Consider the following 56,928-nt stretch of genomic DNA (forward strand, 5'->3'; position numbering starts at 1 on the left):
ACAAAGCGGTGCGGAAATCCGGGGCGAAAGGGGGGGGGGGGGAGGGGTCAGGAAAGGAAAAAAAAAATTGAAAAACAACACGTTCTTTGGGGGGGGGGGTTTTCCCCCCTCCCCACAAAACCTATCGCGGTTCGATGTGGGCAATCATCAGTTGAACGGTCTCGTTGCCGCGGAACTCGTTGACGTCGAGCTTGTAGGCCAGCTCCACCCACTTGATGGTCGGATTCGGCCAGATATCGCGGTCGATACCAAAGGCAATGCCATCCAGTTTCACCGAGCCACATTCGCTCCTCAGTACCACTTTGAGGTGCCGTTCGCCGACGACGCGCTGCTCGACTAACTGGAACACCCCATGAAACAGCGGCTCCGGAAAGTGCTGCCCCCAAGGACCGGCATGGCGCAGCGCGCGGGCCAGTTCCAAGTGAAACTCCTCGACCGCCAGGGTGCCGTCCGACAGCAGACGCCCGGTCAGGTCTTCTTCGCGCAATTGCCTGCGCACCTCAGCGTCAAAAGCCTCGGCGAACAGCGGAAAATTCGCTTCCGGCAGCGTCAGACCGGCGGCCATGGCATGGCCACCATATTTGCTGATCAGGTTCGGATGCTGCGCCGCTACCACGCTCAGGGCATCGCGAATATGGAAGCCCTGGACCGAACGCCCCGACCCCTTGAGCAGCCCGTCTCCCGCATCGGCAAAGGCAATGGTCGGACGGAAATAGCGATCTTTCATACGCGAGGCGAGGATGCCGATGACCCCCTGATGCCACTCGGGATCGAACAGACACAGACCAAACGGCATGGAATCCACCGGCAAATCCTTGAGCTGAGCCAGCGCTTCACGCTGCATGCCCTGCTCGATGGATTTGCGGTCCTGGTTCATGCCGTCCAGCTGAGCGGCCATCTCGCGGGCCAGCGCCACATCTTCGGTCAGCAGGCATTCGATGCCCAGGCTCATGTCATCCAGGCGCCCCGCTGCGTTCAGGCGCGGGCCGACAATGAATCCCAGGTCGGTGGAGGTGATGCGCGCCGGCTCACGCTTGGCCACTTCGAGAATCGCCTTGATGCCCGGCCGCGCACGCCCGGCGCGAATCCGCTCGAGGCCCTGGTGCACCAGAATCCGGTTGTTGGCATCCAGCGGCACCACGTCAGCCACGCTGCCCAACGCCACGAGGTCGAGCAATTCGCCGATGTTCGGCTGCGGCTTGTTCTCGTACCAGCCCAGGCTGCGCAAGCGCGCGCGCAAGGCCATCAGCACATAGAAAATCACACCAACGCCGGCCAGCGCCTTGCTCGGGAACTCACAACCTGGCTGGTTCGGATTGACGATGGCATCGGCCTGGGGCAATTCATCACCGGGCAAGTGGTGGTCGGTGACCAGCACCTTGAGGCCGGCCTTTTTCGCCGCCGCCACGCCTTCGACGCTGGAGATGCCGTTGTCCACGGTGATCAACAGCTGTGGCTGACGCTCCAGCGCCACGGCAACGATCTCCGGCGTCAGGCCGTAACCGTAGTCAAAACGGTTGGGCACCAGGTAATCGACATGGGCCGCGCCCAGCAAACGCAGGCCCAGCGTGCCCACGGTACTGGCCGTCGCGCCATCGGCGTCGAAATCGCCGACGATCAGAATCCGTTGCCGCTGTTCGAGCGCGGTCACCAGCAGGTCCACGGCAGCATCAATGCCCTTGAGCTGCTGGAACGGAATCAGCCGCGCCAGACTCTTGTCCAGTTCGACTGCGGATTGCACGCCCCGCGCGGCGTAGAGTCGGGTCAGCAGAGGTGGAATATCACCCAGCAATGGCAAGGGGTCGGGCAACAGGCGAGATTCAATGCGCATGGGGTGACAGGAGCTTCTCTTCAGTACGTGGGATAAAGGCGCATGACGCGGTGCAGAGGCGACTGATCAGCCGCGTTCGCCGGCCAGCCACTGCAACTGGACTTCATGCTGACCACGGTCGTCAGTGACGAAAATCGTCCCCTCACTGATCATCACGTCCCACTTGATAACGCGAGGCATGTCCTTGGCCAGGGTTTCCAGCACTTCCTGGGGCACGGCGGCGATGTTGACGTTTTTCAGGTTTTTGATCGCCGGGATCACCTTGCCTTCCCAGACGCGCAGGCTGCCGTAGGCCAGCAGGCTGGTGCGTTCGGTGCGACGCGAACACCAGGTCAGGCGCTCGGCATCCGGTTGGCCGACTTCGATCCAGTGCAGGACACGGTCATCCAGGCTTTTTTCCCACAAGGCCGGTTCATCCACTTCTGAAAGACCACGGCCAAAGGACAGCTGCTCGTTGTACCAGAGGGCATAGGCCAGCAGGCGCACGGTCATACGCTCTTCGGTTTCCGAAGGGTGACGGGCGATGGTCTGCTTGACGCTCTCGTAAACACTGCGGTCAAGGTCGGTGAGGTTCAGTTCAAACTTGTAAGTCGTGGACGGCTGGGCCATGAACGGGCTTCTTGATACGAGGAAAGTCGGCAAGTCTAACCGATGCGGCAGGCAATCAACGAATAGAAGGCGATCTACCTTGAGCGCCTGACCGTCGGCTATGTTAAAAGTCTGTATTCGCTCAGTCTTTTGTCCTACAGGATTTAGTATGCCGCTCACCGCCAAACCGCTCTCAGGTCTGAAAGTCATCGAATTGGGCACTCTGATTGCCGGTCCGTTTGCCTCGCGCATCTGCGCTGAATTCGGTGCCGACGTGGTCAAGATCGAGTCCCCGGACGGTGGCGATCCGCTGCGCAAGTGGCGCAAGTTGTACGAAGGGACTTCGCTGTGGTGGTTCGTTCAGGCGCGCAACAAAAAATCCCTGACGCTGAACCTCAAGCATCCGGATGGCCTGGCCATTCTGAAAAAACTGCTCAGTGAAGCGGACATCCTGATCGAAAACTTCCGCCCCGGCGTGCTGGAAAAACTGGGGCTGGGCTGGGACGTCTTGCACGCGCTGAACCCGAAACTGGTCATGGTGCGACTCTCGGGCTTTGGCCAGACCGGACCGATGAAGGATCAGCCGGGGTTTGGAGCGGTGGGCGAATCCATGGGTGGCCTGCGTTACATCACCGGGTTCGAAGACCGGCCGCCGGTGCGCACCGGGATTTCCATTGGTGATTCGATCGCCGCGCTCTGGGGCGTGATCGGCGCACTGATGGCCCTGCGTCATCGCGAGGTCAATGGCGGCCAGGGGCAAGTGGTGGATGTGGCGCTGTATGAAGCGATTTTCGCCATGATGGAAAGCATGGTCCCGGAATTTGATGTTTTCGGCTTTATTCGCGAACGCACCGGCAACATCATGCCCGGTATTACCCCCTCCTCGATCCACACCAGCGCCGACGGCAAACATGTGCAGATCGGCGCCAATGGCGATGCGATTTTCAAACGCTTCATGATGATCATCGGTCGCGAAGACTTGGCCAATGACCCGGCCCTGGCCAGCAACGACGGACGCGACAGCCGCCGCGACGAGATCTACGGGGTGATTGATCGCTGGGTCAACTCGTTGCCGCTGGACACCGTCATTGAGCGCTTGAAACAGGCCGATGTGCCGGCCAGCCGCATCTTCAGCGCCGAAGACATGTTCAGCGACCCGCAATACCTTGCGCGAGAAATGTTCCTGCAGGCCAAACTTCCTGACGGCAAAGGCTTCAAGATGCCGGGGATTGTGCCGAAACTCTCAGAGACACCCGGTGAATGTGAATGGGTCGGGCCGCAACTGGGTGAGCATAACGCACAGGTACTCCAGGAACTTGGCTATGACGCGTCGCAGATCGCACAACTGCGCAAAGACGGAGCCATCTGAGCTGAAGCGTCTGCTGGCGCGGTCAATCAAGCACTGCCTGCCACTCAACAGGCGGGTGTTGTTTGCGTTGGTGAGCATGTGGCTGATCAGCGGACTGACCTTGTTGCCGATGCTGGCACAAGCCGGGGAATCCCTGGTCTGGCTGAAGCGGGACCTGCCGCCACTGTTTATTTTCGAAGGACCGGACAAGAATCAGGGAGTCATTGATCAGCTGTTGCGACAGCTAATCGCCGGCATGCCCCAGTACCAGCACAGCGTAAAGAAAGTCAATCGTGCCCGCGGACTGCAAATGCTCCGTGAATCGGCGCTCACGTGCGATGCAGCGCTGAATTGGAGCAAGGAGCGCGATAACTGGATCGCGTTTTCCGTTCCGGTCTTCCGCGCCATGAGCAATGGCTTGGCCGTGCGCCGTGGCGATCGGGAGGTGTTGACGCCTTTCATCAAGGATGGAGAGGTGGATCTGGCGACCCTGCTGGCCAATGGCAGCGTAACGCTGGGGATTATTGCCGAACGCAACTACGGCGAGTTTATCGATGCACTGCTCAAACAAGCCCCCCCTCAAGCACTGACACTGCACTACGGTAACGACGCGCTGGGTAGCCTGCTTCAGATGCAACGCCTGGGGCGCCTGCACCTGTTGCTGGGCTACCGACCGGAGATCCGCTACCAGGCTCAGCGACAAGGGATCGACGAGGATGAATTGCAGTTCTATCCGATTCGCGGCACCGGCAAGTACCTGTCTGGCTACATCGGCTGTACCGACACGCCCCAAGGCCGACAGGCAATCATCGAGATCAATCAACTACTGCATAACCTGCCTCGCGATGACCTGAGCGAGGCCTACGCCGCCTGGCTCGACCCGGAAAGTCGCAGCGAGTATCTGCAGGCGTCCAAGGAATTTTTTGAGCAGCAGGCCGGGCACTGATAACCACCCGACAAAAAGAAACCCCGAGAAGTGGGGAGACGACTCGGGGTTAAACGTGGCCTATCTATAGACCAGTGGCAGCAAGCTACAAGCACCGGAGCACAATGCTTGATCCTGCTGTTAAAAGATCTGACTGATCCGGGCGCAGGAAGGTTCCCACAAAAAACACTTTCAATTACGGCGGGCCAGCAACTTGTCTTGAGCTGCATGGCGCAATGCCGCAATGACACAGGGCTCCAGCCGTCCTTCCGCAATCAGCACATCGCGATGCAAACCGTCGACCACATCCGTGAGCAGACGCCTATCACTCAATTGGGCCTGGTTGAACTCGCGTTCGACCACAACCGCCCCCATCGTATTCGTCAATGACACCCGGCATTCACCATGAATACCCGACGGGGTCAGTGTTACCTGGTACGGGCTCAGAGCCTCACCGAGCAAGAGACTGATACTTTCCATCTCGATCACCACTCAATAGTCCGAAACAAAGTGCCTGGGGCATCTCTACAGTAAATGACCGCTGGCCCGAGAAGAAAGTTCTGAAAACCGGTTGGCGGGACGCTGCGCCTCCCGTCGATAGAGCATGCATGCCAAAGATGACAGAGAAAAAACAAGCGCATCACGCCCGTCGGATGCGCTGGTCGATATCAGTCCAGCCCCCGAGCAAACCTCGCAGTTGGCCGTCCGAACTGTAAAACGGCACCGTCCATTGATAGATGTCCCTGAGGCCATTCATGAACAGCAATTGCCGCTCACTGAAGTGCGACTTGCGAGTCGCCAGTTGGGCCATGAACTCGGTATGCAGCAGTTCAGCGGTCGCTTTGGGCAACACATCGAGTTCAATCAGTTGGCGACCCTGCATTTGATCGAAACGGGTCGACAACCTCTCCTCATAGCTTTTATTGCACATGATCAAACGCCCTTGCAGATCCCGGACGAAAATCGGATCAGGCATGGCGTCAATCAACGCGCGCTGGAACGCGAGCTGATCACTGAGGCTTTTCTCAGCCTGTGCCCGTTGCTGGACCAACGCTGCCAACCGGCGATTCCAGAGTAAGGACAGCAACCCGAAGAGGCCGGCGATAACGACTCCCCAGCAGCCCCACTCGGCAATCCGTTGACCGACGGTGCGTACTGGCGTTGGTGTTATCCCATTGAACCATTTCTGGCGAATGGCACGTAATTCGGCGGGAGGAAACGCCTCAAGCGCCTTGTTGAGGATGCTCAGCAACTGCGGCTGACCTTGACGCACTGCCAGGTAGTCCGGGTCCCACTTGCCCTCGACGATATGGCCCGCCTGAAGCAATCCCGAGGGAAAAAGCTGAGCGCCGATCTCGTTTTCGATAGTTGCATGGGCCAGCCCGCTTTCGACCCAGGCGCGGGCCTCGGCGCTGGTCTTGACAGAGCGCAGCTCAATGGCTGGATATTCGCGCCGAATCAATGCCTCCAGGGCGTGGCGGCTCGGCAACACCAACACTCTTTTTGCCAACTGGTGCAGCGATTGCACTGGTGGCTCCCCGGCCCGACCGACGAACACCCAGCCAGCACCACCAAACGCATAGCTGAAGTCCAGAAACGCTTTGCGCTCATCATTCATCGAGAGCGTGGTGCTCATGTCCGCAGCCCCCCTCTCCAGACTTCCCAGCATCTGATCGATCGAAAAGGACTCGGCATGAACAAACTGCAAACCGGTCATGGCACTGATGCGATCAAGCAAATCCCTGTTCAAGCCATTCCAATGGCCATGCTCATCCTTGAACAGGTACAGCGGGTACTCCAGTGATGCGACGATGACGCGCGGATGCTCGGTAATCCATTTCAGCTCTTGAGCGTCCAGCCTGATCGTCTTCACGGGCTCAGGAGCCACCGAATGTGAGGCCAGCCCCCATTGGGAGAACACCAGGGCGCCAAGCAACAACAGCCAGCATGGGACTGACCTTGACCTTCTGAAAAACAGCATTGCCACTTCCTTGATGATCAGCTCGCCCGTCCTTCATGGGCGACTCTTCCCGGCAAGTGTGGCATGCAGAAACAAGAAAGCCCGTCAGGAGACGGGCTTCAATTTGTGACAGCTTTTGCCGTTACAAAGGCTTGCCACGGTTGCCATGCTGACTGACAAAGGCCTGTACGGCTTTCAAGTCATTCGGCAACACGGTGCACCGCTCATCTCGCTCAAACAAATCAGAAAGATGTGCGGGGAGTTCGAGTGCTTTTCCTACACCGGCTTTTTCCACGGCGTCCGGGAATTTGACCGGGTGGGCGGTGCCCAGGATCACCATTGGAATATCCAGGCTACGACGGCATTCCCGCGCGGCCTTCACGCCGATGGCGGTGTGCGGATCCAGCACTTCACCGGTCTGCTCATAGACTTCGGCGATGGTTTCGCAGGTTTGTGCATCATCCACTGCCAGCGAATCGAACAGTTTGCGTGCTTCGGTCCAGCGCTCCTGCTCGACGCTGAAACCGCCACCTTGCTTGAAGCTGTCCATCAACCCGGCGATCGCCGCGCCGTTGCGACCGTGCAGGTCGAACAGCAAACGCTCGAAGTTCGAGGACACCATGATGTCCATGGAGGGCGACAGGGTGGCGTGCAAGGTTTCCTTGACGTACTGATTGCCGCTCATGAAGCGGTGCAGGATGTCGTTGCGGTTGGTGGCGACGATCAACTGGTTGATCGGCAGGCCCATGTTCCGCGCCAGGTAACCGGCAAAAATGTCGCCGAAGTTGCCGGTCGGGACCGAGAACGACACCGAACGCGCCGGGCCACCCAATTGAAGCGCCGCGTAGAAGTAGTAAACGATCTGGGCCATGATCCGCGCCCAGTTGATCGAGTTCACCGCCACCAGGCGAGTGCCCTTGAGGAAGCCCTGGTCGGCGAAGCTCGCCTTGACCATTTCCTGGCAGTCATCGAAGTTGCCTTCGATCGCGATGTTGTGGATGTTCTCGCCGAAGATGGTGGTCATCTGCCGACGCTGCACTTCCGATACGCGATTGTGCGGGTGCAGGATGAAGATATCGACGTTTTCGCAGTGCTTGCAGCCTTCGATGGCGGCCGAACCGGTATCACCGGAAGTCGCACCGACGATCACCACGCGCTCGCCGCGCTTTTCCAGCACGTAGTCGAGCAGGCGGCCGAGCAGTTGCAGGGCGAAGTCCTTGAACGCCAGGGTCGGGCCGTGGAACAGCTCCAGCACCCACTCATTGCCATTCAACTGACGCAGCGGCGCAACGGCGCTGTGGGCAAATACGCCGTAGGTCTCTTCAAGAATCTTTTTGAAATCGGCGTCCGGAATGCTGCCGGTGACGAACGGGCGCATGACCCGGAACGCCAGCTCGTGATAGGGCAGGCCGGCCCAGGAAGCGATCTCTTCCTGGGTGAAACGTGGCAGGTTTTCCGGGACGTACAGACCGCCATCGGTGGCCAGACCGGCCAGCAGGACGTCTTCGAAATTCAGGGCCGGTGCCTGGCCGCGGGTACTGATGTAGCGCATAAGGGCAAACCTTTGGTTTGGAGCTTCAGCTTCAAGCTTCGAGCTGCAAGTCAAAAGCGGATTGGCTCTTGCTTGCAGCTTGGGGCTTGTGGCTTGCAGCTGCTGTTAGTTCAGATGTTCGACGCGGATCCGTACGACAGGACCCACAACGCCAGCCAAGGCTTCCAGGGCGGTGATCGCGTCGTTGATGTGCTGCTCCAGCACACGGTGGGTCAGCAGGATCATCGGCACCAGGCCGTCGTGTTCTTCGACTTCCTTCTGCATGATCGATTCGATGTTGATACCGCGTTCCGACAGGATGCTCGCGACTTGCGCCAGCACGCCCGGATGGTCCTTGGCCTGAATGCGCAGGTAGTACGCGCTTTCGCAGGCTTCGATCGGCAGGATCGGGTGCGCCGACAGCGAATCCGGCTGGAAGGCCAGGTGCGGCACGCGGTTTTCCGGATCGGAAGTCATGGCGCGAACGACATCCACCAGGTCGGCAATGACCGACGAAGCCGTCGGTTCCATGCCGGCACCGGCACCGTAGAACAGGGTCGAGCCGGCCGCATCACCGTTGACCATGACCGCGTTCATCACGCCGTTGACGTTGGCGATCAACCGATCGGCCGGGATCAGCGTCGGGTGTACGCGCAGCTCAATACCGGCCGCGGTGCTGCGCGCCACGCCCAGGTGCTTGATGCGATAGCCCAGCGCTTCGGCATAGTTCACGTCAGCGGTGGTCAGCTTGGTGATGCCTTCGGTGTAGGCCTTGTCGAATTGCAGCGGGATACCGAAGGCGATGGACGCCAGGATCGTCAGCTTGTGCGCCGCGTCGATGCCTTCAACGTCGAAGGTCGGATCCGCTTCGGCATAACCCAGAGCTTGCGCCTCGGCCAGCACGTCTTCGAAGGTGCGACCCTTTTCGCGCATCTCGGTCAGGATAAAGTTACCGGTGCCGTTGATGATCCCGGCCACCCAGTTGATACGGTTGGCCGACAGGCCTTCGCGAATCGCCTTGATCACCGGGATGCCACCCGCCACGGCCGCTTCGAACGCAACGATCACGCCCTTTTCGCGAGCCTTGGCGAAAATTTCGTTACCGTGAACGGCGATAAGCGCCTTGTTCGCGGTGACCACATGCTTGCCATTCTCGATGGCCTTGAGTACCAGCTCACGGGCAACGGTGTAGCCGCCCATCAGCTCTATAACGATGTCGATCTCAGGGTTCGTGGCCACTTCGAAGACATCGTTGGTAATCGCAATACCGGTCGTTTGGAACTGAGGCTTTGGCGTGCGCATGGCAATTTGTGCCACTTCGATTCCACGCCCGGCACGACGAGCAATTTCCTCGGCGTTGCGCTGAAGTACGTTGAAGGTACCGCCACCGACGGTTCCTAACCCACAGATGCCTACTTTGACCGGTTTCACTGTGAACTCCCCATAAAACGGCCGACTCAAGGCCGGCCGTGAAAACAACCGCATGCTCGCGGCTCTCTATTGATGGCCCGGCCAATGCTGCTGCCGGACCATGATCGTCAATGGCTGACCGTGACGATGCGAATTTACTTCGCGCCCAACGCCAGTTTGGCGACTTGTGGCGCAGGCTGGTAGCCCGGAATGACCTGACCGTCGGCCAAAACGATGGCCGGCGTACCGTTCACGCCAATCGACTGGCCGAGGGCGAACTGTTTGGAAACCGGGTTATCGCACTTGGCGGCCTTGATTTCCTTGCCGTCGACCATCTTGTCCATGGCCGCTTTCTTGTCTTTCGAGCACCAAACCGCTTGCAACTGTTCGTCACCCGGCGAGCCCAGGCCCTGGCGCGGGAACGCAACATAACGCACCTCGATGCCGCGCTTGTTCAGCTCAGGCACTTCGGCGTGCAGTTTGTGGCAGTACGGGCAGGTCGTGTCGGTGAACACGGTGATGTGCGACTTGGTTTCGCCAATGGCCGGGTAAACCACGGTTTCAGCGACCGGAATCTCATTGATCAACTTGGAGATACCCAGGCGCTCGGTCTTCTCGGTCAGGTTGACCGGCTTGCCATCCTTGAGCTGGAACAGGTAGCCCTGAACCACGTACTGGCCATCGGCACTGGCATACAGCACGCGGCTGCCCTTCAATTTGACTTCGTACAGGCCCGGCAGCGGGCTGGCGGTGATGCTTTCTACCGGCACTTCGAGCTGGAGGTTTTCCAGGCTTTTACGGATGGCTTTGTCGGCCGCGTCATCGGCGACGGCAAAGGTGCTGACCAACGCAATGGCGGCGGCAGCGAAAATCTGGGTCAGACGCATGAGAACTCCTGAAGGCGGACAAATGGGACGATCAGAACGCCCGTGCCGAAACACCGGGTCATAACCGCCCATCGTGCAAACCGACAAAGCCTACCACATAAGGCAACGGTGTCCGACTCCCGGTGATGCAAGGCTTTGACGACTGCTTTATGTGGGAGCGAGCTGGCTCGCGATAGCGGTCAGTCAGGCGCCATTAATGTTGGAGTTCAGGCCTCATCGCGAGCCAGATCCACAGGACTTTCATTAGCCTCTAGGGTGGTGCTTGGCGTGCAAGTCCTGCAACCGCGCCCGGGCAACATGGGTATAGATCTGGGTGGTCGACAAATCGCTGTGCCCCAGCAGCATCTGCACCACCCGAAGGTCGGCACCGTGGTTGAGCAAGTGCGTGGCGAAAGCATGTCGCAATGTGTGCGGCGACAGCGACTTGCCGATTCCCGCGACTTTCGCCTGATGCTTGATCCGATGCCAGAACGTCTGGCGGGTCATCTGCTCGCCGCGCTGACTGGGGAACAAGACATCGCTGGGACGCCCGCCAAGCAGCTCGCCACGCCCATCGCGCATGTAGCGCTCGACCCAGACAATCGCCTCCTCTCCCATCGGTACCAGACGCTCCTTGCTGCCTTTGCCCATCACTCGCAAGACGCCTTGGCGCAGATTGACCTGCTCCAGCGTCAGGCTGATCAGTTCCGTCACCCGAAGGCCGCAGGCATAAAGCACTTCCAGCATGGCGCGGTCGCGCTGTCCGATGGCTTCGCTCAAATCAGGCGCCTTCAACAGTGCTTCAACATCGGCCTCCGACAAGGATTTGGGCAGCGGCCTGCCGAGCTGCGGCATATCGATGCGGAGTGTCGGGTCAACAGCGATCAGCTTTTCCCGCAGCAAATAGCGATAGAAGCCACGCACTCCGGAGAGAAATCGTGCGGTTGAACGGGGTTTGTAGTTTTGCTCCACACGCCAGGCCAGGTGGTCGAGGATCAACTCGCGTCCGGCGTTGGCCAACTCCAGCCCCTTTTCCTGCAACCAGCCGTTGAACAGGGCCAGATCACTGCGATAGGCATCGCGGGTGTTATCGGAAAGCCCCTTCTCCAACCACAGTGCGTCGAGGAACTGGTCTATCAATGGATGTTCGATGGCAGGCATGGGCACTCAAAACACACGGCCTTGAAACGGCGCGTAAAAATTCAGGAGGACGGTAGAAGCGGTCGCTAGTCTTTCATAGCCAGCCACTGCACGAAACAGGGAGCTTGAATGAGTGGACAGCAAATTGTGTTGGCATTCTGGCCGGTCCCGTTTTGCACCAATGCGCCTGCGCGCGCATCGCGCAAGGTTCTGTTGCAACCGGGCAGTCGAGTGGACTCTGCTGACGTTGATTCAGCCCGAGGCAGGGCAGGCTCGACAGCACGGGGATCTGCTCAAGCGTCGCTAAATCACAGGCAACAAAAAAGCAGCCCGTAGGCTGCTTTTTTTCTGCATCGGAAGCTGGACTTAAGCCAGTTTTTCCTTGATGCGAGCTGCTTTACCGGACAGGTCACGCAGGTAGTACAGCTTGGCTTTACGTACGTCACCGCGACGCTTAACGGCCATGCTGTCGATTTGCGGGCTGTAGGTCTGGAAAGTACGCTCTACGCCAACACCGTTGGAGATTTTACGAACGGTGAATGCACTGTTTACGCCGCGGTTACGCTTGGCGATAACAACGCCTTCGAACGCTTGCAGACGCGAACGGTCGCCTTCCTTCACTTTCACCTGAACGACAATGGTGTCGCCCGGGGCAAAGGTAGGGATCTCTTTGGTCATCTGCTCTGCTTCGAGTGCAAGGATGATTTTGTTAGTCATGCTGTGCTCCTAAGGTAAATCGTCGGATCTACCATCGATACGTTGTTAACTATCGTCCCGCTCGCGGATATATTCCTCGAGCAGCTTCTTCTCTTCTCCAGAAAGCGAGCGGCTTTCCAGAAGATCGGCGCGTCGTTCATAGGTCCGACCAAGGGACTGCTGTAAACGCCAACGCCGGATGTGCGCGTGATTGCCACTTAGCAATACGTCGGGAACACGCTGATCCGCATACACCTCCGGTCGGGTGTAGTGCGGGCAATCCAGCAAACCATCCGTAAAGGAATCTTCCTCGGCGGAGTCCGCATGCCCTAAAGCTCCAGGCAGCAGTCGTGTAACCGCATCGATCAGGACCATCGCCGGCAGCTCACCGCCAGACAGTACATAGTCGCCAATCGACCACTCTTCATCGACATGAGCTTCAATAAACCGCTCGTCAATGCCTTCATAGCGGCCGGCAATCAGGATCAATGCATCCAGATTCGCCAACTCGCGTACCGCCGACTGAGTCAGTTGACGGCCTTGGGGCGACAGGTAAATCACCTTCGCGCCCTCCCCGGCGGCGGCTTTGGCTTGAACCAGAGCGTCTTCCAGGGGCTTGATCTTCATCACCATGCCCGGACCACCGCCAAATGGGCGATCATCCACAGTGTGATGTCGATCCGTCGTGTAGTCTCGCGGATTCCAACAGGTGAGCTGCAAGAGCCCCTGTTTCACCGCACGACTGGTGATGCCGTACTCGCTGATGGCGGAGAACATCTCGGGAAACAAACTGATCACTTCTACGCGCAAGTTAGCCACGCTTAGAAATCCGCGTCCCAATCCACCTTCATCTCGCCCGCTGCCAGGTCGACGGCCAACACGCATTGCTCGGTATAGGGCAACAGGCGTTCGCGATCATCCAGGCTGCCAGCGCAAGGCTTGACCACCATTACATCATTCGAGCCGGTCTCGAGCAGGTGATCGATCTTCCCGAACAGTTGTCCGAGGGTGTCGATAACCTTGAGACCTTCCAGCTGGTACCAGTAGTACTCGCCGTCGGTCAGTTCAGGGAACAGGTTGCGCGGCACGCAGATCTCATAACCGGCCAGAAGACGAGCTTCTTCACGATCATCGAGACCCTTGAGCTTTGCGACCAGGAACTTGTCGTTCCCGCGTCCGCTGACCAGCTCTACCTGCTTTACATTGCCGTCACGCTTGAGCGTCCAGGTTTTGTAATCCAGCAGGTTCTTAATCGGATCAGTAAAGGAGTACACCTTCACTTCGCCGCGAACGCCGTGAACCGAGTAAATCTTGCCGATAACGATCAAATCATCAGCAACAGCTGGCGTCGCGTTCATATTGCTCAGGCCGCAGCCTTAGCAGATTCCTTCAACAACTGAGCAACGCGCTCAGAAGGTTGTGCACCAACGCTCAGCCAGTAGGCTACGCGCTCTTGGTTCACGGACAGACGGACTTCTTGACCACGAGCAACAGGGTTGAAGAAACCAACCTGTTCCTTGTGCGAACCGTCGCGCGGGTTGCGGCTGTCGGTTACGGTCAAGTGGTAAAACGGGCGCTTTTTGGAGCCGCCAAGGGCAAGACGGATTGTTAGCATGTGAACATCGTTCCTGTAGTCGGTGCTGCAAATCTAAATGCACAGCGGGCATGGGTGCCCGAAAGGCCGCATATTCTAAGGAATATCCGGACTTTTGCAAATGCCTTTTTCCGGCACCTATCAAAGTGCCATTCAGATCTGCCATAGAGCCGTCGTTAAAAACGGCCGATCAGCTCCCGCCAAATGCGGGTTTGCTGGAGATCCCGCGTCCTTGCGGGGTCTGCGCCGGTGCGACGACCGGCGCGGATTCTTTACATCTTCGGCATGCCGCCGCCGGGCAACATACCGCCCATGCCGCGCATCATTTTGGCCATTCCGCCTTTCGCCGAGAATTTCTTCATCATCTTCTGCATCTGCTTGTGCTGCTTGATCAAGCGACCGATGTCCTGCACTTGTGTGCCGGAACCCATGGCGATACGACGCTTGCGCGAACCGCTGATCAGCTCAGGGTCACGGCGCTCGGCCGGGGTCATGGAGTTGATGATGGCTTCCATCTGCTTGAATTGCTTCTCTGCCGCGCTCTGGGCGTTGCCCATCTGCGCCAGGTTCACGCCGCCCATGTTCGGCAGCTTGTCCATGAGGCCGCCGAGGCCGCCCATGTTTTTCATCTGCTGCAGCTGATCACGGAAGTCTTCGAGGTCGAAACCCTTGCCCTTCTTCAGCTTCTTGGCCAGCTTGTCGGCCTTGTCCTTGTCGAGGGTCGCTTCTGCCTGTTCGATCAGGCTGAGCACGTCACCCATGCCGAGGATCCGCGAGGCGATACGCTCAGGGTGGAACGGATCGAGCGCTTCGCTCTTCTCGCCCATACCGATGAACTTGATCGGCTTGCCGGTGATGGCGCGCACCGAAAGGGCCGCACCGCCACGGGCGTCACCGTCGACCTTGGTCAGGATCACACCGGTCAATGGCAGCGCATCGCCGAAGGCCTTGGCCGTGTTGGCGGCATCCTGGCCGGTCATGGCGTCGACCACGAACAGGGTCTCGACCGGGTTGATCGCAGCATGCAGCGCCTTGATCTCGCCCATCATCTCTTCATCGATGTGCAGGCGACCGGCGGTATCGACGATCACCACATCGATGAATTTGAGTTTCGCTTCTTTAATAGCTGCTTGCGCGATCTCGACCGGCTTCTGGGTCAGGTCGGAAGGAAAGAAGGTGACGCCGACTTCTCCTGCAAGCATTTCCAGCTGTTTGATCGCCGCTGGACGGTATACGTCAGCGGACACGACCATGACCGACTTCTTCTTGCGCTCTTTAAGGAAGCGCGCGAGCTTGCCGGCGGTGGTGGTTTTACCAGCGCCCTGCAAACCGGCCATCAGAATCACGGCAGGCGGAACGGCGCTCAGGTTCAGGTCTTCGTTGGCTGCGCCCATCAGGCTTTCGAGTTCGGCCTGGACGATTTTCACGAAGGCCTGGCCTGGCGTCAGACTGCGCGACACCTCGGTACCGACAGCGCGTTCCTTGACCGAGTTGACGAAGTCTTTGACCACCGGCAACGCGACGTCGGCTTCGAGCAACGCCATGCGCACTTCACGCAGGGTGTCTTTGATGTTGTCCTCGGTCAGCTTGGCCTTGCCGGTGACATGGCGCAGCGTCTGCGAGAGACGGTCGGTTAAGTTTTCAAACATTGCGCGATCCTTTCAGGCCCTGTGTAGACCGGGATAGTGGCGGCCCGTACCGGACTAAAACGTGTACTCGGCGAGCCTGCGGCGTGGGCAGGTCGCGGATTATAGCGAAGACTGCGTCTGGCGGACACCTCGCACTTTCGTGCCGTGTGGGTTCTATGCCAAACTCATCGGCTTTCGGGCTTGCCTAACAGGACTTATGCTCCCTTTGTCACCCAGCTTGCTAACCACTCTCGCCGCCGCCTGCTTGTATGCCGCTGCGACTTTCTATCAGGGCACTCGCCTGGCCAACGGCGCCAAGGCGAACAAACGGCTGCTCGTCACGCTCGGCGTGCTGGCGGTACTGGCTCATGGCGCCAGCCTGGTCACTCATCTGCTGACGCCAATCGGCCTGGGGCTGGACTTTTTCAGCGCCGCCAGCCTGATTGCCGCGGCCGTCATAGCCCTGACCCTGCTCGCCTGCTCACGCATACCGGTGGAAAACCTGCTGGTGCTGTTGTTCCCACTGGGGGCCGCGACGGCGCTTCTGGCACAGTTTGCGCCCGCCGGTACCGTGCAGATCATTGACGAAGCACCGGGCATCCTCGCTCACATCCTGCTGTCGATCCTCGCCTACGGCATGTTTACCATTGCGGTGTTCCAGGCCTTGCTGTTGCTGATTCAGGACCATCAACTCAAGCACAAACACCCGTCGGGGCTGATCAAGAACTTCCCGCCGCTGCAAACCATGGAGAGCCTGCTGTTCGGCTTTCTCTGGGCCGGCTGGACCCTGCTGTCCCTGTCGCTGATCTCGGGCTGGCTGTTCGTCGAAAACCTTTTCGCCCAGCATCTGGTGCACAAAACCTTGCTGGCCTGCCTGGCCTGGATCGTCTTCAGCGTACTGCTCTGGGGCCGTAATCGCCTCGGCTGGCGCGGACACAAGGCCATTCGCTGGACCCTTGCCGGTTTCTGCCTGCTGATGCTGGCGTATTTCGGCAGCAAGCTGGTTCGTGAATACATCCTGCACATCTGACGGGCGGCATAAATGGACGACTTGCCCATAGGGCCGATGCTCGCAGTAGTGGCCCTGTTGATTTTATGGTCGGGGCTGTTCACCGCCATTGAAGCCGCTCACCAGCACGTACTGGCCAAGCGCGTCGCCTCACGTTCAAGCGACAAACCGCTGACCAGGCTGAGCTTTCCGCTCAACAGCCTGATATTGTGCAACACCCTGTGCCGCACGCTGGCGGTGGTCATCTGTACATTGCTGGCCCTTTTCACCTGGGCCGAAAAGGGGCCGTGGGTCGCGTGCCTCGGCGCGAGCGCCATCTTGCTGGTGTTCGCCGACTACCTGCCACGCGCCCTCGCCGCCCGCCATCCGGATGCGATTCTGGCACTGGGCAACAACCTGCTGCGCATCCCGCTGAAGCTCATCTACCCGGCCGCATGGCTGCTCAACGCCACCAGCCAATTGCTGCTGAGACCGCTCGAGCGCAAAGCCAAAGTGGTGCAACAGAGCGAAGACGAACCAACGAAAGCCCAGTACGACGATCGCGAACCCGCCATCTGCCGCCCGCACTCGCTGCCTGGCATCCATGCGCTGGACAACATCACGGTCAACGACATTCTGGTGCCGCGCAGTGAAGTCGACGGGATCAACCTCGACGATCCGATCGAGGAAATCATCGAGCAACTGCGCCACAACAAGCGCACCCGCCTACCGGTGTTCCACAGTGATATCAATCAGGTCGAAGCCGTACTCAACACCCGGCAAATCGGCCACCTGCTACCCGACGCGAGCCTGACCCTGGAAGCGCTGCTGGCTGCCAGTCGCGAACCGTACTTCGTGCCTGAAAGCACTCCCTTGCAACTGCAACTGCTGAATTTCCACAAACAGCAACGCCGCCTGGGCATGGTGGTCGACGAGTACGGCGAAGTGCTCGGCATCGTGACCCTGGAAGACATTCTCGAAGAAATCGTCGGCGAGTTCGAAAGCCAGCAAAGCCTGAACAACCCGCACATCCACCCCCAGGCCGATGGCCGCTTGGTGATCGACGGTGCAGCGTCGATTCGCGAACTGAACAAGAGCCTTGGCTGGCACCTGCCAAGCGATGGCCCGAAGACCTTGAACGGCCTGGTGACCGAAGCGCTGGAAACGATTCCCGAGAGCGCGGTTTGCCTGAAGATCGGTCGGTACCGACTGGAAATTCTCGAGACCGAGGACAATCGGGTGACTCGAGTACTGATCTGGCAGACCACCCCACTGCCGGTGGTTATCTAGGATTCAGCGCAACTTCCCCACAAAAAACCGCGAAAACCCGGCCACTTGTTAGATCGTTAGCCACCTTCCTATAATCGAGCCGCTTACCCAAGCCTCGCTACACCCGTGCTACCCGCACCCCGCTCCAAACCCACATCCCTGGGTATCAACCATAATAATTCGCTCCACTGGGGCACATGACTGTCAGGGATAACCGCATGACGACCAGCACGACTTACAGCGATTCCACACCCGCGCAACCGACGAACTCCGCTACCCGCGTGGCCACGGCGAGTTTCATCGGCACCGCCATCGAGTTCTACGATTTCTACGTCTACGCCACCGCAGCCGCGCTGGTGATCGGCCCGGTATTCTTTCCGCAGACATCCGGTACGGCGCAGATGCTTTCGGCCTTCCTCACGTTCGGCATCGCATTCCTTGCCCGCCCCCTGGGTTCGGCGCTGTTCGGTCACTTCGGCGACCGTATCGGCCGAAAGTCCACTCTGGTGGCCTCCCTGCTCTTGATGGGGGTGTGCACCACGCTGATCGGCGTGCTGCCAGGCTACGACAGCATTGGGGCCTGGGCGCCGATCCTGCTCTGCGTGTTGCGCTTTGGCCAGGGCCTGGGTCTGGGCGGCGAATGGGGTGGCGCGGCCTTGCTAGCCACGGAAAACGCACCCAAAGGTAAACGTGCGTGGTTCGGCATGTTTCCGCAACTCGGCCCTTCCATCGGGTTTCTGGCGGCGAACGGCCTGTTTCTGACGCTGGCCATGGGCCTGGACGACGAACAGTTCCGCTCCTGGGGCTGGCGGATTCCGTTTCTGCTCAGCGCCGTGCTGGTGATGGTCGGGCTGTATGTGCGCCTCAAGCTCCATGAAACACCGGTGTTCGCCAACGCCGTGGCGCGCCAGGAACGGGTGAAGATCCCGCTGATCGAGCTGTTCAGCCAATACTGGCTGCCGGTTTTGTTGGGCGCCGGCTCGATGGTGGTGTGCTACGCGCTGTTTTATATCTCGACCGTGTTTTCGCTCAGTTATGGTGTGGCGACACTCGGCTACAGCCGCGAGACCTTCCTCGGCCTGCTGTGCTTCGCCGTGCTGTTCATGGCCGCCGCCACACCGCTCTCGGCCTGGGCCAGTGACCGCTTCGGGCGCAAACCGGTGCTGATCATCGGTGGCGTGCTGGCCATTCTGTCCGGGTTCTTGATGGAGCCTCTGCTGACCCAGGGTTCGACCTGGGGCGTAGCGCTGTTCCTGTGCATTGAACTGTTTCTGATGGGCGTGACCTTTGCGCCGATGGGCGCGCTGCTGCCGGAACTGTTTCCAACCCACGTGCGCTATACCGGCGCCTCCGCGGCCTACAACCTGGGCGGCATTGTCGGGGCTTCGGCCGCGCCGTTCTTCGCGCAGAAACTGGTGGCGATGGGCGGTTTGAGCTATGTCGGCGGGTATGTATCCGGGGCAGCGATACTGAGCTTGATTGCGGTGCTGTGCCTGAAAGAAACGCGCAATAACGATTTGAATCGTATCGACTGACAGACCGCTATCGCTGGCAAGCCAGCGCCCACAGGTTCAGTGTCGTACCACTCTATTGTGATCGACACCGGCCCTTGTGGGAGCTGGCTTGCCAGCGATGGCGTGCACACTGGCAACACACATCCCCCAATTTTCCCCCTCCCGCTGGCACCTCGCTCTACGCGTAACAGTATATCCCCGCTATACTCATCGGCTTTTCCTGAATAAATGCCAATAGGGTCCCGCCGCGCATGGATAAGACCTACCAGCCGCACGCCATTGAAACCTCCTGGTACAACACCTGGGAGTCAGAGAATTACTTCGCCCCGCAAGGCGCGGGCGAGTCCTACACCATCATGATCCCGCCGCCGAACGTCACCGGCAGCCTGCACATGGGTCACGGTTTCAACAACGCGATCATGGACGCCCTGATCCGTTTCCGCCGCATGCAGGGTCGCAACACCCTGTGGCAGCCGGGCACCGACCACGCCGGTATCGCCACGCAGATGCTGGTGGAGCGTCAACTCGAAGCCCAGGGCCAGAATCGTCACGATCTGGGCCGTGACAAATTCCTCGAGAAAGTCTGGGAATGGAAGGATCAGTCCGGCGGCAACATCAGCCGCCAGATCCGCCGCCTCGGCTCATCCGTCGACTGGAGCCGCGAACGCTTCACCATGGACGACGGCCTGTCGGAAGCGGTGAAAGAAGCCTTCGTACGCCTGCACGAAGACGGCCTGATTTATCGCGGCAAGCGCCTGGTCAACTGGGACACCAAGCTGCACACGGCGATTTCCGACCTCGAAGTGGAAAACCACGACGAAAAAGGTTTCCTGTGGAACCTGAAATACCCGCTGGCCGACGGCGCCAAGACCGCTGAAGGCAACGACTTCCTGATCGTCGCGACCACTCGCCCGGAAACCATGCTCGGCGACTCCGCCGTCGCGGTTAACCCGAACGACGAACGCTACAAAGCCTTGATCGGCAAATACGTCGAGCTGCCGCTGGTTGGCCGCCGCATCCCGATCATCGCCGACGATTACTGCGACCCTGAATTCGGCACCGGCTGCGTGAAAATCACCCCGGCCCACGATTTCAACGACTACGAAGTCGGCAAGCGTCACAACCTGCCGCTGCTGAACATCTTCGACAAAAATGCCAGCGTCCTGCCAGCCGCCAAGGTGTTCAACCTCGACGGCACGCTGAACGAAAGCATCGACGGCAAGATCCCGGCCGAATACGCCGGTCTCGACCGTTTCGAAGCCCGCAAGCAGATCGTGGCCGCGTTCGAAGCCGCGGGCCTGCTGGTCAGCGTTGACGATCACGCCCTGAAAGTCCCGAAAGGCGACCGCTCCGGCACCATCATCGAGCCGTGGCTGACCGACCAGTGGTACGTGTCCACCAAGCCTTTGGCCGAGCCTGCCATTGCCGCCGTCGAAGACGGCCGCATCCAGTTCGTGCCCAAGCAGTACGAAAACATGTACTTCTCCTGGATGCGTGACATTCAGGATTGGTGCATCAGCCGTCAGCTGTGGTGGGGCCACCGGATTCCGGCCTGGTACGACGAGTCGGGCAAGGTTTACGTTGGCCGCGACGAAGCCGAAGTGCGCGCCAAGCACCACCTCGGTCCGGATGTTGCGCTGCAACAGGACAACGACGTTCTCGACACCTGGTTCAGTTCGGGCCTGTGGACGTTCTCGACACTCGGCTGGCCTGAACAAACCGAATTTCTGAAGAAATTCCACTCCACCGACGTGCTGGTCACCGGCTTCGACATCATTTTCTTCTGGGTTGCCCGGATGATCATGCTGACGATGCACCTGATCAAGAACGAGGACGGCACGCCGCAGGTTCCGTTCAAGACCGTCTACGTGCACGGTCTGGTGCGTGATGGCCAGGGCCAGAAGATGTCCAAGTCCAAGGGCAACGTCCTTGACCCGCTGGACATCATCGACGGTATCGAGCTGGAAGAGCTGGTCAGCAAACGCACCTCCGGCATGATGCAGCCAAAACTGGCGAAGAAGATCGAGAAGCAAACCCGCGAAGAGTTCGCCGAGGGCATCGCCAGCTATGGCACCGACGCCCTGCGTTTCACCTTCTGCTCGCTGGCATCCACCGGTCGCGACATCAAGTTCGACATGGGCCGCGTCGAAGGCTACCGCAACTTCTGCAACAAGATCTGGAACGCCGCGCGCTACGTGCTGGACAAGGGCGAAGACTGCGGCCAGAACGGCGAAGCCTACGAACTGTCCCTGGCCGATCGCTGGATCATTTCGCAGCTGCAACGCACCGAAGCCGAAGTGACCCGTCAACTGGATCAGTTCCGTTTCGACCTCGCGGCGCAAGCGCTGTATGAGTTCATCTGGAACCAGTACTGCGACTGGTACCTGGAACTGTCCAAGCCTGTGCTGTGGGACGAGAACGCCCCGGTTGAACGTCAGCGCGGCACCCGTCGCACCCTGGTTCGCGTACTGGAAGTGGCCCTGCGCCTGGCCCATCCGTTCATGCCGTTCATCACCGAAGAAATCTGGCAGCGCATTGCGCCGCTGGCCGGCATCGAAGGCAAGACGATCATGCTGCAACCTTGGCCGGTGGCCAATGAAACACGCATCGATCAGGCCGCCGAAGATGACATCGAATGGCTCAAGGGCCTGATGCTCGGCACGCGTAACATCCGTGGCGAAATGAACATCGGCCCGGGCAAACCGCTGCCGCTGTTCCTAAAGAACGTCAGCGCCGAGGATCAGCGTCGTCTCACTGAAAACGAAGCGTTGCTGAAGAAACTGGCACGTCTCGAATCGATCACCGTTCTGGCTGCCGGCGAAGAAGCGCCATTGTCGGCGACCGCGCTGGTCGGCGAGATGGAAGTGCTGGTGCCGATGGCCGGCCTGATCGACAAAGGTGCGGAACTGGCGCGTCTGGACAAGGAAATCCAGCGCCTGCAAGGCGAGGTGCAACGGGTTGGCGGCAAGCTGTCCAACGCCGGCTTCGTCGACAAGGCACCGGCTGAAGTCATCGAGAAAGAACGCGCCAAACTGGCCGAAGCCGAACAGGCTCTGGGCAAGCTGGCGGAGCAACACGCGCGGATTGCCAGTCTGTAACGGCACATCGCAATGAAACAGGGAGGCCCGGGTGGCCTCCCTTTTTTATGCCGCCCTTTTCCCCAAACACTAAATAATCTCTGTGGGACCTGCGGCGCCCCGCACAGTTGGGCTCACGACGGCCGGATGTGGGACAATACCCGCCACTTTTAGCCATGCCCGAATCGACCACCCCCATGACCGCCCCCCGCACTCCCAAACCTGCGCGCCAAAAGCCTGAACCGACCAAGGCAGCCAAAGCCGTCGAGCCACGCGAGAAGGCCAGCCTGCATCCGCGCAATCGCCACCAGGGTCGCTATGACTTCCCGGCGCTGATCAAAACCACGCCGGAATTGAAGCAGTTCGTGATCACCAACCCATACGGCAAGGAAAGCATCGACTTCGCCAGCCCGGATGCGGTGCGCGTGTTCAATCGGGCACTGCTCAAGTCGTTCTACGGCATCGCCCATTGGGACATTCCAGCCGACTACCTGTGCCCGCCGGTGCCGGGACGTGCGGATTACGTGCACTTTCTGGCCGATCTGCTGGCCAGTGGCAATGATGGCGTGATCCCGCGTGGCGCGGCAGTGAAGGTGCTGGATATCGGCATGGGCGCCAACTGCGTGTATCCGCTGATTGGTCACAGCGATTACCGCTGGCAGTTCCTCGGCTCGGAGATCGACGCCACCGCCATCGCCGCCGCCAAAGCCATCATTCAGTCCAACGGCTTGAACAAAGCCATTCAGATCCGTCAGCAGAGCAACCCGAAACAGATTCTGCTGGGCCTGCTCGAAAGCGCCGAGCGTTTTGACCTGACTATGTGCAACCCGCCTTTCCATGCGTCTCTGGAGGAAGCGACCCGAGGCAGCACGCGTAAATGGCGCGCGCTGGGCAAGGCCGATCCGAAGCGCAAACTGCCGGTGCTGAATTTTGGCGGTCAGGCGGCAGAGTTGTGGTGTGAGGGTGGCGAGGCAAGGTTTGTCACGCAATTGATCAGCGAAAGCGCGCAGGTGGGGCAACAGGTGTTGTGGTTCAGCACATTGGTGTCGAAAGCCTCGAACCTGCCTGCGATCCAGATAGCCCTGAAAAAAGCTGGCGTACTGGAAAGCCAGGTGGTGGAAATGTCCCAGGGGCAAAAACAGAGCCGTTTCGTCGCCTGGACGTTCCAGACCAAGGCGCAGCGACAGGCCTGGCGTCAGGCGCGCTGGGTCAAGGCTTCAACGGAGTAACCGAACATCGTTGCGACTGGCCTTGGAGCAAGTCGTTGTCGAGGACAAAAAAACCGTGCCCGAACGACTCCGGCGCACGGTCTTTTTAACAAGCCTTACTTGCTTACAGCATCAGCGCTTCGCTGGCCTGACGATCTCTTTGAATGTACAGCCGCGCACTTCTTTGTTATCGCAGTAATACCGTGAATTCCACTCTTCCCACGATCCGCCGGTATCAATACTCGCGACGGTCCCTTCCCTTTTGAACTTCATGTCCACCGCGCCGTCTTTCTGCAGCCTGTAACCACAGCGCTGGACCTCACCGATGACGGTCCCCTCCTCGACATCCTTGTGAGGCATGAATATCGCCAATTCGAATTCGCCCACCGGCCCCTGGCCGCCTTGAGACACACCGTACCATTCGCCATCGCCGCTGGCCGTGGGCGCTTTGTAAATACCCGGGGCCAATTCCCTGATGTCTGAAGGGCTTGGGCAGTATTCCGTGACCTCTGCCCAGGCATGACCAGACAACAGAATCGAAATGCACATCACCAACTGTTTAAGTTTCATAGAACGTCCCTGTAACTAACAACCAGAATTTAGTTTTTAGCTTTTACGCAAAGCCAAGCGCGAAACCCGATCGATACTACCGATCTACGGCACACACTCAACTATCAGTTCCGTAGGAAAGTTCACTTCATAGACCAAGAAAACTGACTTATTTAACTCACACTGAAAAAACTGAAGCGACGCTTAACCAACAAGTCCATAAATTCATTACCAGAAACATTAAATGTCCGGGAATAAAACGTACTTCAGTGAAATAAACAAAGTGTTACATAGATCTACCTTGCGCAGACCATCCTGGCGGGCACAAAAAAACCGTGCCCGGATTGCTCCGGCGCACGGTTCTTTTAACAAGTCTTACTTGTTGACAGCGTCGGTCAGGCCTTTGGCCACAACCAGCTTGATCACTTTCTTGGCAGCGATTTCGATGGCAGCGCCAGTCGAAGGGTTACGGCCAGTACGGGCAGGACGCTCAGTCACTTTCAGCTTGCCGATACCTGGCAGAGTGATTTCGCCGCCGTTTTCCAGCTGATCGGCAACGATTTGGCCCAGTTGGTCCAGAGCGTTACGCGCGGTGGTTTTTGGCGCGTCGATAGCTTCGGCGATGTCGGCGATCAGTTGGTCTTTAGTAAGAGCCATTTAGTGTTCCTTCCCTATCAAATTCATATGGATTGCAGAGTGCAGTGTCAGCCATCGAGCCCGATCTTCTGGATCTGGCACCCTCGGCCAAATAACCACGGGATCGGGGTTATAGATACCGAAATCAGGGTTTGGTTCGACCTGACAAATGCTGAATGCACGCTTAACGCAGTGACGTCGCGTAAGACGGGGCAAAACTAGCACAGAGACGGGGAAATATCCGCCTCCAGCTACCCATTTGGTCAGCTTTATTGCTCTAAAACGGGAAAAAATCGCATATGTGCCGCCAGCCACCCTGGAATTGACCTTCGCACCGCGCCAAAACCAGTGGTTGCGGTACACTGAGCGCTTTTTCGGGGGAGCACGCCCTCCTCTCTTCAATCAGCCGAGAAACCCATGCCGATCCGTCATTGCATCGTCCACCTGATCGACAAAAAACCCGACGGCACACCTGCAGTTCTCCACGCTCGCGAATCGGAACTGGCCGAGTCCGCAGCCATCGAGAACATGCTCGCCGACCTCAATGAAAGCTATAACGCCAAACAGGGCAAAGCCTGGGGGCTGTTTCATCCGGAGTCCGGGGCCTTTCCTTTCAGCGGCTGGCTGAAGGAATACCTCGATGGCGGCAGGGACTTCACGGCGTTCAGCCGCGTGGCGGTGGAACACCTGCAAAAACTGATGGAGGAATCCAACCTCTCGGTCGGCGGCCACGTCTTGTTCGCGCACTACCAGCAAGGCATGACCGACTATCTGGCCATTGCCCTGCTGCACCACAGCGAAGGCGTCGCAGTGACCGATCAACTGGACGTGACCCCGTCCCGTCACCTGGACCTGGGCCAATTGCATCTGGCGGCGCGGATCAACGTGTCCGAGTGGCAGAACAACAAGCAGTCCAAGCAGTACATTTCGTTCATCAAAGGCAAGAACGGCAAAAAGGTTTCGGAGTATTTCCGCGACTTCATCGGCTGCCAGGAAGGCGTCGACGGGCCGGGCGAAACCCGCACGCTGCTCAAGGCGTTCAGTGACTTCGTCGAAAGCGAAGACCTGCCAGAAGACTCCGCGCGCGAAAAAACCAAGACCCTGGTGGATTACGCCAGCAGCCAGGCCAAACTGGGCGAGCCCATGGGCCTGGAAGAGTTGTCGGAGCTGATCGACGAAGAACGCCCTAAAGCTTTCTACGACCACATTCGCAACAAGGATTACGGCCTGTCGCCGGAAATCCCGGCCGATAAACGCACCCTGAACCAGTTCCGCCGCTTCACCGGTCGCGCCGAAGGCCTGTCGATCAGTTTCGAGGCGCACTTGCTGGGCTCGAAGATCGAGTATGACGAAGAGGCCGGTACGCTGATCATCAAGGGCCTGCCCACCTCGCTCACCGACCAGCTCAAGCGACGCAACTGATGCTGGGCAGGGTGTTGAAGAAATGCCTGCTGATCCTGCTGGTGGTCGTGGTCTACCAGAACTGGGGCAAGATCGAGCGCCTGATGGATCCGACCCGGTTGGTGTCCGAGCAGATGCAGCTCAAAGCCAATGTCGTGATCTACAGCACTGACTGGTGCGGCTACTGCAAACAGACCCGGCGCTTTCTCGATCAAAGGAACATTCCGTACAAGGAATTCGATATCGAAAAGGATGCTGTGGCGCGCAAGGACTATGAAGCGCTGGGCGGCGGCGGGATTCCGATCATCAATGTGAACGGAACGCTGATTCGCAAATATGACCCGGATGCCATTCTGGCCGCATTGAAGTAACCCTGCAGGAGCGAGCAAGCGCGCTCCTGCAGGGACTGTCAGGCCGCTTCGATCCGGAAACCGAACCGCGGAAAGTGCACATGCACCAGACCGCCACGCTCGTCTTCGCGACGAAGAATCAATTCCTCTCGGCCGGCAAACAACAATTCACCCGCCACCGGATCGACGCCATAGTCGGTTGCTGCGATCACCACCGGCTGGCCCGCCTTGAAACCATTCGGTTCATCGAACTGCTCGTCCGGCAATGCCGCCGGCGTGGAAGCCCGCGCCACTTGCAACGCCTCTTCGGCGGTCATCTCGTTCGAGGCGCCATGGCCGAACCCCAACACACGGGCATGCCATGCGGTCACCGCCGGATAGTTATCCACAAGCGCAGACGTCACGGGCGTCGCCTTGAGAAACCATAACGAATGCGCCAGGGCGAAGTCGGCAATCGACGGTTCGCCGAACAGGTAATCCCCCTCCTCGCGCTGCAGCTGTTGTTCCAGCCGCGACATGATCGTCGGCCATTGATGCCTGGCCTGCTCCGCCGACAGGCGCGTGGCGCTGCCGCCGCTGAACAACCCGGCGCGGTCGGCGATAAAGGCCTTGATCGCTTCTGGCGACAAATTGCCGAAGCGCACCGCGATCGATTCTGGCTGGAACACCAGGCTGACCGCATGCTGGAACACCACCGAATCGGCCCAGCTGGCGAAGCTGGCGGTGATCATTTCCTGGCCTTCCGGGAAGAACGCCGGCAGGGCTTTTTCCTGCTCCAGACGACGGGCGATCAACGAAGTGTCGCAATAAATATCCGCGCCGACTTGCAGCACCGGGGTCTTGCGATAGCCACCGGTCAACGCGGTCAGGTCGGGTTTGGGCATCACCGGTGAGATCTTCACCGAGCGCCAGGACAATCCCTTGAAGCCCAGCAGCAAACGCGCCTTTTCGGCAAATGGGGACGTCGGGTAATGATGCAGGATCAACTCGGACATGCTCGGCTCCGCCGCACGAATAGGAATTCGCAGCTTAGCGCGCAATCGGTTAGCGGCCTACAGATCTGCCTGATGGGAACTGATCAGTCAGAGTGATAAGCCGGCGTTCGCGCTGGCCACCAGGCATTCCTTGGCGCTTTTCTTGAGCTTCTTGATCAGGCGCTCCTGCCGCAGCGCTTCGCTTTTATCACGACAGACTTCGGTGTAGACCAGTGCCATGGCAGGGCTGGAAAGAAAGAAGCGTGCTCCTTTGCCGCTTTGATGCTTGGCAAATCGGCGCACGGGATCGTCGCTGATCCCGCAGTAGAGCGAACCATTGGCCGCGCGCACGAGATAGACGAACCAGGGTTTGCTCACCGCAGTGGCGGCGTCGACAGGGCTTTCGCTGGGGGCGTTCACTTAACGATCAGTGCTTGAAGGGGACAAGCCGCGATCTTATCAGCGGCTGGCCTGGAATGCCTTCAAACCCTTCAAGGCCTGAGCACGAACAGCGTTGCTCACCAACGGCGTCCAACCGAGCAGCAGGCCTTTGAAACCCAGCGCCTGACGCGACCACTTCCACAGATCGAAGCTGTCGTGATGCTCGCAAATCTTGCCGTCACGGAAAACGAAACGCGCCTGGATGTCATTGACCACTATGTTGCCGGTCTGACTGAACAGATAGGTCGCCACCCAATGGGCAGCGCCCGTGCGCTCATCGGCGCGGACGTTATCGAAACTCAGGGAGAAATCCTTGGCCCGGGTCGTCAGCATGCGCCACATATCGCTGGCATCGCGGCCGTGAAGCTCACCAAACGCCGGATCGCTGAACACCACGTCATCGGTATAGCAGGCCGCCATGGCCTCGGCATCCAGGCGCTGGAAGGCCTGGTAGAACCGGGTGATCAATGCGCTGTGGATATCACTCATGGGCAGGCTCCCTGTTGTTGCGAAATATGATCGAAAGATGGCCTGCACAATAATCTGCAAATGTGCCGAACACTATGGGCATTCGCCACGAGAATACCGGGACAGCTCGTACGCTGAGCGCCTAGGTCGACATTCCGCTGTCGCGGGCGTAGGAAAAAAGCTCGACATCCGTGGAAATACCCAAGCGGTGCATGGCCATGTTTTTTTGTTTACTGATGGTCGACACACTGCGCTGGAAGTGATTGGCGATTTCGCTGACGGTCATGCCACTGGCCAGCATCCGCACCACCTCGTGCTCTTTGGCCGACAACGGCAACTCGCTCATCTGACTGCCCGTGTCAGCCAGCAGTATTCGCAACGACTCGCTGATGTAGCGTCGCCCCCCACCCACCGCGTTGATCCCCAGGGGCAGTTCGGTCTCCGCGGCGGATTTGGCAACGATGGCCCGTACCCCCTGAGCCAGCGCCGCCCTCGCCGTGGCGACGCTGGTAAACATCGTCAGCACAATGACCGGCAATGCCGGATGGTCGCGCCGAATCGTACTCAACATTTTCAAACCATCGGCCTGCCGCCCTCCCGGCATGGAGAAGTCGGTGATCAACAGATCGCACGGTGTGCTCGAAAGAATGCGCATCAGGCTATCGGTACCCTCAGCCTCTGCAACGACTACGCATCGCCTGGTGGCATTGATCAACATCCGCAACCCGATGCGGACGACGCAGTGGTCGTCAGCAATTACGACTCGCATTGTGGGAGGTCTCCTGCTTGTGATTAAAGGGCGCGGAAATTAACGCCGTTTTCTCCCTCCCACAATGCCTCGCCAAAAGCCGAAAACTGGCTTAGTCAACGTTTCAAGGGCCAGTGTTTTTTGCCCTACGAACATTCAGATTATTCACACATCGCACAACGCAAAAACCTACAGCGGTGAGCTACCAGCGATCGGTGCATCGTCATCGCCCAATAAAATTTCTCATACACAGAGCCATCGCTTTTCGTATTTGTTGCATTCAAATCGCTGACCACACCCGCCTAAATTGCACCTCAATCGCTGCCCCCCATTTGCCGGTAAAACCAAGAGCTATCACATGAACAAGACATTAAGCGCACTCTGTACTGCATTACTCCTGACGGCAGCTTCGCCGGCCTTTGCCGCCAGCACCGACTTGACCGTCACTGGCGTCATCACCCCAAGCGCGTGCACACCAAACCTGTCCGGAGGTGGCATTGTTGATCATGGCAAAATTTCCGCGAAAGACCTCCGACCGGACAACCCCACTATGTTGCCCAGGCAAACGCTGCAAATGACCGTGAACTGCGATGCACCGGTTCAGTTCTACTTTTCTCCAATCGATCATCGGGCCGGTACCGCCTGGAACACGAGCAGCAACTTTGGGCTGGGCTTGACCAATGCAGGCGAGAAGCTGGGCTCGTTCTTCGTTGATGCGTTGAATGTGAAAGCGGACGGAGCCGACGCACAAGCTATTGTGTCGCAGGACGGCGGAAAAACCTGGGTCAAGGATCACTGGAAGGTCTACAACCTTTGGGCTGTCGGTGCCATGGGTGACACCAGTACGCCGCTCCCGGTGAAAGACCTGACCCTGGATCTTCAGGTAACCACTGTAATTGCGAGGGGCAGTGATCTGACCCTGACTGACGAAGTGCTGATCGACGGCTCAGCGACCTTGCAACTCAAATACCTGTAACGTCGAATCGTCCGGGCAACGGTTGATTTACACCGTTGCCCGTTCCTCCTGAAGACCCCATTGATACGTCCCTGCTCTTTTGACTATGTGCCTGCACGCCAACGCCCGTTGCGGCCAAAGGTACGGCGCTGCTCGCAACACTTATCTACACACAGGACAGTAGCTTTCGTACTTGTTGCATTCAAGAAACTGATACCAGCCGCTTAAATGGCACCTCAATCGGTGAGCCCCCCCATTTCCGAAATGCCCTGATGCCCCTTGCACCCATGGCCCCGTCGTCATCTGCAAGCTGACATCCGAGCGGTGCCATCGGCCTTTTCTCGAACCTATCGACGAGACACGTCATGACGATGTTTTTTACCTTCGCGCGCCCCTTGATTCACTGCGGTATCGGCGCGCTCGTTCTGTTGCTGGCCACCCAGGCGCAAGCCGATGGCATGGTCCCGAACACCTCGGTGGTGATCGTCAACGAGGCCGATGGCGAGGCTTCGGTTTCCGTGACCAATACCGACGCCAGCCTGGCATTGCTGCACGTCACCATTGAAGACATCGAGCAGGACAAGGAATCCCTGGTGTTCGTGACCCCACCGCTGTCCCGCGTCGAGGCGTCGAAAACCCAATTGGTGCGCTTCATCCTGCAATCGGAAAAGCCCTTGGTCACTCAACGCTTGAAGCGCGTGATCTTTGAAGGCATCCCCCAGGGCAGGCCTGCCGCTGACGCCGGGCATGCCCGCGTCGGGGTGACCGTGCGCCAGAACCTGCCATTGATTCTGCACCCCAAGGGCCTGGCGCCCAATCGCACGCCGTGGACCGACCTGCAATGGACGCTACGGGACGGCCAACTGACCGTGCGCAACGAAACGCCTTATGTGGTGCGCCTGGCGCAAGAGCTGCAATTGTTGCCATCCAGGAGCGGTGCTTTGTTACCGCGAACCTATGTGCTGCCCGGCGAGAGCATCAGTGTTCCAGCAATGGCCACGACCGCGACGCAGGTGCGCTTCTTGCCCGCCACCGTCTACGGTTTTGCGGTGCCGCACTACGACGCACCCGTCGAATCCTGAAACGCATCCCCCAGCGCCCCAAAGAAACGTGGGCGCTGACGAGAGACAGAGCCTGAACCACAGCGTATCGACCAGCACGCTGGCATAAGACAAGTGACCCCCATGAACACTGTATCAACCTACTGTGATGGCGAAGCCATGCCCGCCATTCGGGTGGCCAAGGCTCACGTTCAGCGACCCCGCCCCTGGGCCAAGGTCGTGCTGGGGTTGGCCAATGCGCTGGTGCTGACCGACGTCATGGCCGACTCGTCGCTGCTGACTTCGTTCGACAAGAGAACGCTACAACAACGCGGCATCGACCCGGCACTCGCGACGCTGCTGCTACAAGCGCCTCGCTTCACCGCGGGCCGACATCCGGTCACGCTCACGGTCAACGGTCAGCGCCGCGGGCGTGTGGATGTCGCGTTCAGCCGCCAGGATGACGTGTGCTTTGACCAGGCCCTGCTCGACACGGCAAACCTCAGGGTTCCTGCCCGTACGCAGGACGATCAGCCTTGTCATGACTTCCTCGGCGCCTGGCCACAAACCGTGATCGACCCGGACCCGGCCAGCCTGGGCCTGTCGTTGATCGTGCCCACTGACTCGATCCGCCCGACAACCCGGGACTTTACCGGCTACCAGACCGGTGGCTTCGCCGGTCTGCTCAATTACGACGTCAGCAGCCTGCACAGCCACTTCGGTGATCAGTCGAGCCGTTACATGTCGGCCAATACCGAACTGGGCTTCAACGCCGGCGACTGGATCGTGCGCAGTCGCCAGGTACAGACCCGGCAGGATGACGTGTCGCGCACCAGCCATTTGGCAGCCTATGCCCAGCGCACCTTCGCCAGTCAGCAAGCAGTGCTGCAGGCCGGACAGATCAGTCTCTATAACCCGGTGCTCGCCGGTACGCAGATCACCGGTGTGCAAGTCATGACCGAGCAGGCACTGCGGGTCGAAGGCCAGAACGCGGCGATCGAAGGCATTGCGCACAGCCAGGCGCAGATCGAAGTCAGGCAGAACGGTTCGCTGATTCATTCGACGGTGGTGCCCGCCGGTCCGTTTTCATTGAATGACGTGCGTCGGCTCAACCATCGCTCCGACGTGGAAGTCACGGTCAAAGAAGCGGACGGCAGTGAGCGCAGCTTTACCGTGCCGGCCGCCATGCTCGGCATCGGCCTGCCCGCGCCCGGCTTCTCGCTGGCAGCCGGCCAGGTACGCAGTACAAGTGATACGCAGGATGACAATCCATGGGTGATCAGCGGTGGCTGGAGCGGTGCGCTGGATCCTCAATTGCAGTTCAGCGCGGGCATGACAACCACGGCTGAATATCGGGCGACAGGTTTCAGTCTCGGCCTGTTGCCCTCGACCGCGACACAGATTCAAGCCAGCCTTTTGCGGACAGACGTCGGTGGACGCGCGCCCTCCCGCGGATTGCAGGGCGACCTGAGCGCATCCCATCGATTCGATGACCAATGGTCGATCAATGCCGGCAGCACCTACCGCACCTTCGGTTACCGCGAACTGGAGGATGCCGTCTTCAGCCTCTCGTCAGACAACGGAAAATCCCGTTACCGCGATCGGCAAAGCGTCGCGCTGGCCTGGTCACACCCGACCCTTGGCGCCTTCGGCGGCGGCATGAGTCGCTCGTCTTCATTCGATGGTCAAAGCAGCCGTCGTGCCCTGGCGTCATGGGGCACCAGCATCGGCGGGGTATCCGTTTCGGCAAATGCTGAATGGCAACTCAGCGGCGCGGGCGGCAGCGGTGACAGCGTCTACCTGAATCTCAGCATTCCCCTGGGCGAAAGTCGCCGGGCGCGAACCTGGGTGCGCAGTGCCGCTGGCGAGTACCGCAGTGGTGTCGGCCTGAACGATCGGATTAACGACCGATTTGGCTATCGGATCGGCATCGAACACGACACCCGCGACAAACAGGTGCAGTCCATTGTCGGCGCCTCGCTGCTGCCGCGATACAGCCAACTGGACCTGAGTTACACCCGTTCCGATGCCGAGCGTTCGAGCTATCAGGCCGGCGCCCGTGGCGGTGCCGTATTGCATGGCGGTGGCTTGACGCTGTCGCCTTATCCGGTGCGCGACACCTTCGCCCTGCTGTCGGTCGGTGAGATGGACGCCATCAGGGTCAGCACCCCCAGCGGTCCGGTCTGGACCGACAGTCAAGGTCAGGCGGTGGTCCCGCAGGTCGCTGCCTATGGCCGCAGTGCGGTGGAAATCGATACCCGTTCGCTACCGCGCAACATCGATATCAACAACGGCATGGCCGTGATTTCGGCCGGTCGTGGTGCGGTCGACCGCGTCGAGTTCGGGGTCACGATGACCCGCCGCGCCTTGCTCAAGGTCACCACGAGCCATGGCGCACCAGTGCCCCGAGGCGCGACGGTGAGTACCGAGGACGGCGAGTTCGTGACGCTGGTCCAGGACGGCGGCCAAGTGTTTTTACCCAATGTGCTCGACTTACGCCCGCTGTGGATAACCGCACCGGGGCTTGAGCGCTGCCGACTCGATTTCGAACTGCCGGTCAAAGCCGACGCCGAGGCGTACTACGAAACCGCCGCGGCCCTGTGCCGAGCCCTCTGAGGATCATTTGATGAGCCTGTCCCGTTACTTGCTGCCAGTCCTCGCCCCCCTGACGCTGAGTGCCTTCTCATCCCACGCCTGGGCGCTGCCGGATGACTGTCAGCTCAGCCTCAGCCAGCCCGTGCTCGACTACGGTTTGATGAACCGTGCGATACGCATCGATACAACACCGGTACTCACCTTGGGTGAACGACGCCTGAGCCTGAACCTGAGTTGTGCGCAGCCCACCGACATGAACCTGTTCTACCGCGCCATCGCGGCGTCCGCCGAGCGCTATCACTTCGCGGAGCACGGCAGTTATGAAATGCGTGTACGCGATGGCGTACTCGATGGGCAATCGGTCGATTTGGGACTGATTTCCACTGTCGGCCAGTCACCGGTGGACACTGCATCGACCCTGACCTGGCGCCCGGAACACGGCATCGCGCCAGTACGCGCCGGTACAGCGGCCCAGGGTCGGAGTTTCTCCGCACAGATTGAGGTGACTGCCTGGGCTCAGGAACAAGCGATGCGGGTGCGTGAGGCCGTCAACTGGGAAACCACGGGCGTATTCGACGCAGTCGCGGCAGGCCGCTCCCGGGAAGCCATTCTGCGCGCCCGCTTCGCGCCGGGGGCTTGCGAACCGGTGCTGTCCAACGCCGGCCTGGTCGACTTTGGCAGGTTGTCCAAGAGCGATCTGAATAGCGACCAGGACACTCGACTGCCCCCCAAGACCCTGACGCTGCGGGTCGGCTGTGATGCTCCGACCCACTTTGCCCTGGTCATGCACGACAACCGCGCAGGCTCGGCGACGGTCAACAGCGAAATCTACTACGGCCTGGCCTTCGATAACCGTGGCAACAAGATCGGCCTGTATTCACTGAACGTCGATCCGGCCGACGCCAGCGCCGACAGCTTCGCTCGCCTGTACCGAACCGACTCGACCACCACAGGCGCAGCCTGGAGCACGGCCAGTTCACGCCCGATACCCATCGGCCAGAAAAGCTACCTGGGCTTTACCGACATCGCTGGCAGCACTGCAGGCCCGGTTGCAATTGAGAACCTGACAACCGGCGTCACCGTCGAGGCCGTCATTGCGCCCGCCTCAAGCCTGGACCTGAGCACCGCCGTCCAGCTCGACGGCTCGGGAACGCTCGAAATTATTTACCTGTAACACCCAACCCACCTTGTTGACCCCGGGGCGCAATGGAGCGCCTTGGGCGAATCAAGGAATCAACCAGCGAAAAGGAAAAAAATGAAACAGTATTTCATCGCCCTGTCGACTGCCGCTCTGGTCAGCGTTGCACCTTATGCCCTCGCGTCGTCAACCGACCTGACGGTCACCGGTGTCATCACCCCGGCTGCCTGCTCACCGACCCTGTCCAACGGCGGTGTCGTGGATAACGGCAAGATCTCGGCGAAGGATCTCGATCAAGTGCGCGAGACGTTGGTCGGCACCCATCCACTGCAATTGTCGGTGTCATGTGATGGACCGACTCAGTTTGCATTGAAACCCGTCGATCACCAGGCCGGTACGGCCGCTTTGACAAGCTGGTTCGGCCTGGGCTTGACCAGCGCGGGCGAGAAACTGGGCTGGGTTCGAGTCAACGTCAAAAACGCCGTGGCAGACGGCGTGGCGGCACAGGCCATCGATTCCGACGACGTGGGTAAAACCTGGAAGGCAACCTGGGTAACAAGCCCCGGATACCTCCTGTCAGTCGGTTCCACCACTGACGTAAGCATCCCGCTGTTCGTGAAAGACCTGACCATGGATTTCGAGGTCAACACCAACATCGCCCGCGCCGACAGCCTGACCCTGACCGACGAAGTGGTCATGGACGGTGCCGTGACCTTTGAAATGACTTACCTCTAACCCCCTCGACGCTGAACCACTCCCAGCGTCCGGGCAAGTGGTTCAGCTCACACCGCCATCCTCGGCGCCTTTGGCAAAGGGAATGGCAAATAACCACTGAGGAGCAGCATCAGCCATTATGAAGAAGTATCTCGCAGCACTTTCCGCCAGCGCACTGATCAGCGTAGCGCCCGCCGCCCTCGCGGCTTCGAGTGCCGACCTGACGGTCACTGGCCTCATCACACCACAGGCTTGCACACCGAGCCTGTCCAATGGCGGCGTCATCGATAACGGCAAGATCTCCGCGAAAGATCTCAACCCGGACACCAACACCCTGGTGGGAACCCATCCGTTGCAATTAAGCGTGATCTGCAGCGCTCCCATCGCGGTAGCCCTGTATGGCATCGACAACAAGGCCAGCTCATCTTTGGCCGACAACTACTTCGGCCTGGGATTTACCGACACGGGTGAAAAGATTGGAATCTTCGGGGCCAGAATCATAAGCGCCACGGCAGACGGCTCAACCATAACGCCCATACGCTCAACTGATATCTCCGCGCCCCGTCCATGGTGGGAACCCGCGCACCTTATGGGCAAAGGTGAGTACACATCGGTAGGTACCGGTGTACCGGGCGGCAGACACATCCCGAGCCCCGTGCAAAACCTCACGATGGATCTGGACGTCGATACTTACATCGCTCCAGCCAACAGCCTGACCTTGACCGACGAAGTCAAAATAGACGGTTCCGCGACATTTGAATTGACCTACCTGTAAGCCCCTCACACTGAATCACTCCCGGCGTCAAAGGGCGTGATTCAGTGCCCGATTCAGACTTTTTCGCTTTCCACCTGCACATACAGCGCACGACCGGCCCCCAGGCCGGCAACGATCGCGCCCAGGCCGATGACCCCGAAGATCCAGCCCACGGCAGACCAGCCGCCGGTCCAGTCATGCACGATGCCCACTGCGAACGGCCCCATGGAGGCCAGGGTATAGCCGAATCCCTGGGCCATGCTCGACAGGTTCGCCGCCACATGGGAGTCCCGCGAGCGCAGCACAATCAAGGTCAATGCCAGGCTGAACGTGGCGCCCTGCCCCAGCCCCAACACGATCGCCCAGCCCCACAAACCTTCAATCGGCGCGTACAGGCAACCGAACAAGCCGCCGAGGGTCAAGGCCATGACGATCACAATGGCCATGCGCTGATCCTTGCCGCGCGTGGCCAGCCACGGTGCGGCCAGCGAGCTGACCAGCTGCACGATCACCGAACCCGACAGCACCAGACCGGCCTGGGTCGGTGTCAGGCCACGGCCGATCAGGATCGACGGCAACCAGCCGAACACGATGTAGGCCAGGGACGATTGCAGGCCCATGTACAAGGTCACTTGCCAGGCCAACGGGTCACGCAGCAGTCCGCGAACGCGATAGGCGACGTTGTGTGCACCGTGTTTCTGGCCGACTTGCGGCAACCAGAACACGGCGGCAACCAGTGCCGGGATCACCCAGAAACCCAGGCCCAGGGCCCAGCTCTTGTCGAAATGCTCGCTCAGCGGCACCGTGGAACCTGCGGCCATGGCTGCGCCCAGACACAGGGCCATGGTGTAGACACCGGTCATGGTCCCGGCCTGTTTGGCGAAGTCACGCTTGACGATGCCCGGCAGCAGCACGCCGATCACACCGATGCTGGCACCGGCCAGCACGCTGCCGGCAAAGAGGCCGATCTCGCCAAAGGAGCTGCGCAGAATGATCCCCCCGGCCAGGGTCAGGAGGATGCCCAGCACCACCCGCTCGGCGCCAAAACGTCGCGCCAGCAGCGGAGCCAGCGGCGCGAACAGACCCAGGCACAGGACCGGCAAGGTGGTCAGCAAACCGGCCTGGGCCGCCGACAACCCGAGACTTTTCGACACGTCGCTGAGCATCGGCGCCATGCTCGACAGCGCCGGGCGCAGGTTCAACGCGACCAGAATCAGGCCCAGCAGCAACAGCCATGGCCGGCGCAATACCGGGTGAGTCTGCTGGACTTGCTCATCATCGGCTTCGGCATCGATCAGCAGCTCTTCCAGCTCCGCCATGCGTTTGGGTTGAGCGGTGTTGCCTGGATCGCTGGTCATGGTGTTCTCGGTTTCAAGGTTCATTGATCAACTGCCTCGACAGGGCTTTGGCTCGCTCCGGATCGCGTTGCTCGACCGCATCGAGCAACGCGATGTGCAGGTCGAACACTTCCTGTCGGCGCGGGACGATGTTCAGGGTCTGCCGCAACTGCGCGCCGACCACGCTGGAGAAGTAGCGATACAACTCGCTGAGGGTCGGGTTGTGCGCGGCGTCGACCAGACGGCGGTGGAACACCAGATCGCAGGCGATGTAGGTATCGAGATCGCCGTGATAGTGACGGCCGCTCACCCCCAGCGCCTCGCGTAACGCCAACAGGTCTTCATCGGTGCGACGCAAGGCCGCCAGGCCGATGGCCTCGACTTCGAGGATGTGCCGGGTTTCCCGGGCCTGCTCAAGGGAGCAACGGGACAAAGCCTTGAGCGTGTCCAGTGGATCGGCCACCGCCCGCAAATAACTGCCGTCGCCCTGGCGGATCTCGATCAGCCCGGAAAACGCCAGCACACGCATGGCTTCACGTACGGTGTTGCGACTGATACCCAGCTCGGCGGACAGCTCGGGCTCGGTGGGCAAGCGCTGGCCCACCACCCAGGTACCCTGGTTGATACGCAGGCGCAACTGATCCAGGGCCTGATCGACCAGGGATCGTTTAACTAATGGAGAGATTTCAGACATTGGATTCGCCCTGTCATCCAATCATAGGATGAATTTACCGACATGTTAGTCAGCCTCGCCCAATCGGGCAAGCCACTACCTATCGCGTCCCACCCTGAGGCCTGAAGCCACTTTAAGGCAGTCGATTCCTAGTGACTGATAGTGATTTCCCACCAATGCCACACGAAAGAGCTGACATCCAAAAATGAGACAGACCATCAGACTTTCGGACTTTGAACGCGGGCACTTTCGCTCGAATGTCTAAAGGGAATGGGATCAGCCTATGGAAGAAGTCATTTTTGGCAAAAAGCACAGCCGCCGTTTTTTACTGGAAAAGAATCGGCAACTGCTCGTTGTACGCAGTCAGGCCGGGAGGAAGCTTGATGAGACGTTACGCTGCGAAAAAGCTCGACAGGCATTGGCCAACAGTGAGTTGGTACTTCACATCGAGGACGCCGACGTTCAGCTATTCAAACTGCCGGACAATTCAGATATCCCCCAATGCAAGGCGCTACTACGCGAGTTACCAGACGTGCGCTTCGCTGGCAGCGCCCTGGTCGATCCTCATACCCAAGAACCTGTTTTCTACACCGAAAACATCTTCCTGAAATTCGTCGATCGGCTCGCTCCGACAGAGTGCCTGGTTATCCTCGATGAGTTGGGTCTGACCATCAAACAGCAGGTTCCCTACGCCACCAATGCCTTCTTCGTACATCACGCGCATTGTCGCGGCACTGAAGTCTGCTCATTCACACTTCAATTGCTCGAACGTCAGGATGTCGACTACTGCCACCCGGAAATACTGCGCCCGGGGCAACGCCGAGCGATCCATGACAACCAATGGCACCTGAAGAAAACCACCGTCACCTATCAAGCGCAGGTCGATGCCAGCGCCAATGTCGAGGCAGCCCATGTCTTGGCCCAGGGTGAAGGCATAGTGATAGCGATCATCGACGATGCCTTTGATATCGATCACCCTGAGTTCGCCGGTACCGGAAAAATCATCGGAGCAAAAAACTTTGACCGCCTGAACGCCCGTCAAGGCCCTCGGCCGAAAAACCCTCTTGAGCGCCACGGTACTGCAGCCGCCGGTGTTGCATGCGCTAATGGTGAAGCCGGCGCCAGCGGCGTGGCCCCTCGAGCCAGTCTCATGCCGTTGAAACTGACCAAGCCACTAGGCGCCAGGGCCGAAGCAGACGCGTTTTTCTGGGCCGCGGACCAAGGGGCCGATATCATTTCCTGCAGCTGGGGGCCGCCGGAAGGACATTGGGCTGACCCTACCGACGCGAGGCACTCTCAGGCGTTTCCGCTGGCCGCGAGCACCCGCCTGGCCATAGAGTACGCCGCGACCAAAGGCCGCCAAGGTAAAGGCTGCGTCATCTTTTTTGGTGCCGGCAACGGCAACGAGAGCGTGGACAACGATGGCTATGCCAGCCATCCCATGGTGATTGCTGTAGGTGCCTGCAATGATCAAAATCGTCGCAGTGCCTACAGTGACTACGGTAAAGCACTGTGGTGCTGTTTTCCCAGCGGGGACCAGCCACACCCGGATCCAAAGTTCAAACCCGCCACCTCAATCCCCCAGACCCGAGGCATTCGAACCACGGATCTGAGCGGCAGGTTTGCCGACCCGATCAATGCTGCCTATACCGAATTGTTCAGCGGCACTTCCAGCGCCTGTCCTGGAGCCGCGGGCGTCGCAGCTCTGGTACTGGGGGTCAACCCGGCACTGGACCGCGAGCAGGTTAGACACCTCCTCGCCGATTGCTGCGACAAAATCAGCCACGCCGACGACGGCCCCCTAGGTCAATACGATCAAAACGGCCACAGTCATTACTACGGTCATGGTCGCCTCAATGCCCTCCGAGCAGTGCAATTGGCACTGGAACGCGGCAAAACCGCAGACTGACCCGCACCCATAAAAAAGCCCCACCGATCAATCGGCGGGGCTCTTTGCGACAGTCACTGACCAATCAATGCAGGATCTGGCTCAGGAACAGCTTGGTGCGGTCGTTCTGTGGGTTGTCGAAGAAGTCGTTCGGCGCAGCCTGTTCGACGATTTCGCCCTTGTCCATGAAGATCACGCGGTTGGCCACGGTGCGGGCGAAGCCCATTTCGTGGGTTACGCAGAGCATGGTCATGCCGTCTTCGGCCAGGCCGATCATGGTGTCCAGCACCTCTTTCACCATCTCGGGGTCGAGTGCCGAAGTCGGTTCGTCGAACAGCATGATTTTCGGTTTCATGCACAGCGCACGGGCAATCGCCACACGCTGCTGCTGGCCGCCGGACAGTTGCCCCGGGAATTTATGCGCCTGCTCCGGAATGCGTACGCGTTCCAGGTAGTGCATGGCGATTTCCTCGGCCTTGCGTTTGGGCATCTTGCGCACCCACATCGGCGCCAGGGTGCAGTTCTGCAAAATGGTCAGGTGCGGAAACAGGTTGAAGTGCTGGAACACCATGCCGACTTCGCGACGGATCGCTTCGATCTGCTTGAGGTCGTTGGTCAACTCCACGCCATCGACCACGATGCGGCCCTGCTGGTGTTCTTCCAGACGGTTGAGGCAGCGGATGGTGGTGGACTTGCCGGAACCCGACGGACCGCACAGGACGATACGCTCGCCCTGCTTGACGTTGAGGTTGATGTCCTTGAGTACGTGAAACTGGCCGTACCACTTGTTTACGCCCTGCATCTGAATAATGCCTTCAGGGCTCACAGGCTGTTTGATTGCTTCGCTCATAAAAGAACTCCTAACGCTTGTGGCCAGTGTCGAGCTTACGTTCCAAATGCATGGAGTAGCGGGACATACCAAAACAGAAAATCCAGAACACCAGGGCTGCGAACACGTAGCCTTCGGTGGCCATGCCCAGCCATTTCGGGTCGGCGGCGGCTTGTTTGACGCTGTTGAGCAAGTCGAACAGGCCGATGATGATCACCAGGCTGGTGTCCTTGAACAGGGCAATGAACGTGTTGACGATGCCGGGAATCACCAGCTTCAGGGCTTGCGGCAGAATCACCAGGCCCATGCTGCGCCAGTATCCCAGGCCCATCGCCGCGGCGGCTTCGTACTGACCTTTGGGAATCGCTTGCAGACCGCCACGCACCACTTCAGCCACGTAGGCCGACTGGAACAGGATCACGCCGATCAGGGCCCGCAGCAGTTTGTCGAAGTTCATGCCTTCAGGCAGGAACAACGGCAGCATCACCGAGGACATGAACAGCACCGTGATCAGCGGCACGCCGCGCCAGAATTCGATGAAGGTCACGCAGACCACACGAATCGCCGGCATGTTCGAGCGACGGCCCAGGGCCAGGACAATCCCCAGCGGCAACGCACCGGCAATACCGACGGTGGCGATCACCAGCGTCAGCATCAAACCGCCCCATTGACTGGTCGCCACGTTGGTCAGGCCGAAGATCCCGCCATGCAACAGGAAGTAGGCAATGATCGGGTACAGCACCAGGAAGCTCAGGCCATACACTGCTTTACGGTGAAAGCGCGAGATGAACAGCGGTGCCACACCGATGACGGCCAGCCACACCGTCAGGTCCACGCGCCAGCGCAGTTCCGGCGGGTAGTAGCCGTACATGAACTGGCCGAAGCGCTGCTGGATGAACACCCAGCAGGCGCCCTCCTTGGTGCAGTCGGCGCGAGTGGTGCCGACCCAGTTGGCGTCGAGGATCGCCCAATGCAGGATCGGCGGCACCACCAGGTAGATCAGATAGAACGCAAACAGGGTCAGCAGGGTGTTGAGCCAGCTGGAGAACATGTTCGCGCGCATCCACGCCACCACACCGATGCTGCTGCTCGGAGGTGGCATGTCGGGTTTGAAAGTATGAGTACTCATGCGCTTTTCCTTACCGCTCGATCAGCGCAATGCGCTTGTTGTACCAGTTCATCAGCAGGGAAATGCTGATACTGATCGCCAGGTACACGCTCATGGTGATCGCAATCACTTCGATCGCCTGCCCGGTCTGGTTCAGCACCGTACCGGCAAACAGCGAGACCATTTCCGGGTAACCGATACCGGCCGCCAGCGAGGAGTTCTTCGCCAGGTTCAGGTATTGGCTGGTCAGCGGCGGAATGATCACGCGCAGGGCTTGCGGGATGATCACCTTGCGCAGGGTCGGGCCGTTGCGCAGGCCGAGCGAATGCGCCGCTTCGGTCTGGCCGTGGCTGACCGACTTGATGCCCGAGCGCACGATCTCGGCGATGAACGCCGCGGTGTACACCGTCAGGGCCAGGGTCAAGGCCAGCAGTTCCGGGATCAGCACCCAGCCACCGACGAAGTTGAAGCCTTGCAGCTTCGGCATTTCCCAATGCAGCGGCGCGCCGAAGATCAGTGCACACAGCGCCGGAATCACCAGGAACAGCGCCAGGCCGGTCCAGAACTTGTGGAATGGCACACCAGTGGCTTCGAAGCGTTTGTTGGCCCAGCGGCACATCAGCACGATGGCGACGATGGCCACCACGACGCTGGCGACAAACGCCCAGAAACCATCGGCCATCAGCGCGGCCGGCATGTTCAGGCCACGGCTGCTGACGAAGAAGGTGTCGCCGAAGTTATGGCTGTTACGCGGCCCCGGCATGGTCAGGAACACCGCGAAGTACCAGAACAGGATCTGCAGCAGCGGCGGAATGTTACGGAAGACTTCCACATACACCGTCGCCAGCTTGGCGATGATCCAGTTCTTCGACAACCGCGCCACACCGACGATGAAACCGAGGATCGTCGCCAGGATCACGCCAATGAAGGTCACCAACAGGGTGTTGAGCAGGCCGATGACAAACACCCGGGCGTATGTGTCCGATTCGGTGTAGTCGATCAGGTGTTGAGCGATGCCGAACCCGGCACTGCGCTCCAGAAAGCTGAAGCCCGAGGTAATGCCCCGGTGCTGAAGGTTGGTCTGTGTGTTATCGAACAGATACCAGCCCATCGAGACCACCGCGACAATGGTGATGATCTGGAATAGCCACGCACGCACTTTCGGATCGCTGAGGCTGAGCCTCTGCTTTGGTGCGCCGATTGAATTTTGCATGAAGTGCCCCGCAAATAATGGAACAGAACATCACCCGGTGGTTGGCCCACCGGGTGATAGAACCATCAGCGCACTGGTGGTGCGTATTGAATGCCGCCAGCGTTCCACAAGGCGTTCAGCCCGCGGTCGATTTCCAGCGGAGTGCTCTTGCCGAGGTTTTTCTCGAACACTTCGCCGTAGTTGCCGACTTGCTTGACGATCTGGACGACCCAGTCCTTTTTCACTTTCAGGTCTTTGCCGTATTCACCGTCGGTGCCCAGCAGACGGGCAACGTCCGGGTTCTTGGTGGACTTGGCTTCAGCTTCGACGTTCTTCGAAGTGATGCCGGCTTCTTCAGCGTTGAGCATGGCGTAGCCAGTCCAGCGCACGATGGCCAGCCACTCGTCGTCGCCGTTACGCACGACCGGGCCCAATGGCTCCTTGGAAATGGTTTCCGGCAGAACCACGTAGTCTTTCGGCGAAGCCAGCTTGCTGCGCTGGGCGAACAGCTGGGACTTGTCGGACGTCAGTACGTCGCAACGACCGGATTCCAGCGACTTGGCGCTTTCGTCGGAGGTGTCGAACGTGATCGGGGTGTACTTCAGGTTGTTGCCACGGAAGTAGTCGGAAACGTTCAGCTCGGTGGTGGTACCGGCCTGGATGCAGATGGTCGCGCCGTCCAGCTCTTTGGCGCTCTTGACGCCCAGCTTGTTGTTAACCAGGAAACCGATGCCGTCGTAGTAAGTGATGAAGCCGGGGAATTTCAGACCCATGCCTGCGTCACGGGAACTGGTCATGGTGGTGTTGCGCGACAGGATGTCGATTTCGCCGGACTGCAGCGCGGTGAAGCGCTCCTTGGCGTTCAACTGACTGAACTTGACCTTGGTCGCGTCGCCGAAAACAGCTGCAGCCACCGCGCGGCAGTAGTCCGCGTCGATGCCCACGATCTTGCCGGTGGAGTCTGGAACCGAGAAACCAGGCAGGCCATCGCTGACGCCGCACTGTACGAAACCTTTCTTCTGCACTGCATCCAGGGTCGCGCCCGCCTGAGCGAACCCACTGACGCCGAGTACTGCGGCTGCAGTCACGACTGCCAGGGTGGATTTCAACATCTTCATTCAAACCTCCAGTTTTGCTCTTGTTGTGTCGGAGCGTGGTCCAATCGCACCCTTTTGAGGCATTGTTGACCCTTGTTGGCTTTTTTTAGGGTCAAGCGACGTAGGACCGTAGCTATGAGTCTAGTAGGAGAAAATCCACATCAGGGACAACTCACTTCTCACCAATCGGCCGAACGGGCTGTAGCCCTTCACGTTCGCGAAGCCCGTAGCGGCCACTGGCGAACATCCATCACCGGATTTTTTGCTCTCCCACGGTCAGCGGTACACTGATAGTGTTACCGACAGGCGTAGGATCTTTCGTACGAGCATGTGCATAGCAAACCCCGTACCACACCGCTTGCAAAATCGTTTCAGGCGCAGGTCAAGAGCAAAACTTTCAGCCTTGCGACATCTACTTAACTGATCAACCGGACGCGCACTCAGACCTCGCACTTAATGAGCGCGCATGCACAACATTGGAGCAGCCATGACCGAGCCCTTGATTCTAGAACCCGTCAAGCCCGCAGACGCCTGCGTCATCTGGCTGCACGGCCTTGGCGCCGATCGCTACGACTTCCTGCCGGTGGCCGAAGCACTGCAAGAAACCTTGCTGACCACCCGCTTCGTACTCCCCCAGGCGCCCACCTGTGCTGTCACTATCAATGGTGGTTACAAGATGCCGAGCTGGTACGACATATTGGCCATGAGTCCAGCGCGCGCGATCAACCGTGAACAACTGGAGGAGTCGGCACAACGGGTCATCCAACTGATCGATGTGCAACGAGCAGCCGGAATAGACGCCTCGCGGATTTTTCTGGCCGGTTTTTCCCAGGGCGGTGCCGTGGTACTGCACACCGCGTTCCTGAAATGGCAGGGAGCATTGGGCGGCGTACTTGCCCTCTCGACCTATGCACCGACGTTCAGCGACGCCCTGGAACTGTCCGCCAGCCAGCAGCGCATTCCGGTGCTGTCGCTGCACGGTCAGTACGACGATGTCGTGCAAAACTCGATGGGCCGAACCGCCTACGAGCATTTGAAACAGCGTGGTGTCACCGTGACATGGCAGGAATACCCAATGGGTCACGAAGTGTTACCCGAGGAAATTCGCGACATAGGCGCCTGGCTCACCGAGCGCTTGCGTTAAACCGAATGTTTAAAAACACCCTTTGATCCATCCCACTACGCCGCGCCCGATTCTTGCATTACACTGGCCGGCGTACATTCCTTAACCAATTGATGAGATGACCGTGCTCAAAGCACTCAAGAAAATGTTCGGTAAAAGCGAGACTGAGCAACTCGCGCCAGTCCCCAGCGCTCCGTCTCAAACGCCCAGCCACCGCGCCGACGGTCATCCGTCTGGTCGGGCCGCTACCGTAGCGGCACCGAAACACGAGCCCAAGCCCGCTCCGGCCGTCGAACCTGCGGCGCCAATCACGTCCGAACAACCCCGCAACGAAACACCGAAACCCGCCAAACCGCGCCGCGAACCGAAGCCAAAGGCCCCGGTGATCCCGTGGAAACTCGAAGATTTCGTCGTCGAGCCGCAGGAAGGCAAAACCCGCTTCCACGATTTCAAACTGGCCCCGGAACTGATGCACGCCATCCAGGACCTGGGTTTCCCGTATTGCACGCCGATCCAGGCCCAGGTGCTGGGCTTCACCCTCGCGGGCAAAGACGCCATCGGCCGCGCCCAGACCGGCACCGGCAAGACCGCTGCGTTCCTGATTTCGATCATCACCCAACTGCTGCAAACCCCGCCGCCGAAAGAGCGCTACATGGGTGAGCCACGGGCACTGATCATCGCGCCGACCCGCGAACTGGTGGTGCAGATCGCCAAGGATGCCGCCGACCTGACCAAGTACACCGGCCTCAACGTCATGACCTTCGTCGGCGGCATGGACTTCGACAAGCAGCTCAAGCACCTCGAGGCCCGTCACTGCGACATCCTCGTCGCCACGCCGGGCCGTCTGCTGGACTTCAACCAGCGCGGCGACGTGCACCTGGACATGGTCGAAGTCATGGTACTGGACGAAGCCGACCGCATGCTCGACATGGGTTTCATCCCGCAAGTGCGCCAGATCATTCGCCAGACACCGCCCAAGAGCGAGCGTCAGACGTTGCTGTTCTCCGCGACCTTTACCGAAGACGTGATGAACCTCGCCAAGCAGTGGACCACCGACCCGGCCATTGTCGAAATCGAAATCACCAACGTTGCCAACGAAAACGTCGAGCAGCACATCTACGCGGTCGCCGCTGCCGACAAGTACAAACTGCTCTACAACCTGGTCAACGATAACGGCTGGGAGCGGGTGATCGTGTTCGCCAACCGCAAGGATGAAGTGCGGCGCATCGAAGAACGCCTGGTGCGTGATGGCATCAATGCGGCGCAGCTGTCCGGCGACGTGCCGCAGCACAAGCGCATCAAGACCCTGGAAGGTTTCCGCGAAGGCAAGATCCGTGTGTTGGTGGCCACGGACGTGGCCGGGCGCGGCATCCACATTGACGGCATCAGCCACGTGATCAACTTCACCCTGCCGGAAGTCCCGGACGACTACGTGCACCGCATCGGGCGCACCGGTCGTGCTGGTGCCGACGGTGTCTCCATCAGTTTTGCCGGTGAAGACGACTCCTACCAGCTACCGTCCATCGAAGAGAAGCTGGGTCGCAAGATCAGCTGTGAAACGCCACCGACGCACCTGCTGCGTGCGGTTGAGCGCAAGCGTCCGTAACGGACGACGCGTAGAAAGAGGCGCAGCCGGAAACGGACTGCGCCTTTTTTTCGCCCGGCTTTTTTAATAGGTGCTTGCTCACGATATTAAAATGTCCATAATGGACAAATTAGTTTATCCCGATACCCGGAGCCACCATGACCAACAGCCCCCATGTGATCACCCAACCGCAGGCCCGTGAGTGGCTGGCCCAGGTCGACGTACCGCAAATCATGCGCAACCTGTTCCGCGACCTCGCCGCCGGCCAGGCGGTGCAACCGGCGCAGCAACTGGTGGAGTTTCCCCAGGGTGCCGGCGACTTCATCAACTATCTGGGTGTGCTGGCCAAAGAAGGCGTGTACGGGGTCAAGACGTCGCCGTACATCGTGCGCGAGCAAGGCCCGCTGGTGACCGCCTGGACCTTACTGATGTCGATGCAGACCGGTCAGCCGCTGCTGTTGTGCGACGCGGGCGAACTGACCACGGCGCGCACCGCCGCGACGACCGCCGTGGCGGTCGATGCACTCGCACCGCTCAAAGCGACTCGCCTGGCAATCATCGGCAGCGGCAAGGTCGCCCAGGCGCATTTGCGCTACGTGAAGAACCTGCGCGACTGGCAGAACATCAGCCTGTACTCGCCAAACCTGAGCGACGACGTTGAAACCGTGGCCCTGCTGAAAAGCATCGAGCCACGCCTGACCGTCGTCGACAGCCGCGAAGCCGCTGTCGACGACGCGGAGGTGATCATGCTCTGCACCTCATCCGCCGGCCCGGTGATCGACCCGTCCAGCCTGCGCAAACCGGCGTTGATCACCTCCATCAGCACCAACGCCCCACGCGCCCACGAAGTGCCGCCGCAAAGCCTCAATGACATGCAGGTGTTCTGTGACTATCGTCTGACCACCCCCGGCTCGGCCGGTGAGATGCTGATTGCCGGCGAACAACATGGCTGGAATAACGATGCGATTGTCGGCGACCTGGCCGATCTGCTGAGCGAGAAGGTGCAGCGCCCTGACTACCATCGCCATGTGTTCTTCCGCTCCATCGGCCTGGGCCTGGAAGACATCGCGCTGGCCAATGCCATCTACCGCCTACAACCCTAACACCCCACCCTGTGGGAGCTGGCTTGCCAGCGATGCAGACGCCACGGTCCATCATTTACACTGCGGCGATGCGATCGCCAGCAAGCCGGCGCCTACAGGGATGACCGATAACAGGAGACGTTCATGAGCCACGCAGATTTCATCATCATCGGCGGCGGGATTGCCGGCGCTTCCACCGGTTTCTGGCTGTCGCAGCACGGGCGCGTGGTCGTGCTCGAACGCGAATCCCATCCGGCCTATCACTCCACCGGACGCTCGGCGGCGCTGTACAGCGCCGCTTATGGCACACCGCAGGTTCGCGCGTTGACCCAGGCCAGCCGAGCGTTTTTCGACACGCCACCGACCGGCTTCTGCGAGCACCCGCTGCTCACCCCGCGCGGCGAAATGACCGTGGACTTCACCGGTGACCCGGCCGAGCTGAACAAGCAATACCTGAGCGCCAAGGCCACGGTGCCCGAGATGCAATTGCTCAGCGTGGAAGAGGCCTGCGCCCGGCTGCCAATCCTGCGCCAGGAAAAAGTCCACGGTGCGATCTACGACCCGACCGCCAGCGACATCGACACCGACGCGCTGCACCAGGGCTATCTGCGCGGCATCCGCCGCCACAAAGGCGAAGTCCATACAGACTGCGAAGTACTGGGCCTGAGCCGCGATGCCGAAGGCGTGTGGCAGGTACAGACCCACGCCGGCACCTTCAGCGCGCCGGTGATCATCAACGCCGCTGGCGCCTGGGCCGACAAGATCGGTGAACTGGCCGGCGCCAACCCCTTGGGCCTGCAACCCAAGCGGCGTGCGGCCTTCATTTTCGCCGGCCCCGAGGGCGTGGACATTCATCACTGGCCCATGCTGGTCAGCCTCGACGAATCCTTCTACATGAAACCCGATGCCGGGATGTTCCTCGGCTCACCGGCCAACGCCGATCCGGTAGAACCGCACGATGTGCAGCCTGAAGAGCTGGACATCGCCATGGGCATTTACCAGATCGAAGAAGCCACGACCCTGACCATCCGCCGTCCGACCCGCACCTGGGCCGGCCTGCGCAGCTTCGTCAGTGACGGCGACCTGTTGTCCGGTTTCGACCCACAGGTGCCAGGCCTGTTCTGGGTAGCGGCACAGGGCGGCTATGGCATCCAGACCTCGCCCGCCATGGGCCAGGCCAGCGCCGCCCTGGTGCGCGGTGAAGCATTGCCCGAGCCACTCACACGCTTCGGCCTGAACGAAGCCATGCTCTCCCCTGCCCGCCTGGGCTGATCCTCACCCTCAGGTGACGCGCCGACACGATTGCGGCACACTTTCAGAGCCCCGTTTTTCGGGGCGCTGAAGCTGCCCGGAGCCCCATGTGATGAACGCCCCCGAAAAAGACCCGGCCCTGAACGACGCCGCCCTGGATAACTTCCGGGCGATTGCCGACGCCATCGCCACGTTGTTCTTTCCCCACGCCGAAGTGGTGCTGCACGACTTGCGCACGCAGAAGGTCGACTACATCGCCAACAACCTGTCGAAAAGGGAGATAGGCGACGACTCGGCGCTCGAAGACATGCTCAGCGACGATGTCACCGAACGAAATATCGGTCCGTATGAAAAGCTCAACTGGGATGGTCAGAAAATTCGCAGCCTGAGCACCGTCCTGCGCGACCGCGACGGTCATCCTGTGGCGGTGCTGTGCATCAATCTGAATATTTCGCTGTTTGAAAACGCCAAGGCGGCGCTGGACCTGTTTCTGTCGCCGACCAAACTGATTCCGCAACCGGACTCACTGTTCCGCGATGACTGGCAGGAGCGCATCAACACCTTCCTGCACAACTGGCTGCGCGAGCGGCAACTAAGCCTGAACCTGCTGACCCGCGACCACAAACGCGAACTGGTGCTGGCACTGCACGCCGAAGGGGCGTTCAAAGGCAAAAGCGCTTCGAACTATGTGGCCAATGTGCTGAACATGGGACGGGCGACGGTGTACAAGCATTTGAAGGAATTGAAGGGCTAGAGATCTGCATTGGCAGTTCCGGCCTCATCGCTGGCAAGCCAGCTCCCACAGGTTCTGCGGTGATCACATAGTTGTGCACGGCGCAGACAATGTGGGAGCTGGCTTGCCAGCGATAGCGGACTATCAGTCGCCGTAAATATCCGACTTGAAGTACTTATCGGAAATCTTCTGGTATTCGCCATTGGCGCGAATGCCGTCGATGGCGGTGTTCAGTTCGCTGACCAACTCGGCATTACCCTTGCGCACGGCAATCCCGGCGCCCTCGCCGACGTATTTAGGGTCCTTCAACTCAGGCCCGACAAATGCGTAGCCTTTACCGCGCGGCATCGACAGGAAGTCATTGAGCGGAATGGTGTCGGCAAAAATGGCGTCGAGGCGACCGGCCGCCAGGTCCATGTAGATCTCTTCGTTGTTGCTGTAACGCTTGACGTTGATGCCTTTGGGCTCGAACACCTCGGTGGCATAACGGTCCGTGGTGGTAGCACGCTGCACGCCGACTGTCTTGCCTTTGAGGCTGGCGTACTGGTCATCCACCGCGGCGCCTTCCTTCATCACCAGGCGCGATGAAGTGAAGTAATACTTGTGGGTGAAGTCCACCGACTTCTTGCGGTCGTCGTTGATGGTCATGGACGACAGCGCCATGTCGATCTTCTTCACTTTCAGGGAAGGAATCAGACCATCGAACTCACCTTCAACCCACACACACTTGACCTTCATCTGGGCGCACAGAGCATTCCCGATGTCGTAGTCGAAACCGACGATTTCGCCTTTATCGGTTTTGGAAGCGAACGGCGGGTAAGCGGCCTCGATACCGATGCGCAAGGTTTTCTCGGCGGCAAACACGCTACTGCACGCCAACAGGCTCAGGGCCAGACCGGTGATGAGGGGAAACTTCTTCATGTTCGTTCTCTCGCGGGTTGTTGTTGGTTTGGCAAGACAGAAGAAAGAGCTGAAACGGGGAATGCCTTTTTTGTACTTATAATTCCATACTGGACTTTTACGTATTATTCGTCAATCAGACAAATGCAGCCCGTATCGGCCGGCGGTCGGGAGGGGAGTCAGTAAAAGTGGTGGTGGTGCGGATGACGCCATCGCGAGCAGGCTCCCACACAGTGGGTCTGTGTTTGCAGTTGCAATGTGGGAGCGAGCCTGCTCGCAATGGCTTACTTGGAAACGCCGCAGAACTTACTGCTTCCAGCGATCCGCTGCCGCATGATCGCTGTCGCGCCCTTCGACCCAACGCGGGCCGTCGCTGGTGTTTTCTTTCTTCCAGAACGGTGCGCGGGTTTTCAGGTAGTCCATGACAAAGGCACAGGCGTCGAACGCGGCCTGACGGTGCGCACTGGCGGCGCCGACAAAAACGATGGGCTCGCCCGGCTCCAGCGCGCCAATGCGATGCAGCACGTCCAGCTTGAGCAGCGGCCAGCGCTGCTCGGCCTCGCTGGCAATCTTGGCGAGGGCTTTTTCGGTCATGCCCGGATAGTGCTCGAGGAACATTCCGGCCACGTCGAGCCCGTCATTGAAGTCGCGCACGTAGCCGACAAAACTCACCACCGCGCCGACGCCGACATTGGCATCGTGCATGGCGTTGACTTCGGCTCCCGGATCGAACGCCGTGGACTGCACGCGAATCGCCATGGCTCAGCCCCCGGTCACGGTCGGAAAAAACGCCACTTCGTCGCCCTCGCTCACCGGCTCGTCGAGCTGGCAGAGGTCTTCGTTGCGCGCGCACATCAGGTTCTGCTCGCTCAGCACCTCGGCACCGTCGCGCTGCGCCAGCAATGCCCGAACGTCGTCGACAGTGGCGAAATCACCCTGAACCCGTAACGAGTCCACGCCAATCGCCTCGCGATAACGGGCAAAAAACTTCACCGTGATGTTCATGGCTGATCCGCCTGGAAATGCCCGCTCTTGCCGCCGACCTTTTCCAGCAGACGCACGCTTTCGATGGTCATGCCGCGATCGACGGCCTTGCACATGTCGTAGATGGTCAGCGCTGCCACACTGGCGGCGGTCAGGGCTTCCATCTCGACACCGGTCTGCCCGGACAGTTTGCAACGCGCCACGATACGCACACTGTCCTCGCCCTCGGCACTGAGCTCGACTTTCACGCCGGTCAGCATCAGCGGGTGGCACAGAGGAATCAGGTCGCTGGTTTTCTTCGCTGCTTGAATGCCGGCAATGCGCGCCACAGCGAAGACATCACCCTTGGGGTGACCGCCGCTGACGATCATCTGCAGGGTTTCGGGCAGCATGCGCACCAGCGCTTGGGCCGTCGCCTCACGGAACGTCACGGCTTTTTCGGTGACGTCGACCATGTTGGCGCGACCTTGGGAATCGAGATGAGTCAGCACGGGGTTACTCCTGATCAGGAGCGTCGATTGTAAACCTGCGGGTCAGATTTCCGCACGCACGATTATCGCCCCACACAGGCATAAAAAAACCGGGCGGCTGTCGAGGCCGCCCGGTTTTGGTTGAATGGTTACAGATGCGATTCGGCGTATTCGGCCAGGATCGAACGTGGCACCCCTTGCAGGGTGATGTGCACCCCGTTCGGGAAGTCCTTGAAGCGTTCAGTGAGGTAGGTCAGCCCGGAGCTGGTCGCGGACAGGTAGGGGGTGTCGATCTGCGCCAGGTTACCCAGGCACACCACTTTGGAACCGGCGCCGGCACGGGTGATGATGGTTTTCATCTGGTGCGGCGTGAGGTTCTGGCACTCGTCGATCAGGATCAGACTCTGCTGGAAGCTGCGGCCCCGGATGTAGTTGAGGGATTTGAACTGCAACGGCACTTTGCTGAGGATGTAATCGACGCTGCCATGGGTGCTTTCGTCATCCATGTGCAAGGCTTCGAGGTTGTCGGTGATGGCGCCCAGCCATGGCTCCATTTTTTCCGCTTCGGTACCGGGCAGGAAGCCGATCTCCTGGTCCAGGCCCTGCACGCTACGGGTGGCAATGATCCGCCGGTAGCGCTTGCTGACCATGGTCTGCTCGATCGCCGCCGCCAGTGCCAGGATGGTTTTACCGGAGCCGGCCGCACCGGACAGGTTGACCAGGTGGATGTCCGGATCCAGCAAGGCGTAGAGCGCCAGGCTCTGATAGATGTCCCGTGGCTTCAGGCCCCAGGCTTCCTGGTGCAGCAGGGGTTCCTGGTGCAGGTCCAGAATCAGCAGCTTGTCTTCTTCGATCTCCTTGATCCAGCCGACAAAGCCCTGCTCATCGATGATGAACTCGTTGATGTGCACGGCCGGCAAGTTGTCGATCAGTTGCACCTGATGCCAGGTGCGGCCATGGTCCTGACGGGTTTCAACCTTGCTCACACGGTCCCAGAAGGAACCGGTCATGTTGTGATAACCATTGGGCAGCAGCGATACGTCGTCAACCAGTTGGTCGGTGCTGTAGTCCTCGGCCGCGATCCCGCAAGCGCGGGCCTTGAGGCGCATGTTGATGTCTTTGGTGACCAGCACCACGGGCAGTTTCGGATCGCGCGCGTGCAGGTCGATCAGTTGGTTGATGATTTTGTTGTCGTTCAGATGCTCGGGCAGAATCAGGTTCGGCTCGGCACGCTTGCTCATCAGAATTGACAGCAAGCCCTTCGGCCCGCTCTTGCCCCGCTGGATTGGCACACCCTGTTCAACGTCCTCGGGGGAGGCATCGCCCAGGGTCTTGTCGATCAGGCGAATGGCCTGGCGGCATTCGGCCGCGACGCTGTGATGCCCGCTCTTGAGCTTGTCGAGCTCTTCCAGCACGGTCATCGGGATGGCGACGTGGTGTTCTTCGAAATTGAGGAGCGCGTTTGGATCGTGAATCAATACATTGGTATCGAGTACATAAAGGATTGGCTGGTTGGAAGAAGAGCTACGTCCGTGATCATCCATACTCGGTCACCTTTGTGGGAGCCAGTCGACGCAATACCTTGGCGGTGCTGCGCCTCGAAGTGGCCGCCGAATCTCACCTGCGGAGATCCAAGTGACTGCAAACAAACGGGTCTTGGAAGACGCCACCTGTGTTGCAGGTTTCGGCGGTCTGTCTTCGTAATACTCCAAAACACATGACAGAAAAAAGCACTTTGACGTTTTTTTGAAGTTTATTTTTCAGAATGACCAATAGCACTTGGCGGACTGCCATCACCCGTTTAAAGTCGGAAGTCCGCCTGCATCGAAATCCCTCCCAAAATCGCCCTTCGCCCAATGTTTACGGGCTTTCGCCGTTTTCAGCGAAACGCGCTCCGGCTTTTCACTGGAACCCGTTCTGGCAATCTTCCCAACCGATCCCGCTTTGCGCCGTTTGCGTAATCAGCCAGGGCATCGCCGTTTTCACCCCATCCTGTTTCACATTGAAATTGATCACGCCATGACGCCACAGCAGCATCAGGGTCAACACCCGTTGCGCGCTCTGGCTGGCCTTGAGCTTGCCGGCGCCGTCCTGGGCATCGATGTCCCATAACGCTACCCGCACCCCCTGAGACTTGAAGAAGCCTTGCGCGTCGGAACGGCGCTGGCCATCGGGCGGGCGAAACAGCGGCACGTAGTTCTCCGGCAGTTTGCTTTTGACCAGCTCGGCGCTGCGCCGCACCGAATCCTGCCAGTCCTGCCAATGGCTGTGGGAGCGGAACTCCCAACCCTGTACGCCGACGCACTGCATCGAGTAGGTCGATTGCAGGCTCGCCACCGAACGCTCGGCCAGACGCGTCTGGATATCCTTGCCAAGGACGAAGAACGTGCCGCTCATGTTCGACTTGCGCAGGTACTCGGTGACCCAGTCCGTGTTGTCCGGCATGGCATTGGCGGCACTGTCGAAGGTGAGCAGAAACAGCCGGTCATGCATCTCGTCGCCATTGCGCTCAAAGTCGCCGAAACGATCGACTTCGCTACTGGCTTGCGGAAACAGCGCGGCCTTGCGCAATTGCTCGTCCAGGTACTGGGCATGAAACAGGCGACTCGGTTCGGCCCACTTGATGTAGTAGCTGTCCTCGCTGATCTGGAACTTGGCGGCTTGCTCGCGCAGGGTGGGCATGTCCTCGACCAGGAAACAGAAAGACGCATCCTGGTCGCAGCTCTGCTGGGCAAAGTTGTAGCTGCTCAACAGACGCAGCCACAGGCGCTGGCGAACATGGTTGACCGACGCCATGTTGATCGTGCGCAAGCCCAGATGCTGGGCCAGTGCCGGTTCGTCCATCGCTTCGCTGGCCAGCAGCACACGGGCAAACATCAGGATTTCGGCGCGCGACGCGACGTCGAACAGCGTCGGGTTGCCGAGTTGTTCAGGCCAGGTGCTGCGATCAAGGGTCGCCACATCACCCGGCGCCGCCATGGTCCCGAAGCTCAAGAGCCAGGCCGAAAAAAGAAAAACGATGCGCAATGGGATGTCTCCATAACAAAACCCGCGCGGCACTATAGCCGATCCAGTCCCAACTCCCGCAGCAGGCTCGCACACAGGGCCTTGTGCAACCCCACCGATCATCACCTATGGCCTTGATAGCTGGAGTCAACCAGGACAACCCCCTAGAATCGCCCCCACGATTAAAGGAGACGACTTCATGCTGATGGTGATTTCACCCGCCAAGACCCTCGATTACGAAACACCGCCGGCGACCCAGCGCTTTACCCAGCCGCAATACCTGGACCATTCCCAGGAGCTGATCCTGCAATTGCGCGAGCTGACACCGGCGCAAATCAGCGAGCTGATGCATGTCTCCGACAAGATCGGCGGGCTCAACGCCGCGCGTTTCGGCAGCTGGACGCCCGCGTTCACCCCTGAAAACGCCAAACAGGCCTTGCTGGCGTTCAAGGGCGACGTTTATACCGGCCTCAACGCACAAACCTTCAGCGAAGCCGATTTCGATTACGCCCAGGAACACTTGCGCATGCTTTCCGGCCTGTATGGCTTGCTGCGCCCGCTGGACCTGATGCAACCGTACCGCCTGGAAATGGGTACCAAGCTGGCCAATGCCCGTGGCAAGGATCTGTATGCGTTCTGGGGCACGCGGATCAGCGAATGGTTGAACGAAGCCCTGGCCGACCAGGGTGATGACGTGCTGCTGAACCTGGCCTCCAACGAGTACTTCTCGGCGGTCAAACGCAACGCCCTGAGGGCGCGCATTATCAACACCGAGTTCAAGGACCTGAAGAACGGTCAGTACAAAATCATCAGCTTCTATGCGAAAAAGGCCCGCGGCATGATGAGTCGCTTCGTGATCGAAGAACGCATCAACGACCCGGCCGCCCTCAAACAGTTCGACGTGCAGGGCTATCGATACAGCGCCGAGCAGTCTAAACCGGACAATCTGGTGTTCCTGCGCGATCACGCTCCAGACTGAAACGCCGGGCTGGCGCATGACGCTCAGATCCGTCATGCGCCCCATTGAGCCCCCACAATTCTCCCGCCAGATTCGCCATTTTCATGGCGCCAAAAATACATCGCGCCGATTTATAACTTTAGTTTCACTCGACTTTGATGATTTTTTTCAGTAGTGGCACTGAAATTTTTTATCGGTAGTGGCAAAAAACTATCCCCTCCAATAAATCGCCTATATATAAAGGGCGAAACGGCAAGTGCTATCAATATGAAAGCAGTGCCATCTTTCTCAATATTTCAAGAAATTTCAGAATTCATGATCAGCGGGTCGGAACTATGTCCGAATGCACCGCTCATACCACCGGTAACGATTCTCA

Annotated in this window: 53 protein-coding genes; 22 read left to right on the forward strand and 31 right to left on the reverse strand. The window is 59.5% G+C overall.

From position 1 onward, the window contains the following. Positions 1 to 121 precede the first annotated feature (121 nt). Together recJ and AC1Q6D_RS13335 are read right to left on the reverse strand one after the other, a co-directional pair. Positions 122 to 1,831: a single-stranded-DNA-specific exonuclease RecJ gene (recJ, locus tag AC1Q6D_RS13330; protein WP_103403886.1), complete on the reverse strand. Its 1,710-nt coding sequence runs from the start codon at positions 1,829 to 1,831 to the stop codon at positions 122 to 124. Positions 1,832 to 1,897: 66 nt separating this feature from the next. After that, positions 1,898 to 2,440 (reverse strand): YaeQ family protein, encoded by a 543-nt coding sequence (locus AC1Q6D_RS13335; protein WP_047532723.1) that lies wholly within the window; start codon positions 2,438 to 2,440, stop codon positions 1,898 to 1,900. Positions 2,441 to 2,588: 148 nt separating this feature from the next. Between AC1Q6D_RS13335 and AC1Q6D_RS13340 the strand changes: the two genes are divergently transcribed. Together AC1Q6D_RS13340 and AC1Q6D_RS13345 are read left to right on the forward strand one after the other, a co-directional pair. Beyond that, positions 2,589 to 3,788 (forward strand): CaiB/BaiF CoA transferase family protein, encoded by a 1,200-nt coding sequence (locus AC1Q6D_RS13340; RefSeq protein WP_047532726.1) that lies wholly within the window; start codon positions 2,589 to 2,591, stop codon positions 3,786 to 3,788. Then, on the forward strand, positions 3,742 to 4,713 hold the full coding sequence (locus AC1Q6D_RS13345) for a TIGR02285 family protein (protein ID WP_103403885.1): 972 nt from the start codon (positions 3,742 to 3,744) through the stop codon (positions 4,711 to 4,713). The genes AC1Q6D_RS13340 and AC1Q6D_RS13345 overlap by 47 nt, the downstream gene beginning before the upstream one ends. Before the next feature lie 171 nt (positions 4,714 to 4,884). On the opposite strand, the gene AC1Q6D_RS13350 is transcribed toward AC1Q6D_RS13345, so the two are convergent. From AC1Q6D_RS13350 to ffh, 11 genes are all read right to left on the reverse strand, one after another. Next, on the reverse strand, positions 4,885 to 5,172 hold the full coding sequence (locus AC1Q6D_RS13350; protein WP_047532730.1) for a DUF3509 domain-containing protein: 288 nt from the start codon (positions 5,170 to 5,172) through the stop codon (positions 4,885 to 4,887). Positions 5,173 to 5,332: 160 nt separating this feature from the next. Continuing rightward, a complete protein-coding gene (locus tag AC1Q6D_RS13355; RefSeq protein WP_103403884.1) occupies positions 5,333 to 6,673 on the reverse strand; it encodes a transporter substrate-binding domain-containing protein in 1,341 nt (446 codons plus the stop codon). Between the two features lie 121 nt (positions 6,674 to 6,794). Continuing rightward, positions 6,795 to 8,204 (reverse strand): threonine synthase, encoded by a 1,410-nt coding sequence (gene thrC / locus AC1Q6D_RS13360; RefSeq protein WP_047532735.1) that lies wholly within the window; start codon positions 8,202 to 8,204, stop codon positions 6,795 to 6,797. Between the two features lie 105 nt (positions 8,205 to 8,309). Continuing rightward, complete coding sequence (locus AC1Q6D_RS13365) at positions 8,310 to 9,614, reverse strand: homoserine dehydrogenase (RefSeq protein WP_047539052.1); 1,305 nt, start codon at positions 9,612 to 9,614, stop codon at positions 8,310 to 8,312. A 134-nt stretch (positions 9,615 to 9,748) separates the two neighbouring features. After that, positions 9,749 to 10,480 (reverse strand): bifunctional protein-disulfide isomerase/oxidoreductase DsbC, encoded by a 732-nt coding sequence (gene dsbC, locus AC1Q6D_RS13370; RefSeq protein WP_047532736.1) that lies wholly within the window; start codon positions 10,478 to 10,480, stop codon positions 9,749 to 9,751. Positions 10,481 to 10,723: 243 nt separating this feature from the next. After that, a complete protein-coding gene (gene xerD, locus AC1Q6D_RS13375; RefSeq protein WP_103403883.1) occupies positions 10,724 to 11,620 on the reverse strand; it encodes a site-specific tyrosine recombinase XerD in 897 nt (298 codons plus the stop codon). 345 nt (positions 11,621 to 11,965) lie between these two features. Next, complete coding sequence (gene rplS, locus AC1Q6D_RS13380) at positions 11,966 to 12,316, reverse strand: 50S ribosomal protein L19 (protein ID WP_003175895.1); 351 nt, start codon at positions 12,314 to 12,316, stop codon at positions 11,966 to 11,968. A 45-nt stretch (positions 12,317 to 12,361) separates the two neighbouring features. After that, entirely contained in the window at positions 12,362 to 13,114 is a 753-nt protein-coding gene (trmD, locus tag AC1Q6D_RS13385; protein WP_047532757.1) for a tRNA (guanosine(37)-N1)-methyltransferase TrmD, read from the reverse strand. 2 nt (positions 13,115 to 13,116) lie between these two features. After that, positions 13,117 to 13,653 (reverse strand): ribosome maturation factor RimM, encoded by a 537-nt coding sequence (rimM, locus tag AC1Q6D_RS13390; protein ID WP_007972729.1) that lies wholly within the window; start codon positions 13,651 to 13,653, stop codon positions 13,117 to 13,119. A gap of 5 nt (positions 13,654 to 13,658) precedes the next feature. Continuing rightward, the gene (rpsP, locus tag AC1Q6D_RS13395; RefSeq protein WP_003198088.1) at positions 13,659 to 13,910 is read right to left on the reverse strand and encodes a 30S ribosomal protein S16; all 252 of its coding nucleotides are present in this window, start codon (positions 13,908 to 13,910) and stop codon (positions 13,659 to 13,661) included. Positions 13,911 to 14,161: 251 nt separating this feature from the next. After that, complete coding sequence (gene ffh / locus AC1Q6D_RS13400) at positions 14,162 to 15,538, reverse strand: signal recognition particle protein (RefSeq protein WP_090324937.1); 1,377 nt, start codon at positions 15,536 to 15,538, stop codon at positions 14,162 to 14,164. Positions 15,539 to 15,734: 196 nt separating this feature from the next. Here ffh and AC1Q6D_RS13405 point away from each other — a divergent pair, with 196 nt between their 5' ends. The 5 genes from AC1Q6D_RS13405 to rlmF all read left to right on the forward strand — a co-directional run bounded on the left by AC1Q6D_RS13405 (position 15,735) and on the right by rlmF (position 23,594). Further along, positions 15,735 to 16,547: a cytochrome C assembly family protein gene (locus tag AC1Q6D_RS13405; protein ID WP_047532765.1), complete on the forward strand. Its 813-nt coding sequence runs from the start codon at positions 15,735 to 15,737 to the stop codon at positions 16,545 to 16,547. 12 nt (positions 16,548 to 16,559) lie between these two features. Next, a complete protein-coding gene (locus AC1Q6D_RS13410; protein WP_103403882.1) occupies positions 16,560 to 17,795 on the forward strand; it encodes a transporter associated domain-containing protein in 1,236 nt (411 codons plus the stop codon). 197 nt (positions 17,796 to 17,992) lie between these two features. Next, on the forward strand, positions 17,993 to 19,309 hold the full coding sequence (locus AC1Q6D_RS13415; protein WP_103403881.1) for an MFS transporter: 1,317 nt from the start codon (positions 17,993 to 17,995) through the stop codon (positions 19,307 to 19,309). 230 nt (positions 19,310 to 19,539) lie between these two features. Continuing rightward, positions 19,540 to 22,386, forward strand: a complete 2,847-nt coding sequence (locus AC1Q6D_RS13420; protein ID WP_103403880.1) for a valine--tRNA ligase — start codon at positions 19,540 to 19,542, stop codon at positions 22,384 to 22,386. A gap of 176 nt (positions 22,387 to 22,562) precedes the next feature. Continuing rightward, on the forward strand, positions 22,563 to 23,594 hold the full coding sequence (gene rlmF / locus AC1Q6D_RS13425; protein WP_103403879.1) for a 23S rRNA (adenine(1618)-N(6))-methyltransferase RlmF: 1,032 nt from the start codon (positions 22,563 to 22,565) through the stop codon (positions 23,592 to 23,594). A gap of 111 nt (positions 23,595 to 23,705) precedes the next feature. Here the strand turns inward: rlmF and AC1Q6D_RS13430 are convergent, their stop codons facing one another. Further along, positions 23,706 to 24,143: a DUF3757 domain-containing protein gene (locus AC1Q6D_RS13430; RefSeq protein WP_103403878.1), complete on the reverse strand. Its 438-nt coding sequence runs from the start codon at positions 24,141 to 24,143 to the stop codon at positions 23,706 to 23,708. Between the two features lie 354 nt (positions 24,144 to 24,497). Beyond that, on the reverse strand, positions 24,498 to 24,779 hold the full coding sequence (locus AC1Q6D_RS13435) for an HU family DNA-binding protein (protein WP_007905514.1): 282 nt from the start codon (positions 24,777 to 24,779) through the stop codon (positions 24,498 to 24,500). Positions 24,780 to 25,175: 396 nt separating this feature from the next. On the opposite strand from AC1Q6D_RS13435, the gene yejK reads away from it, so the two are divergent. Beyond that, positions 25,176 to 26,180, forward strand: coding sequence for a nucleoid-associated protein YejK (gene yejK / locus AC1Q6D_RS13440; RefSeq protein ID WP_047532779.1), 1,005 nt, complete (start codon positions 25,176 to 25,178; stop codon positions 26,178 to 26,180). Beyond that, positions 26,180 to 26,530, forward strand: a complete 351-nt coding sequence (locus tag AC1Q6D_RS13445) for a glutaredoxin family protein (protein WP_090464824.1) — start codon at positions 26,180 to 26,182, stop codon at positions 26,528 to 26,530. Before yejK ends, AC1Q6D_RS13445 begins: the two co-directional genes overlap by 1 nt. Positions 26,531 to 26,568: 38 nt before the next feature. Here AC1Q6D_RS13445 and AC1Q6D_RS13450 read toward each other — a convergent pair whose 3' ends face one another. The 4 genes from AC1Q6D_RS13450 to AC1Q6D_RS13465 all read right to left on the reverse strand — a co-directional run bounded on the left by AC1Q6D_RS13450 (position 26,569) and on the right by AC1Q6D_RS13465 (position 29,161). Further along, a complete protein-coding gene (locus AC1Q6D_RS13450; protein ID WP_103403877.1) occupies positions 26,569 to 27,504 on the reverse strand; it encodes a glutathione S-transferase family protein in 936 nt (311 codons plus the stop codon). A gap of 87 nt (positions 27,505 to 27,591) precedes the next feature. Then, positions 27,592 to 27,903, reverse strand: a complete 312-nt coding sequence (locus AC1Q6D_RS13455; protein ID WP_103403876.1) for a GIY-YIG nuclease family protein — start codon at positions 27,901 to 27,903, stop codon at positions 27,592 to 27,594. 39 nt (positions 27,904 to 27,942) lie between these two features. Then, a complete protein-coding gene (locus AC1Q6D_RS13460; protein WP_047532787.1) occupies positions 27,943 to 28,413 on the reverse strand; it encodes a nuclear transport factor 2 family protein in 471 nt (156 codons plus the stop codon). 121 nt (positions 28,414 to 28,534) lie between these two features. Beyond that, positions 28,535 to 29,161 (reverse strand): response regulator, encoded by a 627-nt coding sequence (locus AC1Q6D_RS13465; protein WP_090464829.1) that lies wholly within the window; start codon positions 29,159 to 29,161, stop codon positions 28,535 to 28,537. Between the two features lie 337 nt (positions 29,162 to 29,498). On the opposite strand from AC1Q6D_RS13465, the gene AC1Q6D_RS13470 reads away from it, so the two are divergent. The 6 genes from AC1Q6D_RS13470 (at position 29,499) to AC1Q6D_RS13495 (ending at position 36,357) form a co-directional block, all read left to right on the forward strand. Continuing rightward, positions 29,499 to 30,116, forward strand: coding sequence for a DUF1120 domain-containing protein (locus AC1Q6D_RS13470; RefSeq protein ID WP_103403875.1), 618 nt, complete (start codon positions 29,499 to 29,501; stop codon positions 30,114 to 30,116). Between the two features lie 344 nt (positions 30,117 to 30,460). Further along, positions 30,461 to 31,177 carry a fimbria/pilus chaperone family protein gene (locus AC1Q6D_RS13475; RefSeq protein WP_371919896.1) on the forward strand — a complete coding sequence of 239 codons (717 nt, stop codon included), beginning with the start codon at positions 30,461 to 30,463 and terminating at the stop codon, positions 31,175 to 31,177. Between the two features lie 102 nt (positions 31,178 to 31,279). Further along, a complete protein-coding gene (locus AC1Q6D_RS13480; protein WP_103403874.1) occupies positions 31,280 to 33,751 on the forward strand; it encodes a fimbria/pilus outer membrane usher protein in 2,472 nt (823 codons plus the stop codon). A 10-nt stretch (positions 33,752 to 33,761) separates the two neighbouring features. Further along, positions 33,762 to 34,904 carry a DUF1120 domain-containing protein gene (locus tag AC1Q6D_RS13485; protein WP_103403873.1) on the forward strand — a complete coding sequence of 381 codons (1,143 nt, stop codon included), beginning with the start codon at positions 33,762 to 33,764 and terminating at the stop codon, positions 34,902 to 34,904. An 81-nt stretch (positions 34,905 to 34,985) separates the two neighbouring features. Then, positions 34,986 to 35,603, forward strand: coding sequence for a DUF1120 domain-containing protein (locus tag AC1Q6D_RS13490; RefSeq protein ID WP_103403872.1), 618 nt, complete (start codon positions 34,986 to 34,988; stop codon positions 35,601 to 35,603). A gap of 118 nt (positions 35,604 to 35,721) precedes the next feature. After that, positions 35,722 to 36,357, forward strand: a complete 636-nt coding sequence (locus tag AC1Q6D_RS13495) for a DUF1120 domain-containing protein (RefSeq protein WP_178083122.1) — start codon at positions 35,722 to 35,724, stop codon at positions 36,355 to 36,357. Positions 36,358 to 36,410: 53 nt separating this feature from the next. Here the strand turns inward: AC1Q6D_RS13495 and AC1Q6D_RS13500 are convergent, their stop codons facing one another. Continuing rightward, a complete protein-coding gene (locus AC1Q6D_RS13500) occupies positions 36,411 to 37,718 on the reverse strand; it encodes a CynX/NimT family MFS transporter (RefSeq protein ID WP_103403870.1) in 1,308 nt (435 codons plus the stop codon). Continuing rightward, positions 37,708 to 38,367, reverse strand: coding sequence for a FadR/GntR family transcriptional regulator (locus AC1Q6D_RS13505; RefSeq protein WP_103403869.1), 660 nt, complete (start codon positions 38,365 to 38,367; stop codon positions 37,708 to 37,710). The genes AC1Q6D_RS13500 and AC1Q6D_RS13505 overlap by 11 nt, the downstream gene beginning before the upstream one ends. A gap of 262 nt (positions 38,368 to 38,629) precedes the next feature. Between AC1Q6D_RS13505 and AC1Q6D_RS13510 the strand changes: the two genes are divergently transcribed. Next, positions 38,630 to 40,255 carry a S8 family peptidase gene (locus tag AC1Q6D_RS13510; protein ID WP_103403868.1) on the forward strand — a complete coding sequence of 542 codons (1,626 nt, stop codon included), beginning with the start codon at positions 38,630 to 38,632 and terminating at the stop codon, positions 40,253 to 40,255. Positions 40,256 to 40,319: 64 nt separating this feature from the next. Here AC1Q6D_RS13510 and AC1Q6D_RS13515 read toward each other — a convergent pair whose 3' ends face one another. The 4 genes from AC1Q6D_RS13515 to AC1Q6D_RS13530 form a co-directional block, all read right to left on the reverse strand. Beyond that, a complete protein-coding gene (locus AC1Q6D_RS13515) occupies positions 40,320 to 41,084 on the reverse strand; it encodes an amino acid ABC transporter ATP-binding protein (protein ID WP_003171943.1) in 765 nt (254 codons plus the stop codon). A gap of 10 nt (positions 41,085 to 41,094) precedes the next feature. Continuing rightward, positions 41,095 to 42,192 (reverse strand): amino acid ABC transporter permease, encoded by a 1,098-nt coding sequence (locus tag AC1Q6D_RS13520; RefSeq protein WP_103403867.1) that lies wholly within the window; start codon positions 42,190 to 42,192, stop codon positions 41,095 to 41,097. A 10-nt stretch (positions 42,193 to 42,202) separates the two neighbouring features. Continuing rightward, positions 42,203 to 43,384, reverse strand: coding sequence for an amino acid ABC transporter permease (locus tag AC1Q6D_RS13525; RefSeq protein ID WP_103403866.1), 1,182 nt, complete (start codon positions 43,382 to 43,384; stop codon positions 42,203 to 42,205). A 65-nt stretch (positions 43,385 to 43,449) separates the two neighbouring features. Next, positions 43,450 to 44,481, reverse strand: coding sequence for an amino acid ABC transporter substrate-binding protein (locus AC1Q6D_RS13530; RefSeq protein WP_090464863.1), 1,032 nt, complete (start codon positions 44,479 to 44,481; stop codon positions 43,450 to 43,452). 466 nt (positions 44,482 to 44,947) lie between these two features. Here AC1Q6D_RS13530 and AC1Q6D_RS13535 point away from each other — a divergent pair, with 466 nt between their 5' ends. From AC1Q6D_RS13535 to AC1Q6D_RS13555, 5 genes are all read left to right on the forward strand, one after another. After that, positions 44,948 to 45,604: an alpha/beta hydrolase gene (locus tag AC1Q6D_RS13535; RefSeq protein WP_103403970.1), complete on the forward strand. Its 657-nt coding sequence runs from the start codon at positions 44,948 to 44,950 to the stop codon at positions 45,602 to 45,604. 97 nt (positions 45,605 to 45,701) lie between these two features. Beyond that, on the forward strand, positions 45,702 to 47,189 hold the full coding sequence (rhlB, locus tag AC1Q6D_RS13540) for an ATP-dependent RNA helicase RhlB (RefSeq protein WP_103403865.1): 1,488 nt from the start codon (positions 45,702 to 45,704) through the stop codon (positions 47,187 to 47,189). 137 nt (positions 47,190 to 47,326) lie between these two features. After that, the gene (locus AC1Q6D_RS13545) at positions 47,327 to 48,271 is read left to right on the forward strand and encodes an ornithine cyclodeaminase family protein (protein ID WP_492618471.1); all 945 of its coding nucleotides are present in this window, start codon (positions 47,327 to 47,329) and stop codon (positions 48,269 to 48,271) included. A gap of 123 nt (positions 48,272 to 48,394) precedes the next feature. Continuing rightward, positions 48,395 to 49,522, forward strand: a complete 1,128-nt coding sequence (locus AC1Q6D_RS13550) for an NAD(P)/FAD-dependent oxidoreductase (RefSeq protein ID WP_103403864.1) — start codon at positions 48,395 to 48,397, stop codon at positions 49,520 to 49,522. Between the two features lie 91 nt (positions 49,523 to 49,613). Beyond that, entirely contained in the window at positions 49,614 to 50,255 is a 642-nt protein-coding gene (locus AC1Q6D_RS13555; protein WP_103403863.1) for a helix-turn-helix transcriptional regulator, read from the forward strand. A gap of 123 nt (positions 50,256 to 50,378) precedes the next feature. On the opposite strand, the gene AC1Q6D_RS13560 is transcribed toward AC1Q6D_RS13555, so the two are convergent. From AC1Q6D_RS13560 to AC1Q6D_RS13585, 6 genes are all read right to left on the reverse strand, one after another. Continuing rightward, complete coding sequence (locus AC1Q6D_RS13560) at positions 50,379 to 51,155, reverse strand: ABC transporter substrate-binding protein (RefSeq protein ID WP_103403862.1); 777 nt, start codon at positions 51,153 to 51,155, stop codon at positions 50,379 to 50,381. Positions 51,156 to 51,440: 285 nt separating this feature from the next. Continuing rightward, positions 51,441 to 51,893 (reverse strand): molybdopterin synthase catalytic subunit MoaE, encoded by a 453-nt coding sequence (moaE, locus tag AC1Q6D_RS13565; protein WP_047532856.1) that lies wholly within the window; start codon positions 51,891 to 51,893, stop codon positions 51,441 to 51,443. Between the two features lie 3 nt (positions 51,894 to 51,896). Next, the gene (gene moaD, locus AC1Q6D_RS13570; RefSeq protein WP_103403861.1) at positions 51,897 to 52,139 is read right to left on the reverse strand and encodes a molybdopterin converting factor subunit 1; all 243 of its coding nucleotides are present in this window, start codon (positions 52,137 to 52,139) and stop codon (positions 51,897 to 51,899) included. After that, positions 52,136 to 52,609 (reverse strand): cyclic pyranopterin monophosphate synthase MoaC, encoded by a 474-nt coding sequence (moaC, locus tag AC1Q6D_RS13575; RefSeq protein WP_046820460.1) that lies wholly within the window; start codon positions 52,607 to 52,609, stop codon positions 52,136 to 52,138. Before moaC ends, moaD begins: the two co-directional genes overlap by 4 nt. A gap of 128 nt (positions 52,610 to 52,737) precedes the next feature. Next, complete coding sequence (locus AC1Q6D_RS13580) at positions 52,738 to 54,132, reverse strand: PhoH family protein (protein WP_047532864.1); 1,395 nt, start codon at positions 54,130 to 54,132, stop codon at positions 52,738 to 52,740. Between the two features lie 358 nt (positions 54,133 to 54,490). Beyond that, the gene (locus AC1Q6D_RS13585; protein WP_103403860.1) at positions 54,491 to 55,615 is read right to left on the reverse strand and encodes a polysaccharide deacetylase family protein; all 1,125 of its coding nucleotides are present in this window, start codon (positions 55,613 to 55,615) and stop codon (positions 54,491 to 54,493) included. A gap of 178 nt (positions 55,616 to 55,793) precedes the next feature. On the opposite strand from AC1Q6D_RS13585, the gene yaaA reads away from it, so the two are divergent. Beyond that, positions 55,794 to 56,573, forward strand: a complete 780-nt coding sequence (gene yaaA, locus AC1Q6D_RS13590) for a peroxide stress protein YaaA (RefSeq protein ID WP_103403859.1) — start codon at positions 55,794 to 55,796, stop codon at positions 56,571 to 56,573. Positions 56,574 to 56,928: the final 355 nt, after the last annotated feature.

Source organism: Pseudomonas sp. MT92 (genome assembly GCF_058792515.1).

Excerpts from the sequence above, each read along its gene's own strand:
- recJ (WP_103403886.1), bottom strand. The coding sequence starts at position 1,831 with ATGCGCATTGAATCTCGCCTGTTGCCCGACCCCTTGCCATTGCTGGGT.
- AC1Q6D_RS13335 (WP_047532723.1), bottom strand. The coding sequence starts at position 2,440 with ATGGCCCAGCCGTCCACGACTTACAAGTTTGAACTGAACCTCACCGAC.
- AC1Q6D_RS13340 (WP_047532726.1), top strand. The coding sequence starts at position 2,589 with ATGCCGCTCACCGCCAAACCGCTCTCAGGTCTGAAAGTCATCGAATTG.
- AC1Q6D_RS13345 (WP_103403885.1), top strand. The coding sequence starts at position 3,742 with ATGACGCGTCGCAGATCGCACAACTGCGCAAAGACGGAGCCATCTGAG.
- AC1Q6D_RS13350 (WP_047532730.1), bottom strand. The coding sequence starts at position 5,172 with ATGGAAAGTATCAGTCTCTTGCTCGGTGAGGCTCTGAGCCCGTACCAG.
- AC1Q6D_RS13355 (WP_103403884.1), bottom strand. The coding sequence starts at position 6,673 with ATGCTGTTTTTCAGAAGGTCAAGGTCAGTCCCATGCTGGCTGTTGTTG.
- thrC (WP_047532735.1), bottom strand. The coding sequence starts at position 8,204 with ATGCGCTACATCAGTACCCGCGGCCAGGCACCGGCCCTGAATTTCGAA.
- dsbC (WP_047532736.1), bottom strand. The coding sequence starts at position 10,480 with ATGCGTCTGACCCAGATTTTCGCTGCCGCCGCCATTGCGTTGGTCAGC.
- xerD (WP_103403883.1), bottom strand. The coding sequence starts at position 11,620 with ATGCCTGCCATCGAACATCCATTGATAGACCAGTTCCTCGACGCACTG.
- rplS (WP_003175895.1), bottom strand. The coding sequence starts at position 12,316 with ATGACTAACAAAATCATCCTTGCACTCGAAGCAGAGCAGATGACCAAA.
- rimM (WP_007972729.1), bottom strand. The coding sequence starts at position 13,653 with ATGAACGCGACGCCAGCTGTTGCTGATGATTTGATCGTTATCGGCAAG.
- rpsP (WP_003198088.1), bottom strand. The coding sequence starts at position 13,910 with ATGCTAACAATCCGTCTTGCCCTTGGCGGCTCCAAAAAGCGCCCGTTT.
- ffh (WP_090324937.1), bottom strand. The coding sequence starts at position 15,538 with ATGTTTGAAAACTTAACCGACCGTCTCTCGCAGACGCTGCGCCATGTC.
- AC1Q6D_RS13405 (WP_047532765.1), top strand. The coding sequence starts at position 15,735 with ATGCTCCCTTTGTCACCCAGCTTGCTAACCACTCTCGCCGCCGCCTGC.
- AC1Q6D_RS13410 (WP_103403882.1), top strand. The coding sequence starts at position 16,560 with ATGGACGACTTGCCCATAGGGCCGATGCTCGCAGTAGTGGCCCTGTTG.
- AC1Q6D_RS13415 (WP_103403881.1), top strand. The coding sequence starts at position 17,993 with ATGACGACCAGCACGACTTACAGCGATTCCACACCCGCGCAACCGACG.
- AC1Q6D_RS13420 (WP_103403880.1), top strand. The coding sequence starts at position 19,540 with ATGGATAAGACCTACCAGCCGCACGCCATTGAAACCTCCTGGTACAAC.
- rlmF (WP_103403879.1), top strand. The coding sequence starts at position 22,563 with ATGACCGCCCCCCGCACTCCCAAACCTGCGCGCCAAAAGCCTGAACCG.
- AC1Q6D_RS13430 (WP_103403878.1), bottom strand. The coding sequence starts at position 24,143 with ATGAAACTTAAACAGTTGGTGATGTGCATTTCGATTCTGTTGTCTGGT.
- AC1Q6D_RS13435 (WP_007905514.1), bottom strand. The coding sequence starts at position 24,779 with ATGGCTCTTACTAAAGACCAACTGATCGCCGACATCGCCGAAGCTATC.
- yejK (WP_047532779.1), top strand. The coding sequence starts at position 25,176 with ATGCCGATCCGTCATTGCATCGTCCACCTGATCGACAAAAAACCCGAC.
- AC1Q6D_RS13445 (WP_090464824.1), top strand. The coding sequence starts at position 26,180 with ATGCTGGGCAGGGTGTTGAAGAAATGCCTGCTGATCCTGCTGGTGGTC.
- AC1Q6D_RS13450 (WP_103403877.1), bottom strand. The coding sequence starts at position 27,504 with ATGTCCGAGTTGATCCTGCATCATTACCCGACGTCCCCATTTGCCGAA.
- AC1Q6D_RS13460 (WP_047532787.1), bottom strand. The coding sequence starts at position 28,413 with ATGAGTGATATCCACAGCGCATTGATCACCCGGTTCTACCAGGCCTTC.
- AC1Q6D_RS13465 (WP_090464829.1), bottom strand. The coding sequence starts at position 29,161 with ATGCGAGTCGTAATTGCTGACGACCACTGCGTCGTCCGCATCGGGTTG.
- AC1Q6D_RS13470 (WP_103403875.1), top strand. The coding sequence starts at position 29,499 with ATGAACAAGACATTAAGCGCACTCTGTACTGCATTACTCCTGACGGCA.
- AC1Q6D_RS13475 (WP_371919896.1), top strand. The coding sequence starts at position 30,461 with ATGACGATGTTTTTTACCTTCGCGCGCCCCTTGATTCACTGCGGTATC.
- AC1Q6D_RS13480 (WP_103403874.1), top strand. The coding sequence starts at position 31,280 with ATGAACACTGTATCAACCTACTGTGATGGCGAAGCCATGCCCGCCATT.
- AC1Q6D_RS13485 (WP_103403873.1), top strand. The coding sequence starts at position 33,762 with ATGAGCCTGTCCCGTTACTTGCTGCCAGTCCTCGCCCCCCTGACGCTG.
- AC1Q6D_RS13490 (WP_103403872.1), top strand. The coding sequence starts at position 34,986 with ATGAAACAGTATTTCATCGCCCTGTCGACTGCCGCTCTGGTCAGCGTT.
- AC1Q6D_RS13495 (WP_178083122.1), top strand. The coding sequence starts at position 35,722 with ATGAAGAAGTATCTCGCAGCACTTTCCGCCAGCGCACTGATCAGCGTA.
- AC1Q6D_RS13500 (WP_103403870.1), bottom strand. The coding sequence starts at position 37,718 with ATGAACCTTGAAACCGAGAACACCATGACCAGCGATCCAGGCAACACC.
- AC1Q6D_RS13505 (WP_103403869.1), bottom strand. The coding sequence starts at position 38,367 with ATGTCTGAAATCTCTCCATTAGTTAAACGATCCCTGGTCGATCAGGCC.
- AC1Q6D_RS13510 (WP_103403868.1), top strand. The coding sequence starts at position 38,630 with ATGGAAGAAGTCATTTTTGGCAAAAAGCACAGCCGCCGTTTTTTACTG.
- AC1Q6D_RS13515 (WP_003171943.1), bottom strand. The coding sequence starts at position 41,084 with ATGAGCGAAGCAATCAAACAGCCTGTGAGCCCTGAAGGCATTATTCAG.
- AC1Q6D_RS13520 (WP_103403867.1), bottom strand. The coding sequence starts at position 42,192 with ATGAGTACTCATACTTTCAAACCCGACATGCCACCTCCGAGCAGCAGC.
- AC1Q6D_RS13525 (WP_103403866.1), bottom strand. The coding sequence starts at position 43,384 with ATGCAAAATTCAATCGGCGCACCAAAGCAGAGGCTCAGCCTCAGCGAT.
- AC1Q6D_RS13530 (WP_090464863.1), bottom strand. The coding sequence starts at position 44,481 with ATGAAGATGTTGAAATCCACCCTGGCAGTCGTGACTGCAGCCGCAGTA.
- AC1Q6D_RS13535 (WP_103403970.1), top strand. The coding sequence starts at position 44,948 with ATGACCGAGCCCTTGATTCTAGAACCCGTCAAGCCCGCAGACGCCTGC.
- rhlB (WP_103403865.1), top strand. The coding sequence starts at position 45,702 with ATGACCGTGCTCAAAGCACTCAAGAAAATGTTCGGTAAAAGCGAGACT.
- AC1Q6D_RS13545 (WP_492618471.1), top strand. The coding sequence starts at position 47,327 with ATGACCAACAGCCCCCATGTGATCACCCAACCGCAGGCCCGTGAGTGG.
- AC1Q6D_RS13550 (WP_103403864.1), top strand. The coding sequence starts at position 48,395 with ATGAGCCACGCAGATTTCATCATCATCGGCGGCGGGATTGCCGGCGCT.
- AC1Q6D_RS13555 (WP_103403863.1), top strand. The coding sequence starts at position 49,614 with ATGAACGCCCCCGAAAAAGACCCGGCCCTGAACGACGCCGCCCTGGAT.
- AC1Q6D_RS13560 (WP_103403862.1), bottom strand. The coding sequence starts at position 51,155 with ATGAAGAAGTTTCCCCTCATCACCGGTCTGGCCCTGAGCCTGTTGGCG.
- moaE (WP_047532856.1), bottom strand. The coding sequence starts at position 51,893 with ATGGCGATTCGCGTGCAGTCCACGGCGTTCGATCCGGGAGCCGAAGTC.
- moaD (WP_103403861.1), bottom strand. The coding sequence starts at position 52,139 with ATGAACATCACGGTGAAGTTTTTTGCCCGTTATCGCGAGGCGATTGGC.
- AC1Q6D_RS13580 (WP_047532864.1), bottom strand. The coding sequence starts at position 54,132 with ATGGATGATCACGGACGTAGCTCTTCTTCCAACCAGCCAATCCTTTAT.
- yaaA (WP_103403859.1), top strand. The coding sequence starts at position 55,794 with ATGCTGATGGTGATTTCACCCGCCAAGACCCTCGATTACGAAACACCG.